General features: G+C 60.8%; 58 protein-coding genes (1 of these 58 running past the window's edge). 29 read left to right on the plus strand and 29 right to left on the minus strand.

All coding sequences use genetic code 11. The features are described 5' to 3' along the window. Positions 1-134 precede the first annotated feature (134 nt). Positions 135-1,874: an L-arabinonate dehydratase gene (gene araD, locus ADU59_RS22030; RefSeq protein WP_083198394.1), complete on the plus strand. Its 1,740-nt coding sequence runs from the start codon at positions 135-137 to the stop codon at positions 1,872-1,874. Between the two features lie 137 nt (positions 1,875-2,011). Here araD and ADU59_RS22035 read toward each other — a convergent pair whose 3' ends face one another. From ADU59_RS22035 to ADU59_RS30375, 6 genes are all read right to left on the minus strand, one after another. Further along, positions 2,012-2,425, minus strand: a complete 414-nt coding sequence (locus ADU59_RS22035; protein ID WP_068956575.1) for a type II toxin-antitoxin system VapC family toxin — start codon at positions 2,423-2,425, stop codon at positions 2,012-2,014. Continuing rightward, positions 2,422-2,661 carry a type II toxin-antitoxin system Phd/YefM family antitoxin gene (locus ADU59_RS22040; RefSeq protein ID WP_068956577.1) on the minus strand — a complete coding sequence of 80 codons (240 nt, stop codon included), beginning with the start codon at positions 2,659-2,661 and terminating at the stop codon, positions 2,422-2,424. Before ADU59_RS22040 ends, ADU59_RS22035 begins: the two co-directional genes overlap by 4 nt. 79 nt (positions 2,662-2,740) lie before the next feature. Beyond that, positions 2,741-3,562 carry a transglutaminase family protein gene (locus tag ADU59_RS22045; RefSeq protein WP_068956579.1) on the minus strand — a complete coding sequence of 274 codons (822 nt, stop codon included), beginning with the start codon at positions 3,560-3,562 and terminating at the stop codon, positions 2,741-2,743. Positions 3,563-3,583: 21 nt separating this feature from the next. Beyond that, a complete protein-coding gene (locus ADU59_RS22050; protein WP_068956581.1) occupies positions 3,584-4,522 on the minus strand; it encodes an alpha-E domain-containing protein in 939 nt (312 codons plus the stop codon). A 6-nt stretch (positions 4,523-4,528) separates the two neighbouring features. Next, entirely contained in the window at positions 4,529-5,923 is a 1,395-nt protein-coding gene (locus ADU59_RS22055; RefSeq protein WP_083198384.1) for a circularly permuted type 2 ATP-grasp protein, read from the minus strand. A 4-nt stretch (positions 5,924-5,927) separates the two neighbouring features. Next, entirely contained in the window at positions 5,928-6,239 is a 312-nt protein-coding gene (locus tag ADU59_RS30375) for a hypothetical protein (protein WP_139093207.1), read from the minus strand. A gap of 56 nt (positions 6,240-6,295) precedes the next feature. On the opposite strand from ADU59_RS30375, the gene ADU59_RS22060 reads away from it, so the two are divergent. Continuing rightward, positions 6,296-7,186, plus strand: coding sequence for a DMT family transporter (locus tag ADU59_RS22060; protein WP_068956585.1), 891 nt, complete (start codon positions 6,296-6,298; stop codon positions 7,184-7,186). Positions 7,187-7,252: 66 nt separating this feature from the next. Here the strand turns inward: ADU59_RS22060 and ADU59_RS22065 are convergent, their stop codons facing one another. The 3 genes from ADU59_RS22065 to ADU59_RS22075 all read right to left on the minus strand — a co-directional run bounded on the left by ADU59_RS22065 (position 7,253) and on the right by ADU59_RS22075 (position 10,655). Next, the gene (locus tag ADU59_RS22065; RefSeq protein ID WP_068956587.1) at positions 7,253-7,504 is read right to left on the minus strand and encodes a hypothetical protein; all 252 of its coding nucleotides are present in this window, start codon (positions 7,502-7,504) and stop codon (positions 7,253-7,255) included. A 196-nt stretch (positions 7,505-7,700) separates the two neighbouring features. Then, on the minus strand, positions 7,701-9,251 hold the full coding sequence (locus ADU59_RS22070) for a DEAD/DEAH box helicase (RefSeq protein WP_068956589.1): 1,551 nt from the start codon (positions 9,249-9,251) through the stop codon (positions 7,701-7,703). Between the two features lie 303 nt (positions 9,252-9,554). Continuing rightward, positions 9,555-10,655: a DNA alkylation repair protein gene (locus ADU59_RS22075; RefSeq protein WP_068956591.1), complete on the minus strand. Its 1,101-nt coding sequence runs from the start codon at positions 10,653-10,655 to the stop codon at positions 9,555-9,557. A 249-nt stretch (positions 10,656-10,904) separates the two neighbouring features. On the opposite strand from ADU59_RS22075, the gene ADU59_RS22080 reads away from it, so the two are divergent. Beyond that, positions 10,905-11,351, plus strand: a complete 447-nt coding sequence (locus ADU59_RS22080) for a host attachment protein (protein ID WP_068956593.1) — start codon at positions 10,905-10,907, stop codon at positions 11,349-11,351. A gap of 74 nt (positions 11,352-11,425) precedes the next feature. Here the strand turns inward: ADU59_RS22080 and ADU59_RS22085 are convergent, their stop codons facing one another. Together ADU59_RS22085 and mnmC2 are read right to left on the minus strand one after the other, a co-directional pair. Beyond that, entirely contained in the window at positions 11,426-11,725 is a 300-nt protein-coding gene (locus tag ADU59_RS22085) for a hypothetical protein (RefSeq protein ID WP_068956595.1), read from the minus strand. Between the two features lie 156 nt (positions 11,726-11,881). Next, positions 11,882-12,646: a tRNA (5-methylaminomethyl-2-thiouridine)(34)-methyltransferase MnmC2 gene (gene mnmC2 / locus ADU59_RS22090; RefSeq protein ID WP_068956597.1), complete on the minus strand. Its 765-nt coding sequence runs from the start codon at positions 12,644-12,646 to the stop codon at positions 11,882-11,884. Between the two features lie 38 nt (positions 12,647-12,684). Between mnmC2 and ADU59_RS22095 the strand changes: the two genes are divergently transcribed. After that, positions 12,685-13,827, plus strand: coding sequence for an NAD(P)/FAD-dependent oxidoreductase (locus tag ADU59_RS22095; RefSeq protein WP_068956600.1), 1,143 nt, complete (start codon positions 12,685-12,687; stop codon positions 13,825-13,827). A 54-nt stretch (positions 13,828-13,881) separates the two neighbouring features. Here the strand turns inward: ADU59_RS22095 and ADU59_RS22100 are convergent, their stop codons facing one another. After that, the gene (locus ADU59_RS22100; protein ID WP_068956602.1) at positions 13,882-14,271 is read right to left on the minus strand and encodes a PRC-barrel domain-containing protein; all 390 of its coding nucleotides are present in this window, start codon (positions 14,269-14,271) and stop codon (positions 13,882-13,884) included. A gap of 200 nt (positions 14,272-14,471) precedes the next feature. On the opposite strand from ADU59_RS22100, the gene ADU59_RS22105 reads away from it, so the two are divergent. The 7 genes from ADU59_RS22105 to ADU59_RS22135 all read left to right on the plus strand — a co-directional run bounded on the left by ADU59_RS22105 (position 14,472) and on the right by ADU59_RS22135 (position 18,439). Further along, the gene (locus ADU59_RS22105) at positions 14,472-15,281 is read left to right on the plus strand and encodes a DUF1045 domain-containing protein (RefSeq protein ID WP_068956604.1); all 810 of its coding nucleotides are present in this window, start codon (positions 14,472-14,474) and stop codon (positions 15,279-15,281) included. Positions 15,282-15,413: 132 nt separating this feature from the next. Further along, positions 15,414-16,343, plus strand: a complete 930-nt coding sequence (gene puuE, locus ADU59_RS22110) for an allantoinase PuuE (RefSeq protein ID WP_068956944.1) — start codon at positions 15,414-15,416, stop codon at positions 16,341-16,343. Next, the gene (gene uraD, locus ADU59_RS22115; RefSeq protein ID WP_068956606.1) at positions 16,343-16,846 is read left to right on the plus strand and encodes a 2-oxo-4-hydroxy-4-carboxy-5-ureidoimidazoline decarboxylase; all 504 of its coding nucleotides are present in this window, start codon (positions 16,343-16,345) and stop codon (positions 16,844-16,846) included. The genes puuE and uraD overlap by 1 nt, the downstream gene beginning before the upstream one ends. 42 nt (positions 16,847-16,888) lie before the next feature. Continuing rightward, entirely contained in the window at positions 16,889-17,386 is a 498-nt protein-coding gene (locus ADU59_RS22120) for an ureidoglycolate lyase (RefSeq protein WP_068956608.1), read from the plus strand. Between the two features lie 13 nt (positions 17,387-17,399). Further along, a complete protein-coding gene (uraH, locus tag ADU59_RS22125; RefSeq protein ID WP_068956610.1) occupies positions 17,400-17,762 on the plus strand; it encodes a hydroxyisourate hydrolase in 363 nt (120 codons plus the stop codon). Between the two features lie 100 nt (positions 17,763-17,862). Then, positions 17,863-18,165: a type II toxin-antitoxin system RelE/ParE family toxin gene (locus tag ADU59_RS29770; protein ID WP_083198395.1), complete on the plus strand. Its 303-nt coding sequence runs from the start codon at positions 17,863-17,865 to the stop codon at positions 18,163-18,165. Beyond that, positions 18,155-18,439: an addiction module antidote protein gene (locus ADU59_RS22135; protein WP_068956614.1), complete on the plus strand. Its 285-nt coding sequence runs from the start codon at positions 18,155-18,157 to the stop codon at positions 18,437-18,439. Before ADU59_RS29770 ends, ADU59_RS22135 begins: the two co-directional genes overlap by 11 nt. 7 nt (positions 18,440-18,446) lie before the next feature. Here the strand turns inward: ADU59_RS22135 and ADU59_RS22140 are convergent, their stop codons facing one another. Together ADU59_RS22140 and ADU59_RS22145 are read right to left on the minus strand one after the other, a co-directional pair. After that, the gene (locus tag ADU59_RS22140) at positions 18,447-19,583 is read right to left on the minus strand and encodes an alpha-hydroxy acid oxidase (protein WP_068956616.1); all 1,137 of its coding nucleotides are present in this window, start codon (positions 19,581-19,583) and stop codon (positions 18,447-18,449) included. Positions 19,584-19,695: 112 nt separating this feature from the next. Further along, on the minus strand, positions 19,696-20,661 hold the full coding sequence (locus ADU59_RS22145; RefSeq protein ID WP_068956618.1) for a helix-turn-helix domain-containing protein: 966 nt from the start codon (positions 20,659-20,661) through the stop codon (positions 19,696-19,698). A gap of 159 nt (positions 20,662-20,820) precedes the next feature. On the opposite strand from ADU59_RS22145, the gene ADU59_RS22150 reads away from it, so the two are divergent. The 6 genes from ADU59_RS22150 (at position 20,821) to ADU59_RS22175 (ending at position 27,758) form a co-directional block, all read left to right on the plus strand. Further along, complete coding sequence (locus ADU59_RS22150; protein WP_068956620.1) at positions 20,821-22,047, plus strand: ABC transporter substrate-binding protein; 1,227 nt, start codon at positions 20,821-20,823, stop codon at positions 22,045-22,047. 220 nt (positions 22,048-22,267) lie between these two features. Beyond that, positions 22,268-23,176: a carbohydrate ABC transporter permease gene (locus tag ADU59_RS22155; RefSeq protein WP_068956622.1), complete on the plus strand. Its 909-nt coding sequence runs from the start codon at positions 22,268-22,270 to the stop codon at positions 23,174-23,176. After that, entirely contained in the window at positions 23,176-24,027 is an 852-nt protein-coding gene (locus tag ADU59_RS22160; RefSeq protein ID WP_068956624.1) for a carbohydrate ABC transporter permease, read from the plus strand. Before ADU59_RS22155 ends, ADU59_RS22160 begins: the two co-directional genes overlap by 1 nt. A 48-nt stretch (positions 24,028-24,075) precedes the next feature. Beyond that, entirely contained in the window at positions 24,076-25,173 is a 1,098-nt protein-coding gene (locus ADU59_RS22165) for an ABC transporter ATP-binding protein (RefSeq protein WP_068956626.1), read from the plus strand. Then, on the plus strand, positions 25,173-27,104 hold the full coding sequence (locus tag ADU59_RS22170; RefSeq protein WP_068956627.1) for a beta-galactosidase: 1,932 nt from the start codon (positions 25,173-25,175) through the stop codon (positions 27,102-27,104). The genes ADU59_RS22165 and ADU59_RS22170 overlap by 1 nt, the downstream gene beginning before the upstream one ends. 435 nt (positions 27,105-27,539) lie before the next feature. After that, positions 27,540-27,758, plus strand: a complete 219-nt coding sequence (locus ADU59_RS22175) for a DUF6500 family protein (RefSeq protein ID WP_068956629.1) — start codon at positions 27,540-27,542, stop codon at positions 27,756-27,758. Here the strand turns inward: ADU59_RS22175 and guaD are convergent. From guaD to ADU59_RS22195, 4 genes are all read right to left on the minus strand, one after another. Next, the gene (guaD, locus tag ADU59_RS22180; protein WP_068956631.1) at positions 27,755-29,068 is read right to left on the minus strand and encodes a guanine deaminase; all 1,314 of its coding nucleotides are present in this window, start codon (positions 29,066-29,068) and stop codon (positions 27,755-27,757) included. The two genes, ADU59_RS22175 and guaD, sit on opposite strands and share 4 nt — an antisense overlap. Further along, positions 29,065-30,303, minus strand: coding sequence for a urate hydroxylase PuuD (gene puuD / locus ADU59_RS22185; protein WP_068956633.1), 1,239 nt, complete (start codon positions 30,301-30,303; stop codon positions 29,065-29,067). The genes guaD and puuD overlap by 4 nt, the downstream gene beginning before the upstream one ends. A gap of 79 nt (positions 30,304-30,382) precedes the next feature. Continuing rightward, a complete protein-coding gene (locus tag ADU59_RS22190; protein ID WP_068956635.1) occupies positions 30,383-30,916 on the minus strand; it encodes an energy transducer TonB in 534 nt (177 codons plus the stop codon). A gap of 141 nt (positions 30,917-31,057) precedes the next feature. Next, on the minus strand, positions 31,058-31,975 hold the full coding sequence (locus ADU59_RS22195; protein WP_068956637.1) for a LysR substrate-binding domain-containing protein: 918 nt from the start codon (positions 31,973-31,975) through the stop codon (positions 31,058-31,060). Here ADU59_RS22195 and ADU59_RS30380 point away from each other — a divergent pair. Continuing rightward, positions 31,974-32,258, plus strand: a complete 285-nt coding sequence (locus ADU59_RS30380; protein WP_139093208.1) for a hypothetical protein — start codon at positions 31,974-31,976, stop codon at positions 32,256-32,258. The genes ADU59_RS22195 and ADU59_RS30380 overlap by 2 nt on opposite strands. On the opposite strand, the gene xdhC is transcribed toward ADU59_RS30380, so the two are convergent. The 3 genes from xdhC to xdhA all read right to left on the minus strand — a co-directional run bounded on the left by xdhC (position 32,234) and on the right by xdhA (position 37,058). Then, positions 32,234-33,046 carry a xanthine dehydrogenase accessory protein XdhC gene (gene xdhC / locus ADU59_RS22205; RefSeq protein WP_425332048.1) on the minus strand — a complete coding sequence of 271 codons (813 nt, stop codon included), beginning with the start codon at positions 33,044-33,046 and terminating at the stop codon, positions 32,234-32,236. The genes ADU59_RS30380 and xdhC overlap by 25 nt on opposite strands. A 24-nt stretch (positions 33,047-33,070) precedes the next feature. Next, positions 33,071-35,413, minus strand: a complete 2,343-nt coding sequence (gene xdhB / locus ADU59_RS22210; protein WP_068956948.1) for a xanthine dehydrogenase molybdopterin binding subunit — start codon at positions 35,411-35,413, stop codon at positions 33,071-33,073. Positions 35,414-35,582: 169 nt separating this feature from the next. Beyond that, a complete protein-coding gene (gene xdhA / locus ADU59_RS22215; protein WP_068956641.1) occupies positions 35,583-37,058 on the minus strand; it encodes a xanthine dehydrogenase small subunit in 1,476 nt (491 codons plus the stop codon). Between the two features lie 223 nt (positions 37,059-37,281). On the opposite strand from xdhA, the gene glpK reads away from it, so the two are divergent. The 7 genes from glpK to sbmA all read left to right on the plus strand — a co-directional run bounded on the left by glpK (position 37,282) and on the right by sbmA (position 44,239). Beyond that, a complete protein-coding gene (gene glpK, locus ADU59_RS22220; RefSeq protein WP_068956643.1) occupies positions 37,282-38,775 on the plus strand; it encodes a glycerol kinase GlpK in 1,494 nt (497 codons plus the stop codon). 58 nt (positions 38,776-38,833) lie between these two features. After that, on the plus strand, positions 38,834-39,139 hold the full coding sequence (locus ADU59_RS22225) for a type II toxin-antitoxin system Phd/YefM family antitoxin (RefSeq protein WP_068956645.1): 306 nt from the start codon (positions 38,834-38,836) through the stop codon (positions 39,137-39,139). Beyond that, the gene (locus ADU59_RS22230) at positions 39,136-39,558 is read left to right on the plus strand and encodes a type II toxin-antitoxin system VapC family toxin (RefSeq protein ID WP_068956647.1); all 423 of its coding nucleotides are present in this window, start codon (positions 39,136-39,138) and stop codon (positions 39,556-39,558) included. The genes ADU59_RS22225 and ADU59_RS22230 overlap by 4 nt, the downstream gene beginning before the upstream one ends. 118 nt (positions 39,559-39,676) lie before the next feature. Next, positions 39,677-40,735 carry an LLM class flavin-dependent oxidoreductase gene (locus tag ADU59_RS22235; RefSeq protein WP_068956649.1) on the plus strand — a complete coding sequence of 353 codons (1,059 nt, stop codon included), beginning with the start codon at positions 39,677-39,679 and terminating at the stop codon, positions 40,733-40,735. A gap of 77 nt (positions 40,736-40,812) precedes the next feature. Continuing rightward, positions 40,813-41,562 carry a type I methionyl aminopeptidase gene (gene map, locus ADU59_RS22240; protein ID WP_068956652.1) on the plus strand — a complete coding sequence of 250 codons (750 nt, stop codon included), beginning with the start codon at positions 40,813-40,815 and terminating at the stop codon, positions 41,560-41,562. A gap of 84 nt (positions 41,563-41,646) precedes the next feature. Beyond that, positions 41,647-42,846: a YbfB/YjiJ family MFS transporter gene (locus ADU59_RS22245; protein ID WP_083198385.1), complete on the plus strand. Its 1,200-nt coding sequence runs from the start codon at positions 41,647-41,649 to the stop codon at positions 42,844-42,846. Positions 42,847-42,970: 124 nt separating this feature from the next. Further along, on the plus strand, positions 42,971-44,239 hold the full coding sequence (sbmA, locus tag ADU59_RS22250; RefSeq protein WP_068956654.1) for a peptide antibiotic transporter SbmA: 1,269 nt from the start codon (positions 42,971-42,973) through the stop codon (positions 44,237-44,239). 23 nt (positions 44,240-44,262) lie between these two features. Here the strand turns inward: sbmA and ADU59_RS22255 are convergent, their stop codons facing one another. Further along, positions 44,263-45,270 (minus strand): polysaccharide deacetylase family protein, encoded by a 1,008-nt coding sequence (locus ADU59_RS22255; protein WP_068956656.1) that lies wholly within the window; start codon positions 45,268-45,270, stop codon positions 44,263-44,265. A gap of 137 nt (positions 45,271-45,407) precedes the next feature. On the opposite strand from ADU59_RS22255, the gene ADU59_RS22260 reads away from it, so the two are divergent. The 3 genes from ADU59_RS22260 (at position 45,408) to der (ending at position 48,293) form a co-directional block, all read left to right on the plus strand. Next, positions 45,408-45,995: an NnrU family protein gene (locus tag ADU59_RS22260; RefSeq protein ID WP_068956658.1), complete on the plus strand. Its 588-nt coding sequence runs from the start codon at positions 45,408-45,410 to the stop codon at positions 45,993-45,995. Between the two features lie 118 nt (positions 45,996-46,113). After that, positions 46,114-46,785 carry a tetratricopeptide repeat protein gene (locus ADU59_RS22265; RefSeq protein WP_068956660.1) on the plus strand — a complete coding sequence of 224 codons (672 nt, stop codon included), beginning with the start codon at positions 46,114-46,116 and terminating at the stop codon, positions 46,783-46,785. 83 nt (positions 46,786-46,868) lie between these two features. Next, positions 46,869-48,293 (plus strand): ribosome biogenesis GTPase Der, encoded by a 1,425-nt coding sequence (gene der, locus ADU59_RS22270; RefSeq protein ID WP_068956662.1) that lies wholly within the window; start codon positions 46,869-46,871, stop codon positions 48,291-48,293. Between the two features lie 16 nt (positions 48,294-48,309). Here der and ADU59_RS22275 read toward each other — a convergent pair whose 3' ends face one another. The 4 genes from ADU59_RS22275 to ADU59_RS22290 all read right to left on the minus strand — a co-directional run bounded on the left by ADU59_RS22275 (position 48,310) and on the right by ADU59_RS22290 (position 50,963). Further along, the gene (locus tag ADU59_RS22275) at positions 48,310-48,699 is read right to left on the minus strand and encodes a type II toxin-antitoxin system VapC family toxin (RefSeq protein ID WP_068956664.1); all 390 of its coding nucleotides are present in this window, start codon (positions 48,697-48,699) and stop codon (positions 48,310-48,312) included. Next, positions 48,696-48,950: a type II toxin-antitoxin system Phd/YefM family antitoxin gene (locus tag ADU59_RS22280; protein ID WP_068956666.1), complete on the minus strand. Its 255-nt coding sequence runs from the start codon at positions 48,948-48,950 to the stop codon at positions 48,696-48,698. The genes ADU59_RS22275 and ADU59_RS22280 overlap by 4 nt, the downstream gene beginning before the upstream one ends. Before the next feature lie 65 nt (positions 48,951-49,015). Then, positions 49,016-49,936 carry a sugar kinase gene (locus tag ADU59_RS22285; protein ID WP_068956668.1) on the minus strand — a complete coding sequence of 307 codons (921 nt, stop codon included), beginning with the start codon at positions 49,934-49,936 and terminating at the stop codon, positions 49,016-49,018. 13 nt (positions 49,937-49,949) lie between these two features. Beyond that, positions 49,950-50,963, minus strand: coding sequence for an Ldh family oxidoreductase (locus ADU59_RS22290; protein ID WP_083198386.1), 1,014 nt, complete (start codon positions 50,961-50,963; stop codon positions 49,950-49,952). A gap of 196 nt (positions 50,964-51,159) precedes the next feature. Between ADU59_RS22290 and bglA the strand changes: the two genes are divergently transcribed. Next, positions 51,160-52,806: a beta-galactosidase BglA gene (gene bglA, locus ADU59_RS22295; protein ID WP_068956670.1), complete on the plus strand. Its 1,647-nt coding sequence runs from the start codon at positions 51,160-51,162 to the stop codon at positions 52,804-52,806. Here bglA and ADU59_RS31485 read toward each other — a convergent pair. From ADU59_RS31485 to ade, 3 genes are all read right to left on the minus strand, one after another. Further along, positions 52,798-53,052: a ParE family toxin-like protein gene (locus tag ADU59_RS31485; RefSeq protein ID WP_068956671.1), complete on the minus strand. Its 255-nt coding sequence runs from the start codon at positions 53,050-53,052 to the stop codon at positions 52,798-52,800. The two genes, bglA and ADU59_RS31485, sit on opposite strands and share 9 nt — an antisense overlap. Then, a complete protein-coding gene (locus ADU59_RS22305) occupies positions 53,049-53,249 on the minus strand; it encodes a hypothetical protein (protein ID WP_068956673.1) in 201 nt (66 codons plus the stop codon). Before ADU59_RS22305 ends, ADU59_RS31485 begins: the two co-directional genes overlap by 4 nt. Positions 53,250-53,310: 61 nt before the next feature. Then, positions 53,311-54,788 carry the 3' portion of an adenine deaminase gene (gene ade, locus ADU59_RS22310; RefSeq protein WP_068956675.1) on the minus strand. It continues 220 nt past the right edge of the window, so the window shows 1,478 of its 1,698 coding nt (coding positions 221-1,698); its start codon lies beyond the right edge, outside the window; its stop codon occupies positions 53,311-53,313.

Raw genomic sequence — 54,788 nt, forward strand, 5'->3', positions numbered from 1 at the left:
TCGCGCGAGCAGGGCAAGTATGCGGCCGAATTCTTCACCGTCGTGAAGACCGCCTACACGCTGGCATAAGGACTTTTCCGGCGGATCGGCCAAAAGGGCCGGTCCGGTCTCCGGGGCTTCAAAGGACGAGAATGATGTTTAAGAAAGCGGAATGGCCGCGCAAGCTGAGGTCGCAGGAATGGTACGGCGGCACGAGCCGCGACGTGATCTACCACCGCGGCTGGATGAAGAACCAGGGATATCCGCACGACCTGTTCGACGGGCGCCCGGTGATCGGCATCCTCAATACCTGGTCGGATATGACGCCGTGCAACGGTCATCTGCGCGAACTGGCCGAGAAGGTGAAGGCCGGCGTGTGGGAGGCCGGCGGCTTCCCGATGGAAGTGCCGGTATTCTCGGCATCCGAAAACACCTTCCGGCCGACTGCGATGATGTACCGCAACCTGGCGGCACTGGCGATCGAAGAGACGATCCGCGGCCAGCCGATGGACGGCTGCGTGTTGTTGGTCGGTTGCGACAAGACCACGCCGTCGCTGATCATGGCCGCGGCCTCCGTCGATCTGCCCTCGATCGTCGTCACCGGCGGTCCGATGCTGAACGGTTATTTCCGTGGCGAGCGTGTCGGCTCCGGCACGCATCTGTGGAAATTCTCCGAGATGGTGAAGGCCGGCGAGATGACGCAGGACGAGTTCCTGGAGGCTGAAGCCTCGATGAGCCGTTCGTCGGGCACCTGCAATACCATGGGTACCGCCTCTACCATGGCCTCCATGGCTGAAGCGCTCGGCATGGCTCTGTCAGGCAATGCCGCGATCCCGGGGGTCGATTCCCGCCGCAAGGTCATGGCGCAGCTGACTGGCCGCCGGATCGTGCAGATGGTCAAGGACGACCTGAAGCCCTCCGACATCATGACCAAGCAGGCCTTCGAAAACGCCATCCGCACCAACGCCGCCATCGGCGGATCGACCAACGCCGTCATCCACCTGCTGGCCATGGCCGGCCGCGTCGGCATCGATCTGACGCTGGACGACTGGGATCGCTGTGGCCGCGACGTGCCGACCATCGTCAACCTGATGCCGTCGGGCAAGTACCTGATGGAAGAGTTCTTCTATGCCGGCGGCCTGCCGGTGGTCATCAAGCGCCTCGGCGAGGCGGGCTTGCTGCACAAGGATGCGCTGACGGTGTCCGGCGAAACCATGTGGGACGAGGTCAAGGACGTCGTCAACTGGAACGAGGACGTCATCCTGCCAACCGACAAGGCGCTGACCCAATCGGGCGGCATCGTCGTGGTGCGTGGCAATCTCGCACCGAAGGGCGCGGTGCTGAAGCCGTCCGCCGCTTCGCCGCATCTGTTGACGCATCGGGGCCGCGCGGTGGTGTTCGAGGACATCGACGACTACAAGGCCAAGATCAACGACGACAATCTCGACATCGACGAGACCTGCATCATGGTCATGAAGAACTGTGGACCGAAGGGCTATCCGGGCATGGCCGAGGTCGGCAACATGGGTCTTCCGCCAAAAGTGCTGAAGAAGGGCATCACCGACATGGTGCGCATTTCCGATGCCCGCATGTCCGGAACGGCCTATGGCACAGTCGTGCTGCATACCTCGCCGGAAGCGGCGGTCGGCGGCCCGCTCGCCGTCGTCAAGAATGGCGACTTCATCGAACTCGACGTGCCGAACCGCCGCCTGCACCTCGACATTTCCGAAGCGGAACTGGCGCAGCGGCTTGCCGAATGGCAGCCGAACCATGATCTGCCGACATCGGGCTACGCCTTCCTGCACCAGCAGCATGTCGAAGGGGCCGATACCGGCGCCGACCTCGACTTCCTCAAGGGATGTCGCGGAAACGCGGTTGGCAAGGACAGCCACTGATCTGCACGGCATTTTGAAATCAGGGAAGGCGGGGCATTTGCTCCGCCTTTTCCGATTCTGGGCCTGAGTGGCGCTGCGATCGAAAGGGCTATCAGGGCCGTATGAATGGCCACAAGATATCGATGCCGTATGAAGGCCTACGAACCTCTGACGACAACACCAATCTGACGCGCTGCTCCAGCAAGCGCCTTGTCCTTCGTGGCGAGAATTGCACCTTTGCGTGATGCCAATTCAAGATACGCCGCGTCATAGCTCGTCAATTTATGTGCTCTGGCAAGAGACAGCGTTTCACTCCATGCTCTGCCTACCGTTTGCAGATCGGTCTCAATGGGCATCTGGGCAAGCAGGTCGAGCCTTTGAGCAATCTCGGAGGCCGAGATACGCCCGCGCCGTTCGGCCTGGAGCAATACGTTTGCAAGTTCCAGATGGAAGAGCGACGGAACGAGGCCGCCGTTTGCGATCACGTCCTGCGCCACGGCATCGGTTTCCTCCGAAGCCTCATCCTCGAAACACCATGCGAGTGCAATCGAAGCATCAATGACAATTGTCATTTCCGGCCTTCATCCCGCAGTTCTTTCCATGAAATGCCGCCCAGTGTATTGGTCCGGCGCAGTTCTTTCAGCTTCTGAAAAGCGCTTGCAGGCGCCACCGCTTCAATGGATTCAGCGCTTACAAGCCGCGCAATCGCCTTTCCATGTTTGGTGATCGTGATTTCTTCACCATTTGCCACACGGTCCAGCAGTGATGAAAAATGGGTTTTCGCTTCGAATGCACCGATCTTCGACATAGAGGCGCCTCCACTTCTGGTTTAAAGTTTAAACTAGAATAGGTATTGAGTAAATGTCAGCGTTGGAGAGGTTGAACCGCTACTGACTCTGCGTCTGGCTCTGTTCCTGCTGCTCGACGGTCACGGAAACCTTGAGGGCTTCGCTCGACGAGCCATGGATCAGGCCGGAGATCGGCGCGGCGTCGCGGTAGTCCAGCCCGCAGGCGATGCGGACATAGCGCTCGTCCGGGCACATCTTGTTGGCGGCGTCGAAACCGACCCAGCCGAGGCCACTCAGGTGCACCTCTGCCCAGGCGTGGCTGGCGGTCTGTTCCGGCTGATCCGCCATCATCAAGTAGCCGGAGATATAGCGGGCGGGCAGGCCGAGCGTGCGCGCCGCAGCGATCATGATATGGGCATGATCCTGGCAGACGCCGCTCTTTTGCAGAAGGGCCTGTTCCGCCGTCGTTTCCGTTCCGGTTTCGCCCTGCCGATATTCGACGGTCTCGGCGATCGTACCCATCAGGGCATGCATCTTGGCAAGATCGGTGTCACCGGTCATCGCCTTGGCGAGATTGCGGATCGGCTTGGCCATCTTCGTCAGCGGCGTTTCGCGCAGGTAGAGCCAGAGCGGCGCATAGGCCTGATGCACGCCATAGACGCCGGCCTTGTCTTCCGTTTCCACCTCGCCCGACGCAACGATGCGGATGGACGTCTGGTCGCCGTTGACGCTGACCAGATTGACGCGGTTGCCGAAATGGTCGTCATAACCGACCTCCAGCTTGGCGCCTTCGACAGAGGTTTCCCAACTGATGACGGTCTGGCCAGGCTGTGTCAGCGGCGTCAGCCGCAGGCGCTGCAACGAATACTGGACCGGTTCGGCATAGGTGTATTCGGTGGTATGGCTGATCTTCAGACGCATATGCTCTCTCCCATCCGAATCTCAGTTGAACCGGTAACCGTCGGAGATTTCCTGTCCCAGACGGTTATTATGACTGATGAAGTTCTCGATGTACTCGTGCAGCCCCTGATCCATCACGTCCTTGATCGAATGATTGCGCAGCGACGACAGGGTCCCTTCCGCCGTCGCGTGTGCTGCGTGGCCTTCGCCGTATTCACGTGCCAGATAGCCGAGATTGCTGACGATCTTGTCGTAGCAATAGGCAAGCGAGCGCGGCATGCGGCCGTTGAGGATCAGGAAATCGGCGATGTTGGACGGCTTGTATTCCGCCTCGTAGACCCAGCCGTAGGAGCGATGCGCCGAAACCGAGCGCAGGATCGATTCCCACTGGACGTTGTCGATCGAGGAGCCGACCTGCGAAACGGCCGGCAGAAGCACGTAATATTTGACGTCGAGAATACGCGCGGTGTTGTCGGCCCGTTCGATGAAGGTGCCGATGCGCGAGAAGTTGAAGATCTCGTTGCGCAGCATCGTTCCATGAAAGGCGCCGCGGATCAGCGCGGTCTTGCGCTTGATCGCATCGATCGCTTCCGGCAGGTCGGCCGGCTTGACGCGCCGTGCCAGCATGGTTTTGAGATCCAGCCAGCATTCGTTGGTGGCTTCCCAGGTTTCCCGTGTCAGCGCGGTGCGCACCATGCGGGCATTGTTGCGACCCGAATCGATGCACGACATCACGCTGGAGGGATTGGCCTTGTCGCGCAGCAGGAAGTCGATGGCGTCGGCGCTCGTCAGCGTGTCATAGAGATCGTCGTAGATGTCGCGGACACCGGAGCTTTGCAGCACGCCGTCCCAATCGTCTTCGGTCGCTTCCGAGCGGGTCAGCGACATGCGCAGGCCGGCATCGATCAGCCGGGCGCTGTTTTCCGCCCGCTCGATATAGCGGAACATCCAGTAGAGGCCGTTTGCGGTTCTTCCAAGCATTTCGTATCAGTCCTCCAGAACCCAGGTATCCTTGGTGCCGCCGCCCTGGCTGGAATTCACCACCAGCGAGCCGGCCTTCAAAGCCACGCGGGTGAGCCCGCCCGGAATGATCTGCACCTTGTCGGAGACGAGGACATAAGGGCGCAGGTCCACATGGCGTGGCGCGATGCCCTTGTTGACGAGGATTGGCACTGTCGAAAGCGAAAGTGTCGGTTGGGCAATGTAGTTTGCCGGCCGGGCTTTCAGCTTTTCGGCGAAAGCGGTCCGCTCTTTCTTGGATGCGGTCGGGCCGACCAGCATGCCGTAGCCGCCCGAGCCGTGTACTTCCTTGACGACGAGGTCGGCGAGGTTTTCGAGCACGTATTTGAGACTGTCGGCTTCCGAACAGCGCCAGGTCGGCACGTTCTCCAGCAGGGCCTTGCGGCCGGTATAGAATTCGACGATCTCCGGCATGTAGGAATAGATCGCCTTGTCGTCGCAGATGCCGGTGCCCGGCGCATTGGCGATGGTGATGTTGCCGGCGCGGTAGACATCCATGATGCCGGGAACGCCGAGCGCGGATTCGGGCTTGAAGGTCAGCGGATCGAGATAATCGTCATCGACGCGGCGGTAGAGCACGTCGATCGCCTCGTAGCCGCGCGTGGTGCGCATCTTCACCTTGCCGTCGATGACGCGCAGGTCCGAACCTTCGACAAGCTCGACGCCCATCATGTCTGCAAGGAACGCATGTTCGTAATAGGCGGAGTTGTAGATGCCGGGCGTGAGGACGGCGACGCGGGGCTTGCCTTCGCAGCCGGGAGGGGCGAGCGATGCCAGCGAATGGCGCAGCAGGTAAGGATAGTTTTCGACCGGGCGGACGCGGTTCTGATGGAAGAGTTCGGGGAACATCTGCATCATCGTCTCGCGGTTTTCCAGCATGTAGCTGACACCGGACGGCGTGCGGGCATTGTCTTCCAGAACATAGAACTGGTCTTCGCCGGTGCGCACGATGTCGGTGCCGACGATATGGGTGTAGACGCCGCCCGGCGGCCGGAAGCCGATCATCTGCGGCAGGAAGGCGACATTGCGCTCGATCAGTTCGCGGGGAATGCGGCCCGCCTTGATGATCTCCTGCTTGTGGTAGATGTCGTCGAGGAAAGCATTGAGGGCGATGACCCGCTGCTCGATGCCCTGGGCCAGCTTGCGCCATTCGCGGCCGGAGATGATGCGCGGTATCAGGTCGAAGGGGATGAGCTTTTCGGAGCTGTCTGCGTGTCCGTAGACCGCGAAGGTTATGCCCGTCTTGCGGAAGATGTTCTCGGCCTCTTTCGATTTTGCAATCAGGCGGGCCTTGTCCTGAGCTGCGTACCAATCATTGTAAGTCGTATATGGCTGGCGCGGGCTATTGTCCGCATTCATCATTTCGTCAAATGCCAACGGTGTGATCCCCTTTTTTGCCATTTGAGTACAACAGCGGAGGCAAAGCAAGAAGCATGCACATTTCAGGGCAAAAGAAATTTCGATGAAAGATCGCCTGTTTTTTGAGCCGCTCCCCGTCTTTTTGCCGCCATATGATGCATATTTCGCTGCACCCCTGTTCGAACTCCGAAGAACGGTTTCGCCGGGTGTGCGGAGGCGCGACTGCCGGGAGTTGTTTTGCCTTATTTTTAGGCGGATAATAAAGGCAACTTTCTTGTCGATGGCTGATGATAATCATCACGAATTTTGCTTTGACCATCGGCGCGGGTGTCTCTATCGCAATGACGGATCACGACATCGCCTCAGGGAGCCCGAATGACCCTCGACCGCCTGGCTCCGGCCATTTTCGTTCTGCTCTGGTCGACCGGATGGGTGATGGCGAAATATGCCGACATCTATGCCGACCCGCTGACCTTCCTGGTGATGCGTTATCTTCTGGCGGCGTTGCTGTTCGTCGGCTTCTGTCTTGCGACCGGCGCGGCATGGCCCAAGACGTGGAAAACGGCCGGACATGCGGTCATCTCGGGTATCTTCCTGCACGGGCTCTATCTCGGCTCCGTCTGGTGGGCGATCGGGCAGGGCGTCCCGGCGGCGATTTCCGGCATTATCGCCGGATTGCAGCCGCTGATGACGGCCGTTGTCGCGCCGGCCCTGATCGGCGAAAACCTGTCGGGCCAGCAGAAGCTGGGGCTCGTGCTCGGCTTTCTCGGTATCGCGCTTGCCGTCGTGCCCAAGGTTCTGATCATCGATACAGGGTCGACACCGATCCATCTGCTTCCGGTGGTCATCAACGTGCTGGGCATGACGGCCGTCACCTACGGCACCATCCATCAGAAGCGGTATCTGCAGGATGGCGACATTCGCTCGATCGCGACGCTGCAATATGTCGGTGCTCTGATCGTCACCGTGCCGCTGGCATTTTTCCTGGAGGATATGCGGGTGATCTGGAGCGTGCAGCTGTTTGCGGCCCTGGCCTGGGCGGTCCTCGGCTTGTCGATGGGCGCGATCGCCCTGCTGCTCTATCTCATCCGCCGGGGGCAGGTCTCCAAGGCAGCGTCACTCATCTATCTGGTGCCGCCGCTGGCAGCACTGCAGGCGTGGCTGTTCTTCGATGAAGCGCTGACGCTGCCGATGATTATTGGGACGGTGATTGCGGTTGCCGGGGTTTATCTGACGAACCGCAAGGCTGTGCCGGTTCCGGCATAGGCGCGGCTGGATGGTCCCATCCACCCGCGAGAGGCGGTAATTGTCTTGGGTCGTGCTTCTGTCCGATCAATCGCTCGTGCGTTGGGCTTTTTCCGGCACGCCATGTGCGGGGCCAGCCTTTCTGACGTCGCGCGGTGTCGGCGCGGTGATGACACCGTGATCGGGGTCCCTCACATCCTGCCCTTTCGAACCATCAGCAGCCGGCGAGAGTTCACGATCACGGCTGTCGCGCCTTGTCTGTCGAAGGCTCGTCGCCTTATCGATCAGGGCGGTCAGTTCATCTTCGGAGAAGTCGGATAGATCAAAAGTCTTGGCCATAGCGGTCTCCTTTGGATTGTTCAGCTCTAAGGTGAACGCACAACTTCGCAAATCGGCCAATGCACAGGCAAATTTCATCGAAGCGGGAGAGGGTACGGTGCCGGCGGCGCTCGCCGGGCGTTGATCCCCGAATCAAAACGGCGGGGTTTTTGCCCCGCCGTCTTTCAATCTTTAAAAAATACCGGATGCGAAAGGCTTATGCCTCGTCGCGGCGCGGCGCCGTGTTGGCGCGCTTGCGCTGGCCCTGCGCACCGGCGCCGCCTTCGCGACTCTGGCCACCAGCGGCATTGCCACCGCCGTGGTTGCGGTTGCGCCATTCGCCCTGCTTCTGGCCAGGACGACCATTGCGGTTGCCGCCGGGGCGCTTGGCAAGAGCCTGCTCGTGGGCTGCCTGTGCGGCCGGGCCCTGACCCTTGCGGTGCTGCTTCTTCGGCTCGCCGGTTGCCAGCAGATCGTCGCCGGCAAACGGGCTCGGAGCCGAACGTTCAGCGCGGTGAACATTGTCGCTGCCACCCTGCGGACGCGGACGGCGTTCGGCATGGCCGTTGCCGGCCGGACGCTGTGCGTTGCGGGCGCCATTGCCGCCGCGGCCACCCTTCGGGCGAGCCCGGTCGGCGGGAACTTCACCGCTGGCAACCGCGATGTCGATGTTCATCAGGCGCTCAATGTCGCGCAGCAGGCGGATTTCGTCCGGGGCGCAGAAGGCGATGGCAATACCGTCGCGGCCGGCACGGGCCGTGCGGCCAATGCGGTGAACGTAGGCGTCGGCCACTTCCGGCAGATCGTAGTTGTAGACATGGGTGACGCCGGGAACGTCGATGCCGCGGGCGGCAACGTCGGTGGCGACGAGAACGCGGGTCTGGCCGTCACGGAAATTCTTCAAGGCACGCTCGCGCTGGCCCTGGCTCTTGTTGCCGTGGATCGAGGCGACGGAGAAGCCGACATGCTCAAGATGCTTCATCAGTTTTTCGGCGCCATGCTTGGTGCGCGAGAAGACGAGGGCGAGGCCCTGCGGGTTCTCGGTCAGCGACTTCTTGAGAAGCTCGGTCTTCTGGCTGGCACCCTGGACGAAGTGTACGTACTGCTCGACCTTGTCGGCAGCCTTGCCCGGAGGCGTGACTTCGACACGCTTCGGGTTGCTCAGGTATTCAGCGGACAGATCGGCGATCGCCTTCGGCATGGTGGCCGAAAACAGCAGCGTCTGGCGATTCTTCGGAACCAGCTTGGAAATCTTGCGCAGATCGTGGATGAAGCCAAGGTCGAGCATCTGGTCGGCTTCGTCAAGCACGAGATAGCGGGCCTGGGTCAGCGTCACGGCACGGCGGGCGACGAGATCGAGAAGACGGCCGGGGGTGGCGACAAGGATGTCGACGCCGCGGGCCAGCTGCTCGGACTGCTTGTTGATCGATGCGCCGCCGACGACGAGGCCGATCTTCAAGGGGGTCTTCTTGACGAAGTCCTTCAGGTTGGCGGCGATCTGGTTCACCAGTTCGCGGGTCGGCGCCAGAACGAGGGCGCGGATGTTGCGCGGATCGGGACGCTTGTCGTCCTTCAGCATCTTTTCGATCATCGGCAGGCCGAAAGCGGCCGTCTTGCCGGTGCCAGTCTGGGCGAGACCGATGAGGTCATGGCCTTCCATCACGAGCGGAATGGCTTCGGCCTGGATCGGCGTCGGCGTATCGAACCCAAGGGAGGTGAGGGTCGAAAGCACGTGCTCGGAGAGGCCAAGGTCTTTAAAAGTGGTCAATGTAGTACCTTTTCGGGGGCGCAAAACGAACAACGCCGGAACAGCACCATGCGGTTCCGGTTTCGCTTCGCGTCAAGAACCCCGCGTGATTTGGGAACTTGTGGGTTGATTAATCTCGTCTAGCGCATGCATCTTGCCACGGTTGGCAAGACATTCTGTGTTGCGCTTATCCTTCGGTACGGATCGGTTAGATCCCGCAGGGCTCGCTCACGCGGCGGCCAGAAGGTGACGCTGGGCTTCATGTCGTTGTTTTGCAGTCAAAAGTCAAGTGATAGTTTTTTGCAGCTGCGAAGAGAGCGGGGCTCAAGGCATGACAAGCTGGAAATCCGCGTTGGCGAGGACGGCGCCGTTCACAAGGATTTCGAGCCGGTGGCCGCCGGGGTAATATTGCCGCGTGGTGATGGCGCGGATCGCATGCCGGCGGGCCATCTCGATCGTCTCGCCGGCTGCAAGCGTCAGGCTTTTCCACTTGAAGACTTTTGGCGCCAGACTGCCATTGGCCTTGCGATGGTGGACCGCGTAATCGATCATGACCTGCTGCTGTGCCGTGCCGTTATTGACGAGGACGAGCGTGAAGCCGAGTGCGCCGCCGAAATCGACGCTCTCCGTCTGGACATGCAGGGCCGCATGGACACCGGAGAGCGGGGCGAAGCCGAAATTGGCAAGTGCTACGGCATGTCCTTTCTTGAGAAGTGTGCGCGAAGCATGCCGCAGCAACTGCCGCCGTTCAACGGATGCGTCGCCGATATGTCTGCCGACGAATTCGGCGACGAGGCCGGGGTGATCCTTGGCGATATCGTTCAGACTGTTGGCAACGGACCGGCGGACATAATCTTCCGGATCGTCCAGCAGTGACGTGAGGATAGGCAGGATGGGCTGCGGATCGCGCATCAGCGCGGGCAGCCGCATCGCCCAGGGAAGGCGCGGCCGGGTCCCTTCGCTGGCCAGCCTGCGGACATGGTGGTTGGCGTCAGCCGTCCACAGGCGAATCGTTGCCAGCGCCCGGTCCTGATCGGCATGAATGAAGGGGCGGATTCCGAATTCGGCGGTGAAATGCGGCGTCAGCTGTTTCAGGAGGTCCAGCGACAGATCGAAGTGTCCAAGGCCTCTTTGCGCGATGAACTGGCTGACCGGCAGGAGAGCCCAGCCCGTCAGTCCGCTGTGCCGGTTCTTCGGCAAGCTTGCGGAGAGAATGGCCGCTGCCTTGCTGAAATCGTCCGGCAAGGTCTCGCCAAGGGCATCGCGAATCTGCAGGGAGCGCTGCATCAATTCCAGTTGCTGCATGTCGTGCGTGGCGGCAGCGACAAAGCGCGCCGTGTCGAATGCATTGGCATTTGCAGCGATCTGATCCGCCATCGTTTTCACGAGAGCCGGATGCAGGAGGTTCTTCAGCGGTTCAGCCATCTGGGGTCCGATATGTGATTCCTTCGGATCATAGCGGCTGTTTTGCCGGGAATGGAGAGAATGGTTGCTCGTAGCCGATTTCGCCCGGTAGTTTTGCGGGGCGGCCCTTTTTAAAGGAACCATCCTCTTTGCCGCCGCGTTGTTTCCTCCACGTGCCTCATCCTGGGATGTGGCGCGGCTGGCGTTCAGTCCCGGTGCCGCCGGTACCGCGGACATATGGACGTTGAGGCACTGCTCGAGGAGTGAACAATGACCACCACATGGATTCTTGCCGCCGACGGAAATCAGGCGCGTCTTTTGAAGGGCGTGAACTTTCTCAAAGATGGACACCAGAGTCTCGAGCAGGAGATCTTTCAGCTGGACACCAAGCGCGCTCAGGACATCATGGCCGACAAACCCGGACGAAGCCACTCGTCCGTAGGGCATGGCCGTTCGGCGATGGAATATTCAAGCGATCCGGTCCGCGAGGAGCAACTGCGCTTCACCTCGGAGGTGGCAAGCAAGCTTCACGGCTATGCGCAGGAGGGCGCCTTCGACCATCTCGTCGTCTGCGCGGCACCGCAGACGCTTGGTGACTTGCGTGCCATGCTGTCCACGATCACCCGTGCGAAAACCACGATGGAAATCAGCAAAGACTATAGCAACCTGCCGACGGACAAACTGATTTCGTCAGTCCGTTCTGCCATGTCCACCTGACGGGAAAGGGAAGAGAGGTAGGGCAGGCTCGGATGCCTGCCCTGACATTGTATTCTTATCCGGCGAGGCGGACATCAGGAGCAGACACGGGCTCTGTACTGATCGCCCCAGGCGTTTTGGCGCCAGACAGTGTGGCAACGGGGATATTCGTTGACGACGACATAGGGGCGGTACACAGGCCGGTAATAGGCCGGAGGCGCATAGTAGCGTGGCTGGCTCAACGCTCCGCCGATGATCGCTCCGCCGACAAGGCCGGTGGCCAAGCCGGGCCAGAAGCGATCGCGGGCATTGGCATCGGCGGTGGTGGCAAGCGTGGTGCCCGCAAGTGTCAGGGCGACCAGGCCGGTGGTAATTGCTGTTCTCAACGAAAACATGGTCCTGTTCCTTGTGTTCGAGCGATGGCCGCCTACCGGTCATGTCTTGCTCGTACAAGGATATAAAAGCTTTGAAATGTGGCTTTGTTGCCTTAGAGTTTCATTAAATTTCCGTTAGAAATCAGGGGTAACACTCCCCCGGCTTTGCGAGTGGTTTCAGCCGTTGCGAGATGCCGTTTTCATGCCGCACAGCATTTCGCGTTTGCTGCCGAAGCCCGGGTTTCGCTGGACTGAAAAGCCCGCGTCCTGAAGATTGCGGCGGACGAAACCGGCCGCCGCATAGGTCGCGAACGTGCCGCCATCGACGGTCTTTTCGCAGACGAGCCGCATCAGCTCTTGCGACCACATGTCCGGATTGCGGCGGGGAGCGAAGCCGTCAAGATACCAGGCATCGAACAGGCTATCGAACCGGGCGATCTCCTCGAAGGCGATGCCGCAGACGACGGTAAGGCGCATGCCGCCGGGGAAATCGAGGTCTATACGGCCACCTGGTTGTTGCGGCCACTGCGCGCAAAGGGCCAACCGTTCCGCCTCGATTTCCGGCCAGCGCGACAGCGCCCGGCCGATATCGTCAGCCCGCATGGGAAACCGTTCGAACGAGACGAAATGAAGCTCTGCGTCCCCGACGCGGGTTTCTTTCCATTGCCGCCAGGTTTCGCAGAAATTCAGACCCGTACCGAAGCCGAGTTCGCCGATCCGGAAATTGGCTGCGTGTTGCCAGCGCTGCGGCAGGCCGTTGCCCTGGAGAAAGACATGGCCGCATTCCAGCCGGCCATCCTCGCGGCAATAAAAGTGGTCGCCAAATTCCTGCGAATAGGGCATATCGCCCTCGTGCCATTCAAGGGTTTGCCGGTCCGGGGTGGTGGCTTCCGGGATTTTTACGTCCGGCGCGGGCGTCAGGTCCAAGTTCTCGCGGGTCATGGCAAACCGATAGTCTCCACGCTTTAGAAGGTCAATCGATGGCGGATCTGTTGATTGTCGGCGGCGGCATCATGGGGCTCTGGGCCGCCGTGATGGCCGAGCGGGCGGGATTGAAAACGGTCCTCGTCGAGCGCGACAGGATCGGTGCCGGCGCCAGCGGCGGGGTGCTTGGCGCTCTGATGCCGTATATGCCGGATCGCTGGGATATCAAGAAGCAGTTCCAGTTCGATGCCCTGGTTTCGCTGGAAGCGGAGATCGCCGGCCTTGAAGCACAGACCGGGATGTCCGCCGGTTATCGCCGCTCGGGACGGCTGATGCCGTTGCCCAAGCCGCATCTGCGAACCATCGCGCTGCGTCACGAACAGGACGCTCTTGCGCATTGGCGCCAGGACGGCAAACAGTTTTTCTGGCATGTGCAGGACGATCCCGCGGCTGCCGGCTGGCCGGAAAGCGAGGCCATGGCAAGCGGCGTGGTGCTCGATACGCTGGCCGCCCGTGTCGATCCACGCCGGCTTCTGGCCGTACTGGCCCAGTTTCTGCGGCAATCCCGTCATGTGCGGATCGAAGAGGGGCGGGCGCTTGGCGGTCTCGATCCGGTCGCGGGAAAGGCGACATTTCGCGACGGGCAGTCGCTGTCTTTCGGGACCTGCATTCTTGCTGCCGGCGTGCAGTCGTTTCCGCATCTCGATGCGCTTGAGCATATGCCGGCCTCCACTTCCAGCGGCACGGCTGTCAAAGGACAGGCGGCGGTGCTGAAAGCCGATATCGATTCAGCCCTGCCGGTGATTTTCATGGATGGGCTCTATGTGGTGCCGCATGACAACGGCCTGGTCGCTGTGGGAAGCACCAGCGAAAACAGTTTCGCCGAGCCCCTGTCGAACGATGTCCTGCTTGAAGACCTGTTGATGCGGGCAAGGGCAGTGGTTCCCTTGCTTCGCGATGCGCCGATCGTCGAACGCTGGGCCGGGCTGCGGCCAAAGGCGATCGGCCGCGACCCGATGGTCGGGCGCCATCCCGATCATGAGCGGCTTTATACCCTGACCGGGGGCTTCAAGATCAGTTTCGGCTTGGCGCATCGCCTTGCGGCCAGCGTGATCGGTGAAATGGCGGGACGGACGGATGAAGCGCTGCCCGGCAGCTTCCACTGCCGGGCGCATGTTTCGCTGCTGCGCGCGTCGTGAAAGGCAAGAGAGCCTCGCTTGCGCAAGGCTCTCTTGGGTGCTGAAGAAGAATGGTTACATCCAGTACGGGGGAACCCCGTAGTAATCGTAGACGCGGCGGCCGTTTTCCTTGTTCCAGTCGTATTCGTCATCGCCGTGATATTTCGGTGCGCTTTCGACCTGCTCGCGGGTGATATCGGTGCGATAGCCGCCAAGGCTCTCGTCATAGCTGAGCTTTTGCCAGGGAAGCGGATAGTGATCCTCGCCAATGCCGAGGAAGCCGCCGAAACCGAGAACCGCATAGGAGACGCGGCCGCTGCGCTTTTCCAGGATCACCCGCTCGATCGAGCCGATATGCTTGCCGTCCTGACCGTAAACGCGGGTGCCTTCGACCTTGTCGCTGGCGATCAGGTCGTGGGTTTCCTTGATGTTGGCGTCCTGAATGGTGCTGTCCTGGTACGTCATGTTTGTTCTCCGTTCTTGGTGTTACCGTAGAGCAAACGAAGCAAAGGCCGGTTGGTTCCGGTGATTTTTGGCACGCCTGCCGTTCTGTCGGCCGGGACGATCCGATCGCGATCGCCGTCACGCTGCCGCGTACCTTCGTCATTCTGTCATGCAAATCGCTTAACTCCGGTCTCAGAACGAGTTGCAACGGAGCGGAGCCCATGCGGTACGCCATCTATTTTACGCCGTCGATGTACGATCCCTTGTCGGTCGCCGCGGCAAGCTGGCTTGGCCGCAACGTCTATTCGGGCGAGGCGCCGGAGGCACCGTCGATTGCCGGGTTCAGCCGGCAGGAACTGGCGTTCCACACGGCGGTGCCGCGCCGCTACGGGTTTCACGGAACGATCAAGGCGCCGTTCCATCTCCACGCTGAAACCAGCGAGCCGGCGCTTCTCAAGGCGCTGATGCATTTCGCCAGCACGATGACGCCGTTCGAAATCCCCCGGATGGAAATTGCGCGGCTGGGCGAATTCTTCGGCCTTGCGCCTTCGGTTCCGTGTGAGCAGATGAACCATCTGGCGGCCTCCGTGGTTCAGGCTTTCGATCCTTTTCGCGCGCCGCTCAGCGATGCCGAGATCGAGCGGCGTGACCCGGACCGCCTGACCGCACCGCAATTCTCCAACCTTCACCGCTGGGGCTACCCCTATGTGATGGATGAATTCCGCTTTCACATGATGCTGACAGGCCCGGTTCATCCCAATCTCAATGCCCGCTTTGAAACTGCTTTGCGTGATTTTTTCAGCCCTGTTCTCGACGCCCCGCTGAAAATCTCCAGCATCGCGCTGTTCATCGAACAGGAGCCGGGAGCGCCGCTGCGCGTCCATTCGCAGCATCCGCTCGGCAAGCTGTCGGAGCATCGGCCCGTCGCATCGAGCGCCCAGATAAGGACGGCGGCGATATCGGACGCATTGCCGCGTTTCTTCGAGGCAAAGGCGGCCCTGGCCGTTCGCCGGCTGCAGGCGAACTGGTAGCTGAAAAAATCCGGTTGTTGCGGTCGGCGCGACAGCTTGTTCCAACCTTGGACAGAGCAGGATAACCACCATTTGCACTTCGACTTTCCGGTCTCGGATGCTACCGTTCCGGCAAATTCGAAGGGTGATTTGATGGCAGACCAATCCTATCCGCGCGATCTCATCGGCTATGGCCGCAATTCTCCACAGGTTCGCTGGCCGGGCGATGCGCATATCGCGGTCCAGTTCGTGGTCAATTACGAGGAGGGCGGCGAAAGCTCCATTCTCGATGGCGACAAGGCGTCGGAATCGCTGCTGTCGGAAATCGTCGGCGCGCAGCCCTGGCCCGGCCAGCGCAATCTCAATATGGAATCGATCTACGAATACGGTTCGCGCGCCGGCTTCTGGCGGCTCTGGCGGATGTTCACCAGCCGCAACGTCGATGTCACTGTCTATGGCGTAACGCTCGCCATGGCGCGCAACCCGGACGCGGTCGCCGCCATGAAGGAAGCCGGCTGGGAGATCGCCAGCCACGGTTACCGCTGGCTGGAATACAAGGATTTTTCCGAGGAAGAGGAACGCAGGCACATCCTCGAGGCCGTGCGCCTGCACAGGGAACTGACCGGATCGCACCCGCTCGGCATGTATCAGGGCAAGCCGTCTGCCAACACCTTGAAGCTGGTGCTGGAGGAGGGCGGTTTCGTCTATTCCTCTGACAGCTATGCGGATGAACTGCCCTATTGGGTGCCGGGCCTGACCAAGGACAAGCCGCACCTGATCATTCCCTATACGCTCGACGCCAACGACATGCGCTTTGCGACGCCGCAGGGTTTCAATTCGGGCGACCAGTTCTTCACCTACCTCAAAGACACATTTGACGTGCTTTATGCCGAGGGCAAGGAGGGCAGCCCGAAGATGATGAATGTCGGCCTGCACTGCCGCCTTGTCGGCCGCCCCGGCCGGGCCGCGGCGCTCGCCCGCTTCGTCGATTATGTGCTCGGCCATGAGAAGGTCTGGATTCCGAAACGCATCGATATTGCCCGGCACTGGCATGAGCATCACAAGCCGGAGGGCGGATTGTGATGAGCGCGCAAGAAAGCTTCGTCGCACAGTTCGGCGGCATCTTCGAGCATTCGCCCTGGGTGGCGGAACGCGCCTTCGACCAGGACCCGCATATCGCGCTGACGGCCGGTGCCGTGCATGCAGCGCTTGTTGCCGCATTCCGCGCAGCATCTGATGCCGAGCGTCTCGCTGTTCTTAGGGCGCATCCCGACCTGGCGGGAAAACTGGCGATTGCCGGAGGTCTGACGGAAGATTCAAAGGCCGAACAGGCCTCGGCCGGCCTCGATCGGCTCACAGTCGCTGAGCATGCGCGCTTTACCGAACTGAACACCGCCTACACGGAAAAATTCGGCTTTCCCTTCATTGTCGCGGTGAAGGGGCTGAGCAAGGACGACATTCTTGCCGCTTTCGAAACGCGGATTGACAATGGCCCGCAGGAGGAATTTGAAACGGCGTCAGCGCAGGTCGAAAAGATCGCGCTGTTGCGTTTGCGTTCACTGCTTCCGGGGGAAGACCATGCCTGAGACCATGTTGCCAAGCGTTTTTGTGACGGGATCGATGATCTGATGCCTCGCCTGTTGACGATTGAGCCGCTGACGCAGGCCGCGTTCGCTCCCTTCGGTACGGTCATCGAGGTCGATCCGGCGTCCATGCGGCTGATCAACGGTGGTTCGACCGAGCGGTATCATGCTCTGGCGCGGGCCGATGTTGCGGGCGAGGGAGCCTCCGTGATCATCAATATCTTCCGCGGCCAGCCGCGCGGCTTTCCCTATGCCGTGACGATGATGGAGCGCCATCCTCTGGGCTCGCAAAGCTTCTCGCCGATCGGCGGCGGCTCCTGGCTTGCCATCGCGGCACCGGATGATAATGGGAAGCCGGGGACGCCACGCGTGTTTCTGGCAACCGGCGCGCAAGGGGTCAATTACGGCCGCAATGTCTGGCACCATCCGCTGATGGCCGTCGGCGCGGTCAGTGATTTTCTGGTTGTCGATCGCGACGGGCCGGGCAACAATCTGGAAGAAGTCTTCTATGACGAACCCTTCGTCATTCCGAACCCAGTTTGAACGCGAGGTTTCCATGAGCACGTCCGGCCGCCTGACCACCCATGTCCTCGACACCGCGCTCGGCAAACCCGCCAAGGGCCTGAAGATCGACCTGTTCCGGATCGAGGGTGATGTGCGCCGCCTGCTGCGCACGGTCGAAACCAATGCCGACGGACGTGTCGATGGGCCGATGCTGGAAGGGGAAGCCCTTACAGCCGGAGCCTATGAACTGCTGTTTCATGCGGGAGACTATCTGCGCGGAACCGGCGCCAGCCTGCCGGAGCCCGCCTTTCTCGATCTTATCCCCTTGCGCTTCGGGATCGCCGATGCGGCCAGCCATTATCACGTGCCGCTGCTGCTCTCGCCCTTCAGCTACTCGACCTATCGGGGGAGTTGAGCGCTCTTCACGTGACATTCCGAAAGCGATCGTTCGATCGTCGCCATGCCGGAGTTGTGAATTGTAGTTTACAGTTTTTCCTGTAATCTAGGGTTTGAGAATGGAAGTTCGCCAAACTGTCATTTTCCGGGATTGGCTTGAAAGCCTGAAAGACGGGCGAGCCAGAACGCGTATTGCTCAGCGCGTTGTACGTTTGCAGGCTGGTCTTTTCGGCGATGTGAAGTTTTTCGATGGTATTGGCGAACTGCGTGTCGATCAGGGCCCAGGTTACCGCGTCTATTTCGTTCAGCGCGGAACTGTTCTGGTCATTCTTCTCTGCGGTGGTGATAAAAGTACACAGAGCAGGGACATCAAGAGAGCCAAGACAATGGCGGGCGATTTGGACATAGGTCATGGCGATTGAAACGCTGCCGTTTGATGCGGCACAATATCTTGACACAGCTGAATCACAGGCCGAGCTTCTCAGCGATGCCTTTGAAACCGGCGATCCGGCCTACATCACCGCTGCGCTCGGCGTTGTTGCCCGGGCAAGAGGCATGACGCAAGTTGCCAAGGATGCAGGTGTAACACGAGAGGCTCTTTACAAGGCTTTGAGCGCGGAAGGTGATCCCAAGCTCTCGACGCTTCTCGGTGTGGTCAAGGCGCTTGGTGTCAGCCTGACTGTTACGCCCGCATAAGCGCGGGTCACTGCGCAATCACATCCCGGTTGATATCGCGGATATCCCGCTTGCCGCAGAGCGCCATGGTGATGTCGAGTTCCTTGTGGATGATCTCGAGCGCCGTCGTCACGCCGGCTTTGCCGCCGGCGCCGAGGCCATAGAGGAAGGGGCGGCCGATATAGGTGCCCTTGGCGCCGAGGGCGATGGCTTTGAGGACATCCTGCCCGGACCGGATGCCGCCGTCGAGATGGACTTCGATCTGGTCGCCGACCGCGTCGACGATCTTCGGCAGCATGCTGATGGAAGAGGGAGCGCCATCGAGCTGGCGGCCGCCATGGTTGGAGACGATGATCGCGTCTGCGCCGGTGCGGGCTGCCATCTTTGCGTCCTCGACGTCGAGAATGCCTTTCAGGATCAGCGGGCCGCCCCACATTTCCTTGATCTCTGCGACATTTTCCCACGAAAGCTGCGGGTCGAACTGTTCCGCCGTCCAGGATGAGAGCGACGAAAGATCGGAGACATTCTTGGCGTGCCCGACGATATTGCCGAAGCTGCGGCGCTTGGTCTGCAGCATCTGCAGGCACCAGAGCGGCCGTGTCGCCATCTGCCAGATATGTTTCGGCGTGAATTTCGGCGGGGCGGAGAGGCCGTTGCGCAAATCCTTGTGGCGCTGGCCCAGGATCTGCAGGTCGAGCGTCAGCACCAGTGCCGAGCATTTCGCCGCCTTGGCGCGATCGATCAGGTTCTTGACGAATTCCCGGTCGCGCATGACGTAGAGCTGGAACCAGAAGGGCTTTGTCGTTACGGATGCCACATCCTCGATCGAGCAGATGCTCATGGTCGACAGCGTGAAGGGGACGCCGAATTCTTCCGCCGCCTTTGCCGCCAGCATCTCGCCGTCGGCGTGCTGCATGCCGGTCAGGCCGGTCGGCGAAAGCGCCACCGGCATAGAAACCTTCTGGCCGATCATCGTACTTTCCAGCGAGCGGTTGGTCATGTCGACCAGCACCCGCTGGCGCAGCTTGATGTTGCGGAAATCCTCTTCGTTGGCGCGATAAGTCCCTTCGGTCCAGGCGCCGCTGTCGGCATAGTCGAAGAACATCTTCGGCACGCGTCGCTTGGCAGCGGCTTTCAGATCGCGGATTTCGAGGATTTTGGACATGGCACGGGCTTTCATCTCAAGGGATGTCCGGCAATACCATGTTTGCAGAACGGTTGTTAAGAGCCGAGACGGCAAGAGGTAAAATAAATTTACCTCTTTGGCTGCGCTGCTTTCAATCGGCCGCCACGATCTGCCCGCTGGCCGTTGCGTGCACCTCGCGGGCCCGCGGTGGCTTGGCGAGGCGGCGGCGGAATGTGCCGGGTTTGGTGCCGAACCGCTCATGAAATGCCTCGTAGAACCGTGAGAGCGAGCCGAAACCGGCCTCGAATGCGATCGAGGTGATCGGCAGGTCGGTGGAAATCAGCAGGGATTGGGCGGTATCCAGCCGGTGCCGGACGATCGACTGATTGATCGTCATGCCGACCGTGCGCTTGAAGATGCTCATGGCGTAGTTCGGATGCAGCCCGACATCGCGCCCGACATCCTCGGCGGAGATGTTTTCCAGCGCGTGCTCGGTAATGAACCGCATCATCCGCTCGACATGGAACATGCGGTCCGCGTCGTGATGTTCGAAGGAGGCGATGGCCGAGCCCTGTTCGCGCAGGTCCTGCCATCCCTCGCGGTCAAGGCGGCGCACGCGGGCGCCCAGTTCCTCGCGCACGATCCGCTCCAGCTCCTCGTCTCCCGACAGCAGCTCCTCCCGCCAGCGCATGAAGATGTCGCGGTCATAGGGGCGGATATCCAGCGCCTCGATCATCGCGCCGCGAAAGACGGCATCGCGGAAACGGCTGAGGCTCGGCAGAGCGAGGAAGACGGACATCGGCACATAGAGGCAGATGAACCGGGTCGGCTCCTTAATCTGCGTCACCTGATGCGGGATCATGCCCCAGAACAGGCAAAGCCGGCCCTGCGAAACGCTGAGCTCGCGCCCGTCGAACCAGTAGGTCATTTCGCCTTCCAGCACGAAGTTGAGTTCGATCTGGCTGTGCATGTGCGGGCCTTCCATGCGCCGCACATTGATGTTGTCGCCGGCACAGAACCGATGGTCGCCGAAAACAACCAGCGGGTGGGCGGGGTCACGTTCCGGATGAACCGGGATCGCGCCGAGCCTGTTCACAAGTTTCGGGCGTCGTGCCATTGCATATCCTGTGGATGTTAGGAAACCGGAAGTTTATGCTGAAATGTCGGAAGTAGATTGCGGGTTTCGGCAGCAAGGTCAAGCGGCTCATGCGGGGAAGAGGAACAAGACGAGCCGCAGGACGCAACGGCATCACACGCTGATCCTTGGGAGGATATCATGATTTCTTTTAAAGCCGCGCTCGCGCTCGGCTATGCGCTGACGGTCTCGACAGCCTTTGCCGGCGAACTGGTCATCAATTCCGACCAGTCCGATCCGGCGCCGAAAAAGGCGATGGAAACGCTGCTCGAAGGCTTCAAGGCCGCTCATCCGGACGTCACCGTCAAGTGGAACAATTTCGACCACGAAGGCTACAAGTCGGCCATCCGCAACTTCCTGACCGCAGACGCGCCCGATATCGTTTCCTGGTATTCCGGAAACCGCATGGCCCCCTTCGTCAAGGCCGGCCTGTTCGAGGACGTGACGGACCTCTGGACCGAAAACAAGCTGGATGACCAGCTGAAATCGGCCGTCAAATCGATGGAAATCGACGGCAAGAAATGGGGCATTCCCTATTCCTACTATCAGTGGGGCATCTATTACCGGAAGGATATCTTCGAAAAGGAAGGGATCACCCCGCCGAAGAACTGGGCCGAACTGATCGCCGCCTGCGAAAAGATCAAGGCGGCCGGCATGACACCGTTTGCGATCGGCACCAAGGCCCTGTGGCCGACCGGCGGCTGGTTCGACTATCTCGACCTGCGTGTCAACGGTTACGAGTTCCACATGGACCTGACCGCCGGCAAGGTTCCTTATACGGATCCGAAGGTGAAGGCCGTGTTCGAAAAATGGGCCGAGCTGGTGAAGCCTGGCTATTTCCTGCAAAACCATGCTGCCATCGACTGGCAGGATGCCATTCCGCAGTTCGTGCAGGGCAAGGCACCGATGTATCTGATGGGCAACTTCGCGGTTGCCGCGATGGTGGACGGTGGCTTGAAGGAGGACCAGATCGGCTTCCTGCAGTTTCCGGAAATCACCGCCGGCATTCCGATGGCCGAGGACGCGCCGACCGAATCCTTCCATATGCCGTCGGGCGCGAAGAACAAGGAAGATGCCCGCAAGTTCCTCGCTTATCTGGCTACGCCTGAAGCGCAGACCAAGATGAACGATGTTCTGGGCCAGCTTCCGGTCAACAACCAGTCGGCCAAATCGAACGATCCGTTCCTGAAGGCGGGCTTCGAGATGCTGGCGAATGCCTATGCGCTCGCGCAGTTCTACGACCGCGACGCACCGGCGGAAATGGCCAAGGCCGGCATGGAAGGTTTCCAGCAGTTCATGGTCAAGCCTGACGCTGTCGACACGATCCTTGAGCGCCTCGAAAAGGCACGCGGGCGGATTTATAAGTAGTCATCTTTGGTGTTTGCCCCTCATCCGCCCTGTCGGGCACCTTCTCCCCGTAAACGGGGAGAAGGGACAAGCGGTAATTGCGGTCGTCTCTTCTGGCCGCGGTAAGCGCGTCAACCTCTGATATCCCCTCTCCCCGCTTGCGGGGAGAGGGTTAGGGTGAGGGGCAGTTGCCCGGCCTGCAGTCAATCGATTTCAAACTTCTTCAACAAAAGGGGCCGCGATGAGCAGCACCGTTCCCGCGACGTCCGGTTATTGGAAACGCAACCAGCAGCGCCTGGCACCCTGGCTGTTTCTGGCACCGGGCATGATCATGTTTACGATCTACGTGATCATCCCGATCTTCGAATCCATCTGGATCAGTTTTTATGACTGGGATGGTCTGGGCGCCAAAACCTGGATCGGCGTGGCCAATTATGTCGAGTTGTTGGATGACGAGGCATTCTACACGTCGCTGCAGAACAATATCCTCTGGCTGGTGCTGTATCTGCTTGCGGTGCCTGCGGGGCTTGCCGTGGCGCTATTCCTCAACCAGACGGTCACCGGCATCCGGCTCTACAAATCGCTGTTCTTCTTTCCCTTCGTCATCAGCCAGGTTGTCGTCGGTCTGATTTTTACCTGGTTCTATGCGCCGGATTTCGGCCTGCTCTCGGCGCTGATCAAGGCGGTCAGTGGGCAGGATATCGCCATCCTTGCGGACGAACGCTACGTCACGCTCGGCATCATCGCCGCCGGTCTCTGGCCGCAGATCGCCTATTGCATGATCCTCTATCTGACCGGCCTCAACAATATCAATCCCGAACAGGTGGAAGCCGCCCGCATGGATGGTGCCAAGGGCTGGTCGCTCTTGTGGAACATCGTGTTGCCGCAGCTCGGGCCTGCCACCTTCATCGCCATCGTCGTCACGGTCATCGGCGCGCTGCGTTCCTTCGACCTGGTGTCGATCATGACCGACGGCGGGCCTTACGGCTCGAGCCGCGTGCTGTCCTTCTACATGTACGAGCAGGCGCTGTCGGAATATGGCTATCGCATGGGTTACGGCGCGGCGATCGCGGTTGTCCTCTTCATGATCATGATGGTCTTCATCACGCTGTTCATCGTGCGCATGCTGATGCAGGAAAGGAACGCCTGATGTTTCCAACCCCTGTCCAGAAGGCCGCCCCCTGGGTGCGCCACGCCTATACGGTCATCCTGCCGATTGCGCTGATCGTCTGGCTGCTGCCGCTGATCGGCGTCGCCATCACCTCGATCCGCCCGTCCGGTGATCTTGCCGCCGGCAACTATTTCGGCATGCCCTCGCGCTTTGCCGGTATCGAGAACTATACCGCCGTGTTCCGGGATTCGCCGATCGGCTGGTACATCCTCAATTCCTTCAAGGTGACGATCCCCACGGTGATCGGCGCGGTGGGGCTTGCCTGCCTCTCGGGCTTTGCGCTGGCGGTCTACAAGTTCCGCGCCAATCTCATTGTCTTCTTCCTGTTCGTGGCGGGCAATTTCATTCCGTTCCAGATCCTGATGGTGCCGGTGCGCGACATGACGCTGAAGGCGGGGCTCTACGACAGTATCTCGGGTCTGGTGCTGTTCCACATCGCCTTCCAGACCGGTTTCTGCACGCTGTTCATGCGCAACTTCATCAAGTCGCTGCCGTTCGCACTGATCGAATCCGCCCGTGTCGAAGGCGTCAGCGAGTGGCGGATCTTCCGCTATATCGTCCTGCCGCTGATGCGGCCGGCTATCGCGGCGCTCTCGGTACTGGTCTTCACCTTCATCTGGAACGATTATTTCTGGGCGACGGTGCTGGTGCAGGGGCAGCATGCGATGCCGGTGACCGCCGGGCTCTATTCGCTGAATGGGCAATGGATTGCCGCCTGGCATCTGGTCTCGGCCGGATCGATCGTTGCTGCCATGCCACCGGTTCTGATGTTCTTCCTGATGCAGAAGCATTTCATCGCCGGCCTGACGCTGGGGGCGACCAAGGGATGATCGCCGCCTGCTTTTCCACATTTCAACAGTCTTCGGGAGGCAGGGCCAATGGCTGATGTCACACTCCACAATGTCAAGAAACAGTTCGGCGCCGTCAGCGTCATCAAGGGCGTGGACCTGACCATCGCCGATGGCGAGTTCTGCGTCTTCGTCGGCCCGTCCGGCTGCGGCAAGTCCACCCTTCTGCGGATGATCGCGGGCCTTGAGGACATCTCCTCCGGTGATCTGAAGATCGGCGGCAACGACATGACCCATGTCGGCCCGTCCGAGCGCGGCGTCGCCATGGTCTTCCAGTCCTATGCGCTCTATCCGCACATGACCGTTGCCGACAATATCGGCTTCGGCCTGCGCATGACCGGCCATGACAAGGCGGAAATCGAGAAGCGCACCAAGCGCGCGGCCACCATGCTGCAACTGGAGCCGCTGCTGACCCGCAAGCCATCCCAACTCTCCGGCGGCCAGCGCCAGCGCGTCGCCATCGGCCGCGCCATCGTGCGCAATCCGGAGGTCTTCCTGTTCGACGAGCCTCTGTCCAATCTCGATGCGGCGCTGCGCGTGCAGATGCGCACCGAGATCAGCACGCTGCATCAGGATCTGAAGGCGACGATGATCTACGTCACCCACGATCAGGTGGAAGCCATGACGATGGCCGACAAGATCGTTGTGCTCTCCGCCGGTTCGATCGAGCAGATCGGCTCGCCGCTGGAACTCTACCACCGGCCGAAGAACCTCTTTGTTGCCGGCTTCATTGGCTCTCCGAAGATGAATTTTTTGCGTGCGACGGCCGTGCCCGCCGGTGACCAGATCCGGGTGACGCTGCCGGGAGGCGTCGATCTTCTGCTTCCAGCTGGAGATGCGCATGTTAGCGAGGGCCAGCCGGTCACGCTCGGCATTCGCCCCGAGCATATCGATGCGGACGCCAGGGACGGGGCCATCCTGCCGGCAAAGCTGAGGCTTGCCGAATATCTCGGTTCCGAGACCATGTTCTATGTCAGCCTTGCCGACGGCAGCGACATCGCCGTCAAGGCCGATGGGCTGGCCACGGCGAAGCCGGGCGCGGATTTCCGCATCGGCATTCCGCCCAAGGCCTGCCACCTCTTCGACGCCTCGGGCGTCGCCATCATCAACGGGGATTTGACGAAGTAATGTTGGGCGTTTGCTATTATCCGGAACATTGGCCAGAGGCGTGGTGGGCAAAGGACGCCCGCCGCATGCGCGAGCTTGGAATTTCCTTCGTGCGCATTGGTGAATTCGCCTGGTCGCGGCTGGAGCCGAAGCGCGGCGCGTTCGATTTCGGCTGGCTCGACCGGGCGATGGACACGCTCGGTGCCGCCGGGCTGAAGGTCGTGCTTGGGACGCCGACGGCAACACCGCCGAAATGGCTGATGGACGAATATCCGGAGATCGCGCCGGTCGATCAGCAGGGCCGCGCCCGCGGTTTCGGCTCGCGCCGGCACTATACGTTTTCCTCGGAAGTCTGGTGGCGCGAAAGCGCGCGCATCGTCGAGATCATCGCCAAGCGCTACGGCGAACATCCGGCACTCGACGGCTGGCAGACCGACAACGAATATGGCTGCCACGACACGACGCAGTCCTGGGGGCCGGAAGACCTGAAGGCGTTCCGCCGCTGGCTGCGGCTGCGCTACCAGTCGACCGAACAGCTCAATGATGCCTGGGGCAATGTCTTCTGGTCGATGGAGGTGAACAGTTTCGAGGATGTGGTTCTGCCGCACCTGACGGTCACCGAGACCAACCCGGCGGCACGGCTCGATTTCTGGCGGTTCCAGTCGGAGCAGGTGGCGGCCTATGACAAGATGCAGTGCGACATCATCCGCAAGCATTCGCCCGGCCGCTGGATCACCCATAATTTCATGGGCTTCGTCAACGATTTCGACCATTGGAAGGTCGGCGAAAACCTCGATATCGCCTCCTGGGACAGCTATCCCATTGGCTTTGTGGAAAAATTTCCGTTCAGCCAGGAAGAGAAGAACCGCTGGGCGGAGACCTCGCATCCCGATATCGCGCCGTTCCATCACGATCTCTATCGCGGCGTCGGCCGCGGCCGTTTCTGGATCATGGAGCAGCAGCCGGGCCCGGTGAACTGGGCGCCGTGGAACCCGGTGCCGAAGCCCGGCATGGTACGGCTCTGGACCTGGGAAGCCTTGGCGCATGGGGCCGAAGTCGTCAGCTATTTCCGCTGGCGTCAGGCGCCGTTTGCGCAGGAACAGATGCACGCGGGGCTGAACCTGCCGGGATCGGATGAATTGTCTGTTGGTGGCCGCGAGGCGGAAATCGTCGGACGCGAGATCATCGAGACCGGCGAACTGCCGGCAACCGAACAGGCGCCGGTCGCTATCGTCTATGATTACGAGACCCATTGGGCCACCGTCATCCAGCCGCAGGGCAGGGACTTCCAGTATCACGATCTGGCCTTCCGCTGGTACGAAGCGGTGCGTAAACTCGGCCTGAACGTCGATTTCGTTCCCCCGGGCGCTTCGCTTGACGGCTACAAGCTGGTGCTGGTTCCGTCGCTGATGATGGTATCGGACGCAGCTCTTCAGGCTTTCAGCGCCGCTCAGGGCATCTTGCTCTACGGCCCGCGCTCAGGCTCGCGCACCCGCCAGTTTGCCATCCCGGACAATCTGCCGCCGGGTCCACTTGCCGCACTCACCGGTGCGCGCCTTACGCAGGTTTCATCGCTGCGTCCCGGTATCGAGGACGCCGTTGCCGGTACCGTCTCCGGTGCTGCCATCCGCTGGCGGGAATATGTCGAGACGGACGGCGAAGTGCTGGCGCGCTTCGGCAATGGCGATCCGGCGCTGACGGGCAAGGGTGGGCACCACTATCTCGCCTGCTGGCCGGATCAGAGCCTGCTTCAGCAGACGCTGACCTATCTGGCCGCGAAAGCCGGCCTTGAGACGGTGGTGCTTCCGGATCATATCCGGCTGCGCAGGCGCGGCGGGGTGACGTTTGCGTTCAACTACGGAACGGAAGTCTGGTCGAGCCCGGCAGTGGGCAAGGTCATTCTCGGCGAGGTGAACGTGAAGCCGCAGACTGTGGTGGCTTGGCGAGAATAAGGGTTCTTCTCGATATGCTGTCTATAGCACTATGACGAACCCAAATGCTGATATCTACTCCAGTGGGTTTTCTGCAATCGCCGATAAAAAGATGCGCTATGGCCAGACCAGAATTCAAAGACCGGCGCATGGGCGTCTATTGTTGCGGGCATCTCTTTCTGCGTGAACGGCCAGCCTTGTTGGTCGTTCACTCTGACGGAGACTGGCAGTTTTTATGTGGGAACGTGGACCATAGTGATCCACAGGAGCCTTACCACGTGAGTGTCGGAGTTTTGATTGACGTTGACGAGACACTGCAACAGGTCGCGGATCTGCCTCTCGGTGGCGAAGCCGAGCGGAAAGGTGTGGGAGAAGCTTGGATCTGTACTTTTGGAGTCCATTAGTTTGATCGTCTTCCGCTCATGGAAGTTTGAATTCGCGCATTGGAAGTTTTAGGTGAGAGCCAGCTTGAGACGGAAAATCATGGAAGTCTGCGATCGAAAGATTGCAGAAAAAGGCCCCGGTGCGGGGCTCTCCTTCTACGCGTTCTTTGCCAACAGGAATGATGACCCCGAATTGCTGATGGAAGCCGCCGAATGGTGGATACGGACACACAAGCTGGATCACTTCGAGAAAGCCGTGAAGATCAGGGCGATGGTTGAGCAGATGGCTTAACCGGCCAACCCCGCTTTCGCCGACACGCCGGCCACATAGGTCTCGGTAATCGCCCGGTCATCGCCCATCGTTTGCAGCAGGAAAAGCTCGTCCACCAGCGACGTGACCACCTCGGCCTTCAGCGCCATGGCGGGGGTCGCGGCCATGTTCAGCACGATGAAATCGGCGTCGGTGCCAGGCTCCAGCGTGCCGATCTTGTCTTCGAGCGACAGGGCTTCGGCATTGCCCAGTGTCATGTAGTAAAAACTCTCGAAGGGATTCAGCCGTTCGCCCTGCAATTGCTGGATCTTGTAGGCCTCGTCCATGGTGCGCAGCATCGAATAGCTCGATCCGCCGCCGATATCGGTGGCGACGGAGACACGGACGGGCTTTTCGCGACCCACCAGTTTTTTCAGCGGGAAGAGGCCGGAACCGAGAAAGAGGTTGGAGGTTGGGCAGTGGACGGCGATCGATCCGGTTTCGCTCATCGCATCCATTTCGCGCTCGGACAGATGGATGCAATGGCCGAACAGGGTCTTGGGGCCAAGCAGGCCGTAGCGGGCATAGACATCGGTATAGTCGGCGGCGTCCGGATAAAGCGAGCAGGTGAAATCGATCTCGTCGCGGTTTTCCGACAGATGCGTCTGCACATGCAGGTCGGGGAACTCGCGCACCAGCACTTGCGCCGCCGACATCTGTTCCGGCGTCGAGGTGATGGCAAAGCGCGGCGTGATGGCGACATGGTTGCGGCCCTTGCCATGCCATTGTTCGATGACGGCGCGGGTTTCGTCATAGCCCATCTGCGGCGTATCGAGTAGCCCTTGCGGCGCGTTGCGGTCCATCATCACCTTGCCGGCGACCATGCGCATATTGCGGCGGAGTGCTTCCGCGAAGAAGGCGTCGGCCGAGCTCTTGTGGACGGAGCAATAGGCGACTGCTGTCGTCGTGCCGTGGCGGATCATTTCGTCGAAGAAATGCGTGGCGATACGCTCAGCATGCGCCGTCTCGACGAAACGGCATTCCTCCGGGAAGGTATAGGTGTTCAGCCATTCGAGCAGGTTGGCGGCGTAGGAGCCGATCACCTGCATCTGCGGGAAATGCAGGTGCGTGTCGATGAGGCCGGGCAGGATCAGGTGCGGGCGGTGGTCGATTTCGGCGACGTCTTCGGGTGCCTGTGCCTTCACGGCCTCGTAGGCGCCGCTTGCGAGGATAAGCCCATTCTCGACCAGCAGCGCGCCGTCGGTCTCATAGGCATAGGCGTCGGTGTCCTCCAGGCTCGCCGGTGCGCGCTTGAAACTCAATGTGCGGCCGCGAATGAGGGTGGCGGTCATTCTGTCCTGCCTTCCGAAACGGCACTTTCGAACCATGCCGTCAAAAGCTTGCGCTCGTCGTCGGTCATGTCGGTGATATTGCCGGGTGGCATCGCATGGCTGCGGCCGGCCTGGATATAGATTTCGCGGGCATGGGCAGCGATCTCCGCATCATTTTCCAGCATTACGCCCTTGGGTGGCCGGTTGATGCCTTCGTAGACGGGTTCCGCCGAATGGCACATGGAGCAGCGGGTCGAGACCGTATCCTTCACGGCCGGGAAATGCGCATTGGATGCGAATTGCCGGAAAGCCGGCGCGACCTCGGCGGTGTCCTCGCCTGTCAGCACCTTCGGCACGGTCGAAAGCCACATGATCACGATGAAGATCAACAGCGTCACCAGCCAGGTCCATGTCGGTCGTCCCTTGCGGGCATGCGTGGTGTTGAACCAGTGGCGGATGGTGACGCCCATCAGGAAGACCAGTGCCGCGATCACCCAGTTATAGGCGGTGGCGAAGGCCAGCGGATAATGGTTCGACAGCATGAAGAAGATGACGGGCAGGGTCAGGTAGTTGTTGTGCAGCGAGCGTTGCTTGGCGATGACGCCGTATTTCGGATCCGGCGTGCGGCCCGCGATGAGATCGGCGACGACGACGCGCTGGTTCGGCATGATGATGAAGAAGACATTGGCCGACATGATCGTCGCGGTGAAGGCGCCGAGATGCAGGAAGGCGGCGCGGCCGGTGAAGACCTGCGTATAGCCCCAGGCCATGATGACGAGCGCCACATAGAGAATGCCCATCAGCGTCCAGGTGTTCCTGCCGAGCGGAGACTTGCACAGCAGGTCGTAGAAGATCCAGCCGATGGCGAGCGAGGCGAGCGAGATCAGGATTGCCGTGGTCGAGGAGATATCCAGCACATGCCGGTCGACCAGGAAGAGGTCGGCACCGCCGTAATAGACCAGACAGAGCATGGCAAAGCCGGACAGCCAGGTGGCGTAGCTCTCCCATTTGAACCAGGTCAGGTGCTCCGGCATGGTCGCGGGCGCGACGAGATATTTCTGAACGTGATAGAAACCGCCGCCATGCACCTGCCATTCCTCGCCATAAACCCCGGGAGGAAGATGCTCCCGTTTGACGAGGCCGAGATCGAGCGCGATGAAATAGAACGACGAGCCGATCCAGGCGATGGCGGTAATGACGTGCAGCCAGCGAACGGCAAAGGCCAGCCATTCCCAGGCGATGGCGAATTCATACATGTAAGGTCCCCATTCTTGCCTCCCGCTTCGCTACTGTGCGAAAAAACAGCGGCATGGGAAAGAGGCAAACGTGATGTCTTTAGCGCCCTGCGAGAATTGCGATCATTTCTTTCGTCTTCACGCCCCGGCGGGTCTTCTCGAAGGTGGAATAGGACAAGCGCCCGTTCGCAAGGGCAGCGGCCAGGCGCTGGCAACCGACTTCAAGCGCCTTTGAACGCGGGGTGTGCGTGTAGGTCGTCATCTCGGCGAGATCGGCAGGATTTCCAAGCTGCTTGCGGCAAAGCTTCACGAATTTTTCCCGCTGAGCGGCATCGTTTCTCAATTCTTTCTGCATGGCCCCGTAGGCCTTGGCGTCCATCTCTTTCGATTTCGCAGTCGGGGTGACCGTCAGAACATAGTCGCGGTAAGGCTTTGGATTGGGAACGAGTGTGCTGAACTGGCGCCGCGCTTCGTTGGCTATGGCGCGGTCGCGGGCGTGGTCTCCGGAGGACGTGCCAAGCTTCACATCCGCCAGTCTTCCATAGGCGTCGGTTTCAAAGTGGACGACGGTTGCCCCGGTGCATGAGGAAAGTGCAAGCATCATGAAAAGGCAGGCGGCAAAAATTTTCGGCATGAATGATCCCCTTGATTGCGCGCACTTTTGAGCGAAGCGTGGGGAAAAAGAAAGTACCCTCTATGCGTGTTTCCCGTATTTCGAGTGGAATCCTCCGGACATGATTAATTCGCTGTCTGGCGAATCGCACTGGGATTGGCGTCACTCGTAGAAGGGCGCGAGTTCCTCAAGAAGCCAGTCGCGGAAATCGCGGATCTTCGGAATGTTGCGCCGGCTTTCCGGATAGACCAGCCAGTAATCGCGCCCATCGTGGCAGGTGAGTTCGAAGGGCTGGAAGAGGCGGCCGCTTTCTGCTTCTTCCTGGAAATGCTTCGGATTGACAATGGCAACCCCCTGGCTGGCGAGCGCCATGCCGGCATCGAACGATTGTGTTCCGAGTTCATTGGCGGGGAAGCGGCTCAGGCCAGGATCGTCGATGCCGGCTGCCGCAAACCACTGCTTCCACCAGGGATCGGCGGCGCTGATGATCGGCAGTTTCAGAAGGTCAGCCGGCTCGTGGATACCGCCGACGGTGGCGGCGAGTTTCGGGCTGAGCATCGGCGAGAAATCCATCCGCATGATGCGGTGCATTTTCAATCCGGGCCAGTGGCCGGTGCCCCAGCGGATCGCGACATCGGCCTGGGTGCTGGCGAAATCGTTGACCACGGGCGAGGTGGAAAGCCGCACCGCGATGTTCGGATGCTTGAGCTGGAAACCACCGAGATAGCGCGTCAACCATTGCTGCGCGAAGGTGGCGGTCGAATCGATATGCAGCAGCTGGCCGGCGTCGGAGCGCAACGCCGCGATTGCCTCCTCCAGGATCGAAAAACCCTGGGCGACCTTCGGCGCCAGCCTTTCGCCCGCTTCGGTGAGGCTCACCTGCCGGGTGCGCCGGAAAAAGAGCGGCTCGCCGACATGATCTTCCAGCAGCTTGATCTGATAGCTGACGGCCGTCTGCGTCATGCGCAGTTCATCGCCTGCCTTGGTGAAGCTGCCGAGGCGCGCGGCTGCCTCGAACACGCGAAGGGCATTCAGCGGCATCTTTCTCGACATCTTCATGGATAAGTTCTCTTGATGCATGCAGGCGATTGTTCGATTGGAATTGGAGCATGTTTGCGGGCATGCTGCAATCACATTCAGGCCAACAACAGGTGCCGCCATGGATTGCCAAGCAATTGAAAGATATCAACCAATGCCGGAGCGCCGCACGGAAGGATGGCGTTCGATGCTGGCGCGGCTGCTGTACAGCCTTCGGCCAAACTATCCGAAACTCGATCTCGAGGTGATGTCCGACTACATGAAACGGGACATGGGTTTCATGGATGGGCGCGACCCGCGTCAGGATTCGGATCTGACCCGATAGGTCTCGATCGCCGCCAGGATTTCGGCCGATGTCATGGCGGCGATGACGGCCGGGCGTTTGTCTTGAACCGTTTTGCCGCCAATGGGCAGCACCAGCTTGCCGATCGCATCCTCGTCCAGACCTTCCCGCCGCGCCCAGCTTGCAAAGGTGGCGCGCTTGGTTTTCGAGCCGATCATGCCGACATAGGCGAGATCGTCGCGGGCGAGCGCTTCCTTGGCAATCAAGAAATCGAGCGCATGGTCATGGGTGAGGATCACGATGGCTGCGCCCGGCGCGATATCCTTGACGATTGATTCCGGCATGGCGACCAGCCGATGGCTGGCACCGGCCGACATCAGGTCGAGCTCACTCTTTCGCGTTTCCACCGCATAGGTCTTCAGCGGTAGAAGCAGCAGCGCATCGGCAAGCGCGCGGCCGACATGGCCGGCCCCGAACAGCCAGACGTCCGGCAGGGCCTCGGCCTTTTGCTTGAGTGTTGCCTCAAGCGCTGCCCGTACGGCATCATCGCCGATGCGGAACGACAGGATCACGCGGCCGCCGCAGCATTGGCCGATGTCGGGACCGAGCGGAATATCCATTTCGACCTGATCACTGACACCGGCCAGAAGCGCCCGGGCATTGTCGATCGCCAGATGCTCCATCTGTCCGCCGCCGATCGTTCCATGCGTATCCGTTGGCGAAACCAGCATGAAGGCGCCGGTTTCGCGCGGCGTCGAGCCGAAGGTTTGTTTGATCTCGACAATGACCAGCTTGTATTCGCGCTCAAGGAAGGCCTCGAGATTATCGATTGCAAAGTTCATTTCTATTGCTCTCTAGGCTTTCGCTGCGCGCAGGCGCTCCACCGCCATCAGCACCCGTTCCGGCGTCGCAGGGGCATCGAGCCTCGGGCATTCGCGGTAGTCTGCGACGCTGGCAACGGCCATCGACAGGGCTTCCAGCACCGAGATCGGCAGCATGAATGGCGGTTCGCCGACCGCCTTGGAGCGGCCGATGGTCATTTCGGCATTTTCGGCCCATTCCGCCAGTTTGACGTTGAAGATCTTCGGCCGGTCGGAGGCGAGCGGAATCTTGTAGGTCGATGGCGCATGGGTGCGCAGCCGGCCCTTGGCGTCCCACCAGAGTTCTTCCGTCGTCAGCCAGCCCATGCCCTGCACGAAGGCACCCTCCACCTGGCCGATATCGATGGCCGGGTTGAGCGACTTGCCGACATCGTGCAGCACATCGACCCGATCGACCATGTATTCGCCCGTCAGCGTATCGATCGACACCTCGGAGACGGAAGCGCCATAGGCGAAATAGTAGAACGGTGTGCCGCGCCCGGTATTGCGGTCCCAGTGGATTTTCGGGGTCTTGTAGAAGCCGGCGGCCGACAGTTGCACGCGGGCGAAATAGGCCTGCTTGATGAAGTCGGGGAAGGGCACCCGTTCCTCGCCGATCTTCACGTGGTTCGGCACGAAGCTGATGTTTTCCGCGTCCGTCTGCCAGCGCTCCGCGGCAAAGGCGATCAGCCGTTCCTTGATCTGCCGGGCGGCATCGTAGGCCGCCATGCCGTTGAGGTCGGAACCGGAGGAGGCGGCGGTCGCCGAGGTGTTCGGCACTTTTCCGGTGGTCGTCGCGGTAATCTTCACATGGGCGATATCGACCTGAAAACTCTCGGCCAGAACCTGCGCCACCTTGGTATAGAGCCCCTGGCCCATTTCCGTGCCGCCATGGTTCAGGTGGATCGAGCCGTCCTGATAGACATGTACCAGCGCACCCGCCTGGTTGAAGGCGGTCATGGTGAAGGAAATGCCGAATTTCACCGGCGTCAGGGCAATGCCCTTGCGGATGACACGGCTCGTCCTGTTGAAGTCGATGATCGCCTTGCGGCGGGCCTGATAACCGGAGCTTTTCTCCAGTTCTGCAACGATGCGGTGGATGATGTTGTCTTCCACCTGCTGGTGATAGGGCGTCAGATCGCGGCCGGAGCCTTTCTCGCCGTAGAAATTCAGCTTGCGGATCTCCAGCGGATCCTTGCCGAGCGCATAGGCAATTTCCTCGATGATCCGCTCGCCGCCGACCATGCCCTGCGGGCCGCCGAAGCCGCGATAGGCGGTGTTGGAGACGGTATGCGTCTTCAAGGGTTGCGAGGTGAGTTTTACGTGCGGATAGAAATAGGAGCTGTCGGCATGAAACAGCGCACGGTCGGTGACCGGGCCGGACAGGTCCGAGGAATAGCCGCAGCGCGCCGCATAGTTGGCCTTGACCGCATGGATGCGGCCGTCGTCGTCAAAGCCGACCTCGTAATCGACGAGAAAGTCGTGTCGCTTGCCGGTCGCCGTCATATCCTCGTCGCGGTCGGGCCGGAATTTGACGGCGCGGTTGAGCTTCTTGGCAGCGACGGCTGCGAGTGCAGCGAACTGGTTGCCCTGCGTTTCCTTGCCGCCGAAACCGCCGCCCATGCGGCGGACCTGCACGGTGACCGCATTGGAGGGAACGCCCAGCACATGGCCAACCATGTGCTGCACCTCGCTCGGATGCTGCGTCGAAGACCAGACGGTGATCTCGTCGTCTTCGCCGGGAATGGCCATGGCGATATGGCTTTCGAGGTAGAAATGCTCCTGGCCACCGATCCGCATCCGGCCGGTGAGCCGACGGGGCGATAGTTCAAGTTCCGCCTCGGCATCGCCGCGCGACAAGGTCAATGGCTTGGTGACGACCTCGGCGCCATTGTCCAGCGCGTCGAGAATATCCGTATGGTGCGGCAGATCGCGATAGGTGATCTTCGCCTTGCGGGCCGCACGCCGGGCGATATTGCGGGTTTCGGCGATGACGGCGAAGGCCGGCTGGCCGTGAAACTGCACCAGGCCATCGGCCAGCACCGGCTCGTCGTCGAGATGGCTGGGGCTGATATCGTTGGAATGCGGCATGTCCTTCGCGGTCAGCACGCAGACGACGCCGGGATAGCCCTCGACCCCGGACAGGTCCATCGACAGGATTTCGGCATGGGCGCGATCGGTCATGCCGAGTGCCCCATGCAGCGTTCCCGCCGGTTCGGGAATGTCGTCGATATAGTCGGCGGTGCCGGAGACATGCTTGTGGGCGCTGTCGTGGCGCAGGGACGAATGCATCGGGCCTGTGATCGTCTTGCGCTCTTCGAAGGTGGATTTGTCCATCATGTCTGGCTCCGATTGGTGGCGCGTGTGCCCCTCATCCGGCCTGTCGGCCACCTCCTTCCCGTCGAAACGGGGAGAAGGGACAAGCGGCATGCCTGGTCATTCCCTCTGCCTGCTTGCGGGGAGAGGGTTAGGGTGAGGGGCTGTTCCAGCCCGATCTTAGCGGTGCTCATGCCGTCACCTCGAACCGGACGAGTTCCGCCTTTTCCCCCGACGTCTCCAGGAAAAACCGCAGCAGCAGATTTTTCGCCGTCAGCATGCGATAGGCCGCCGTTGCCCGCCAGTCGCTCAGCGGCTGGTAGTCCTGTTCGAATGCGGCCTGCGCCAGGTTTACCGTCTCCTCGCTCCAGAGCTTGCCGATCAGTGCCGCCTCGACAGCAGCAGCTCGTTTCGGCGTGCCTGCCATGCCGCCAAACGCGATCCGTGCCGAGGTCACGAGGCCAGCGCTATCGAGCGCGATGCGGAAGGCGCCGCAGAGCGCCGAGATATCCTCATCCCGGCGCTTGGAAATCTTGTAGACCGCGAAATGATCGTCCTCCGGCAGGTTCGGCACGAAGACGCTTTCGACGAATTCGCCGGGCTTGCGGTCCTGCCGGCCATAGTCGATGAAATAATCTTCAAGCGGCACGGTGCGCTGTCCGGCCTTCGATCGCAGGGTGATGCTGGCGCCAAGCGCGATCAATGGCGGCGGGGTGTCGCCGATCGGCGAGCCGTTGGCGATATTGCCGCCGATCGTGCCCATATTGCGCACCTGCTGGCCGCCGAGCCGGTCGAGCATCTGGCCGAAGGCGGGGTAGCGCGCCGAAATCAGATCGAAGGCGGCCGTGTAGCTGACGCCGGCGCCGATGGTGATGCCATCGGCTGTTTCGCCAACGGACTGGAGGTCTTCGAGCCCGTTGATGAAGATGACGGGGTTGAGCTCGCGCATCTGCTTGGTGACCCAGAGGCCGACATCGGTGGAGCCCGCGACGATGGTCGCCGTGGGGTACTCCGCCAGCAGCTCGGCAAGATCGGCGGCGGTGCCGGGCACGATCATGCTGGTTTCCCCATCGGACAGCCGGATCGTGTCGGCCGAGTGGATGGCTTTGAGTTTCGCGGTGATCTCTCTACGCACCTTGACGATCGGATCGAAGACCGCGTCCGGCCTTGCCTGCGCGACGGCCTCTGCCGCCTTGACGATTGGCTCGTAGCCTGTGCACCGACAGAGATTGCCCTGCAGCGCCTTCTCGATACCGGCGCGGCCGGGGTTGTCGTTCGAGAGCCAGAGCCCATAGAGCGACATGACGAAACCGGGCGTGCAGAAACCGCATTGCGAGCCGTGATAATCGACCATGGCCTGCTGAACCGGGTGCAGCGTTCCGTCCTTTGCCGCCAGATGCTCGACGGTGACGACGTGGGTGGCATTCAGCGAGCCGGTGAAGCGGATACAGGCATTGACGCTCTCATAGACAAGACCATCGCCCGCAAGGCGGCCGACGAGGACGGTGCAGGCGCCGCAGTCGCCTTCCGCGCAGCCTTCCTTGGTTCCCGTCAACCGGCGCTCGAGGCGCAGGAAATCCAGCAGCGTCGCGGTTGGCTGCACGGCGCTCAGCGCAATCTCCCGGTCGTTCAGGATGAAGCGGATGCTGCCGGTGGATTGTGTCATGGGGTCTCTTCTTTTTATTGCGACTCTTGAAACTATGCCCAAAACCGGCACCGTGACAATTGCGTTTTTGCTATCGCACACCCGGCTCTTTTACATGTATGAAAGCGCCTGCCCTTGCGTTTTGTTTTCGTTTGACATTCGTTTTTGCATCGTATTGAAGTTTTTGAAATGGCTTGCCGTCTTGAGGAGAGAATGCGGGCTTAAAAACGTTGGGAGGGGCAAGATGAGCGGATATGTTCTCGCAATCGATCAGGGCACGACATCGAGCCGGGCGATCGTTTTTGACAAAGACCAGAAAATCATCGGCTCCGGGCAAAAGGAATTCAAGCAGCATTTCCCGAAATCCGGCTGGGTCGAGCACGATCCCGAGGAAATCTGGGATACCGTCGTCTGGACGATCAAGGAAGCGATCCACAAGGCCGGTATTCAGGCCAGCGACCTGTCGGCCATTGGCATCACCAACCAGCGCGAAACGGTGGTCGTCTGGGAACGCGACAGCGGCAAACCGATCCACAATGCCATTGTCTGGCAGGATCGCCGCACCGCGTCCTATTGCGACAAGCTGAAACGCCAGGGGCTGGAAAAGACGTTTGCCAAGAAGACTGGCCTGCTGCTCGACCCCTATTTTTCGGGGACCAAACTTTCCTGGATGCTTGCCAACGTCAAGGGTGCGCGAGCGCGCGGCGCCAAGAGCGAATTGTGCTTCGGCACGGTCGATACCTTCCTCATCTGGCGGCTGACGGGGGGGAAATCCTTCGTGACCGATGCGACCAACGCTTCCCGCACGCTGATGTTCAACATCGCCACCAATGACTGGGACCGCGATCTGCTGGAAATCCTGCGGGTTCCCGAGGCAATGCTGCCGGAGGTTCTCGATTGTGCTGCCGATTTCGGCGTCACGGATGCATCGATCTTCGGCGCGGCAATTCCGATCCTCGGCGTTGCCGGAGACCAGCAGGCGGCGACCATCGGCCAGGCCTGCTTCCAGCCGGGTATGATGAAATCCACCTATGGCACCGGCTGCTTCGCGCTGTTGAACACCGGCAAGGATATCGTCCGTTCGAAGAACCGGCTGTTGACGACGATTGCCTATCGTCTCGACGGCGAAACCACCTATGCGCTGGAAGGCTCGATCTTCGTTGCCGGTGCCGCCGTCCAGTGGCTGCGCGATGGTCTCAAGGTCATCAAGGCAGCGTCGGATACCGGCACGCTCGCCGAAAGCGCTGATCCGTCGCAGGAGGTCTATCTGGTGCCGGCCTTCACCGGGCTTGGCGCCCCGCATTGGGATCCGGATGCACGCGGCGCCATCTTCGGCATGACACGCAATACCGGCCCGGCCGAATTCGCCCGCGCAGCGCTTGAGGCCGTTTGCTACCAGACGCGCGACCTGCTCGATGCCATGCACAAGGACTGGAAGACCGACGGCAAGGAGACCGTGCTGCGCGTCGACGGCGGCATGGTCGCTTCCGACTGGACGATGCAGCGCCTGTCCGACCTGCTCGACGCCCCGGTCGACCGGCCGACCATTCTGGAGACCACGGCACTTGGCGTCGCCTGGCTTGCCGGCAGCCGGGCAGGGGTCTGGCCGAACCAGAAGGATTTCGCCAGGTCCTGGGCGCGCGACCAGCGCTTCGAACCGGCGATGGACGAGAAGACGCGGGCCGGCAAGCTGAAGGGCTGGCGCAATGCGGTGCGGCGGACGCTGAGCGACGGTTAGCAAATATTGTCTTCGATCGCCAAATGTAGTAACGTTGCTACAATTGATGGAGGCGCCGATGAGCACCACATTTTCCAGCCGGGAATTCAACCAGGACACGGGCCGGGCCAAGAAGGCTGCGGTGGATGGCCCCGTGTTCATCACTGACCGGGGCCGGCCGGCGCATGTGCTACTGTCGATCGAAGAGTATCAGAAGCTGACACGTGACAGAAGCGATCTCCCGGATGCGGAAGCCTCTGGTCAAAACCATAAGAAGAATATCCTCGAACTTCTGGCTATGCCGGGATTGGAGGACATTGATGACGACTTCGAGTTTCCCGAAATGAAGGGGGACTGGGGTCTTAAAGTCCCCGATTTCTCGTGAAGTATATTCTTGATACCAACGTCATTTCCGAGTTTCGCAAGGCTGCCAGCGGCAGATGTCATCCGCGCGTGAAGGATTGGGTCGAGACCGTCGATCCGGAAGAGATGTACCTTTCCGTCATCACGCTTATGGAGCTGGAGGTCGGCTATCTGTCGTTGAGGCGTCGTGATCAGCTGCAGGCTGTGCGCCTAAAAGCTTGGATATCAGACTATATTCCGAGGATTTTCAGGGATCGCATTCTGGTATTTGACGAAGCGGTGGCTCTTGTTTGTGCTGGCTTGCATGTCCCAGATAAACGGCCGGAGCGGGATGCGATCATCGCTGCCACGGCGCTTTGCTACGGCCTGACTGTCGTTACCCGCAATACCCGGGATTTCATCGGCACCGGCGTGCGTCTGCTTAACCCATGGGAATCGTGACCCTTCTGGAAACGCACTGTTTCAAGCGTTGCGCTGTGATGCGCCTGCAATGTTGATTATCTGAGCTATCGAAACACTCTCTTCGCCCCATCGGGCTGATCGAACAGGCAGGAATCTCATGGAACTCGGTCTTTATACCTTCGGAGACGTACACCCGCAGGCGCCGGACGGGCGCGGCAGGGAAGGCGAGGAGCGGGTTCGCCAACTGATCGAGGAAATCGAGCTGGCCGATCAGGTCGGGCTCGACGTCTTCGGGCTTGGCGAGCATCACCGGCCGGATTATGTCGCCTCCGCTCCGGCAATGATCCTTGCAGCCGCTGCCGCCCGGACCAAAAACATCAAATTGACCAGCGCCGTTACGGTGCTGAGCTCGGACGATCCAGTGCGGGTGTTCCAGCAGTTTGCGACACTGGACCTGATTTCCAATGGCCGGGCCGAGATCATGGCGGGGCGAGGCTCGTTCATCGAGTCCTTCCCGTTGTTCGGCTACGATCTCGAGGACTATGACCAGCTGTTTTCCGAAAAACTGGAGCTGTTGCTGGCGATCCGCGACGGCGAAAAGGTCACATGGTCCGGCGAGAAGCGCGCGGCGATCAATGATCGCGGTGTCTATCCGCGCCCTGTGAACGATCCGCTTCCGGTCTGGATTGCTGTTGGCGGCACGCCGCAGTCGGTGGCCCGTGCCGGTGCGCTTGGCCTACCGGTGGCGCTGGCAATCATCGGCGGCGAGCCGGCGCGCTATGCGCCGCTGTTCGATCTCTATCGCGAGGCTGCGCGCCGGGCGGGGCAGGATGCGGGCAAGCTGAAGACCAGCATCAACGTCCACGGCTTCATCGCCGATACGACGGAAAAGGCTGGCGACCAGTTCTACGGTCCGCAGGCCGAGGTGATGAACCGCATCGGCCGCGAGCGTGGCTGGGGGCCGACCAGCCGGGCGCATTTCAACCAGTCGATCGGACCGGACGGCAACCTCTTTCTTGGCGATCCCGATGCGGTGGCGGAAAAGATCGTCCGCCATCAGAAGATCTTCAAGAACGATCGCTTCCTCCTGCAGATGGCGATCGGCCTGATGCCGCATGACCAGATCATGCGTGGCATCGAACTGTACGGAACGAAGGTGGCGCCGCTGGTGCGGGCGGCGCTGGCGGACGGCAAGAAACAGCCGGAAATCGCCTGAAATCGTCGTTTTCCTGCCGATGATGTCTGGATCGGCCGCTTTCGGCGCGTTACATAAACAGCCGAAAGCGAGAGACGATGACACTCAACAACGACGAAGACCTCGAGCGGCTGAAGGAAATCGGCCGGATCTGCGCCAATGCGATACAGGTGATGGCAACGGCGCTGGAGCCGGGCATGACGACGGCGGAGCTCGATGCCATCGGCCGCAAGGTTCTGGAGGATGCCGGTGCCCGTTCTGCGCCGGAACTCTCCTATAATTTTCCCGGTGCCACCTGTATCAGCGTCAACGAGGAAGTCGCCCATGGCATACCGGGCGCGCGCATCATTCAGGCCGGCGATCTCGTCAATATCGATGTTTCGGCCGAAAAGAACGGCCTGTTTGCCGATACCGGCGCGTCCTTTGCCGTTCCGCCCATCAAGCCGCAGATCGAACGTCTCTGTCGCGATGGCAAGAGGGCCATGTGGGTCGGGCTGAACGAGGTGAAATCAGGCAAGCCGCTGGCGGCGATCGGCAATGCCATCGGCAGCTTTGCCAGGAAAAACCGCTATACGCTCATCACCAATCTTGCCAGCCACGGCGTTGGCCGTTCGCTGCATGAGGAGCCGACGGAAATCGCCACCTGGCCGGACAAGCACGAGAAGCGGCGGATGACCGACGGCATGGTCTTTACCGTTGAGCCGTTCCTGTCGCTGGGCGCGCAATGGGCCGAGGGTGGCGATGACGAATGGACGCTGCTGAGCGAACCGCGCGCGCCGACGGTTCAATACGAGCACACGGTCGTGGTGACGCGCAACGGGCCGCTGGTCGTCACCCTGCCGGGTTGATCGCGCCGTTGCATTCACGCGGCTGAATGGCACCATCAATTTTTATCGTTTGTCGTCGCCGTGTTGCATTGCGATAGACGAGGCATGACCACGCTGGACCGCCCGTTGCACCAAAATCTTGCTCCCACTGCCTTTGCGGGCGCCATCGCCATGGCGGTCGCCATGGGCTTCGGCCGATTTTCCTATACGCCGATCCTGCCCGGCATGATGACGGATCTCGGGCTGACCCCGGCCAATGCCGGGTTGATCGCCGCGGCCAATTTCATCGGCTATCTGCTCGGTGCCATTGCTGCCGGCTATGGCTGGGCGGCCGGACGGGAGAGGGCCATCGCCCTGTCGGCGCTGGCCGCAACGGCGGCGCTGCTTCTCGCCATGGGGCTGACATCGTCGTTGCTGCTGTTCTCCCTCATCCGCTTTCTCGCCGGCGTGGCCAGCGCCTTCACCATGATCTTCACGTCGGCGATTGTCCTGAGCCGGGGGATGGCTGCCGGCAATCCGCATGTCCAGTCGGTGCATTTCGGCGGTGTCGGCATGGGCATCGCGCTCTCCTCGCTGATGGTCTTCCTTTTGCCGGCGGGTGGCTTCGGCCTGTTTGCCAGCTGGCAGGCGGCCTGGTTCGGCGGCGCTGTCATCGCCTGTCTCGGGACGGTCATCGTGGCAGTGCTTCTGCCTGAAGGCCCGGCAGCGGGGAAAAGCGGCGAGGCGGAAAAGCCGCTGGTCTGGACCCGCCCGCTGGTGGTCGTCACGCTCACCTACGGCCTGTTCGGTTTCGGCTATATCATCACCGCCACCTTTCTCGTCGCCATGGCACGGCAGGGGGCGAGCGACCATACGGTCGAATTCCTCGCCTGGTTCATCACCGGCCTGAGCGCCGCCGTGTCGGTGCACATCTGGCGCCGTGCCGTGCCGCGTCTGGGGATCGTCGGTGTCTATCTCGCTGGTCTGCTGGTCGAGGCTATCGGGCTGGTCCTGACGGTTTCGCTGCCATCGCCCTATGCGCCGCTGATCGGCGGGCTGCTGCTCGGGCTGACCTTCATCATGGTCACGGCCTATGGCCTGCAGATCGGCCGCGCGCTGGCGCCCGCCAGCCCGCGCAAGGCGCTGGCCTTCATGACCGCCGCCTTCGGCGTCGGCCAGATCGCCGGCCCGCTGGTGGCCGGATGGCTGGCGCAGGGCAGCGGCAGCTTCACCGCGTCAACGCTTTTGGCGGCAGGGGTGCTTTTGTTCTGCGCCGCGCTGACCGGGCTGGAGATACGCCGGATCGTCGCCGCGGCCGGTGCATGAGCGACTGACGATTAAATAACGGTAACGTTGGCTTGGCGTGATTGGCAGGGCAGGGATTTTGCCCTAGTTTCGCTGCTTCGAAGCGTGGGTGTTCACCCACCTCAAGAAACGCGAGTGTTGCCTCTTGTTCCATTCCTTTTTTCCTAAACCGAAGCTGTTTTTTATCTCGGCTTTCCTATGGGCCATCCTAGTCATCGGATCTTGGTATGCAGGGGGAAGTGCGCTAGGTTCCGCACTCGGCTTTGCGGCCCGCGATCCCAATGCCGGGGTGGATGTTTCGCTGTTCTGGTCCGGGGCGTTCTTGTGGTTCTACATTTATTACGCGGTGGCCACTGCGGTCTTTTCCGCCTTCTGGTTCTGGTACGCTCCCCACCGCTGGCAATACTGGTCGGTGGTGGGAAGCTCTTTGATTGTCTTCGTGACCTATTTTTCGGTGCAGGTCAGCGTTGCATTCAATGCTTGGTACGGCCCCTACTATGACCTCCTCCAACAGGCTATGGCGAAGACCGCCCCGGTGACGGTGGAGCAGCTCTATACCGGGCTTCTCGGGATCACAGGCATCGCTTTCGTATCCATAACGGTCAGCGTGCTGAACCTGTTCTTCGTCAGCCACTACATCTTTCGCTGGCGCACGGCGATGAACGAATTCTACATGGCGAACTGGTCGAAGCTTCGTCACATCGAGGGCGCTTCGCAGCGCGTGCAGGAAGATACGATGCGTTTTTCCACGACGGTCGAAGGTCTCGGTGTCGGCTTCGTCAGGGCGATCATGACGCTGATTGCCTTCATGCCGGTGCTTTTCACCTTTTCCGACAGGATCAACGAACTGCCGATCATCGGGGTGGTCCCGCATGCGCTGGTCTGGGCAGCGATCTTCTGGTCATTGTTCGGCACCCTTTTCCTGGCAGTCGTCGGAATCAAGCTGCCTGGTCTTGAATTCCGCAACCAACGCGTCGAAGCAGCCTACCGCAAGGAACTCGTCTATGGCGAAGACCATGAGGATCGGGCTCAGCCGGCGACGGTGGCCGAGCTTTTCACCAACGTTCGGAAGAACTACTTCCGGCTCTATTTCCACTATCTCTACTTCAACATCGCCCGCTTTTTCTATCTCCGTGCGGATGACCTCTTTAGTCTGCTCGTGCTGATTCCGTCAGTCGCCGCCGGGAAGGTGACGCTGGGCGTCTTCACTCAGGTCAGCAACGTCTTCGATCAGGTGCGGTCATCGTTTCAATTCCTGATCAATTCCTGGACGACGATCGTTGAACTGATATCCATCTATAAGCGCTTGAAGGCTTTTGAAGCCACGATCGACGATGCACCGCTGCCTGCGATCGACCAACGGTACCTTGAGCGCGAAGAAACCGACGGTGAACTCACGGCCGACAAGCCGTAAGCGGAGAGTTCACGAAAACAACATCAAAAGGCGGAGCGATCCGCCTTTTTCTGTTTGGCGATCAGCGGCAGTGCCTCGGCATAGCTGACGCAGGCGACGTCCTGTCTGCCGCAGGTCTCGGTCAGGAACCGGTCGAGCGCCCGCCAATAGGCGCCGCCGTTCATTTCGACGAAATGGAAGCCGAGCTGCAGCGGAATGCGGTCACCCTGATATTGTGCCGCGAAGGCTTTCCGGTAGGCGTCCAGCGCCCGCTCTTCGAAGGCGGCGCTGTCCTTTCTGTTCTCCACGCCCATCGAGTGGCGGACGAAGAGATTGTAGTCCATGCCGATCACCCGGCGCTGCTGCGGACCTTCCGGAATGAGCGGCAGTCCGAAGCGGGGCATGCCGTCCGCATCCGACGGCCAGCCGGGGCCCTTGGTGACGAGGCTTGCATCATAGGTAAAGCCCGCCTGTTTGAGCGCGGGCAGCAAACCGTCGCTGAGCGACAGGTAGGGTGCACGGAATCCCTTGATATCTTTGGCTGCGAAATCCGCCCAGCCCTGCGGTTCCTCGCTTTCGATGCCGCCCGCCTTCCAGGCATTTGCAAGAGCCGCGTGAAAAGAGGTGAACTCTTGTTTCCAGTCCGCAGCGCTCCAGCCCTTGCCGTCGAAATGGCCGCAGGCATGGCTGCCGATGTCATGGCCGTCCAGATGCGCCTGCCAGATATGGCGGGCGCGGGCCTGAACCTCTTCGCGGCTCTGGGCGAAGCCGACATTGGAGCGCCCGGCCTTCTGGCCCGGCGCCTGATAGGCCTTGCCGCCTTCCGCTCTGGTCATCAGGAAGGTGCAGGAGAGGAAGTAGGTGAAATGCGCGCCTGTCCGCTTGGCCATTTCCAGGCTCTTGTCCCAGAGCCGGTTGTCATGGGCGCCATCGAAGGAGATGATGACGAGCTGCTTGCGCTCGGGAGCAACCGGCGGCTCGACGGCATGGGCGAGGGCGGGGACCAGTGCCAATGCGGCAGCAAGGCCGGAAGCGGTGGAAAATCGGGGCATGCGAAAACCTTGGGCGGCGGATAAGGGATCGCGACCCCTGACCCAAGAATGCGGCAATCCTTTGATCGCTCTGGAAAAAGGTCGGCGTTACCGATATGCGATAGGTTCGGAATTCATAACAGTCACGGGTGTCACGCATGGCCTTTCTCATCCTCGGTATCATCATCTTCCTGGGCATCCATCTGGTCAAAAGTTTTGCGCCCGGTCTTCGCGCCGCGATCGTCACGCAGGGCGGTGTCGGGCTTTGGCATGCCATTCACGGGTTTTGTGCTCTCCTGGGCCTCTGTCTGATCGTCTATGGGTTCGATGTGTCGCGGGCAACGACCGGTATTCTCTACACGCCGCCGAAGTTTCTCACGCATATCGCGCTGACGCTGATGCTGATCGCCTTCATCTGTCTGGCCGCGGCCTTCCTGCCCGCCGGCCGGATCAAGACCGCGACGAAGCATCCCGCCGTTCTGGCCATCAAGATCTGGGCGCTGGCGCATCTGATGGCGAACGGCGAGGTCAATTCCGTGTTGCTGTTCGGCTCGTTTCTCATCTGGGGCGTGCTTCTGCGCATCTCGATGAAGCGCCGCTGGCGGGCGGGAAGCGTGACGCATCCGGTCTTCGTGTCCTACACATACGATGCCATCGCGGTCATCGTGGCGCTGGCCGTCTATGTTTTGTTTATCTGGAAGTTGCATGAACTGCTGATCGGCGTTGCGCCGATTGTCATGGGCTAATTGGAGCTAATCGGGGCTAAATCGCGCTGCCCCCTTACAACGGCTGCAAAATACGGTAGAAGCGCGGAAATCTTTACATTCATCTTTGCAGGGAAGGCCGGGCAACCGGAACTTAGGAATGGCGAACCAAGACGAGAGCTTTATCCGCGAAGTCAACGAAGAACTGCGTTCCGAACAGGTGAAAGCCGTCTGGGCGCGGTTTGGCAGCATCTTCATCGGGATCGCCATTCTGATCGTGCTGGGAACCATCGGCAAAGTCGGCTACGAATACTGGCATGAAACCTCGGCCTCCAAGTCGGGCGACGAGTTCCTCGCAGCGTTGACGCTGTCGAAGGAAAACAAGACCGACGAGGCGCTCGCAGCGCTGAACACGCTGGAGAAGGACGGCTACGGTGCCTATCCGGTGCTGGCAAAGATGCGGGCCGCAACCCTGCAGGCGCAGAAGGGCGACACGGCAGCCGCCGTTCAGATCTTCTCCGATATCGCCAAGGATGCCAGCCTGCCGCAGGCGATGCGCGATGCCGCCCGCATGCGCGCCGCCTATCTGCTGGTCGATACCGGTACCTACGAGCAGGTTTCGGCCGAGGCTGAACAGCTGGCCGTTCCCGGCAATGGACTGCGGCATTCGGCGCGCGAAGCGCTGGGGCTCGCCGCCTACAAGGCCGGCGACATGGCCAAGGCCAAGACCTGGTTCCAGCAGATCGCTGATGATGCCGAGACCCCGCGCAATCTGGCAAACCGCGCCCAGATGCTGCTTGATCTGATTACCGCAAGCGGAAAGGTGTCCTGAACGGACGCCCAAGAAAACAAAATTGGAGCATGATATTTCCGGATAGGCTTTCCGGTATCATGCTCTGAAGACAGGATTGTTCGATGAACTTCACCGTCGCCATCGTAGGGCGCCCCAATGTCGGAAAGTCGACGCTTTTCAACCGTCTGGTTGGCAAGAAGCTGGCGCTTGTCGACGATACGCCGGGTGTGACCCGCGACCGGCGGCCGGGCGATGCCAAGCTCGTCGATCTGCGCTTCACCATCATCGACACCGCCGGTCTCGAGCAATCCGGTCCGGAAACGCTTCAGGGTCGGATGTGGCTACAAACGGAAGCGGCCATCGATGAGGCCGACCTGACGCTGTTCGTCGTCGATGCCAAGTACGGCCTGACACCGGCCGACGAGACGCTGGGCGAAATGCTGCGCCGCCGTGGCAAGCCCGTGGTGCTGGTCGCCAACAAATCCGAGGCCAAGGGCTCCGATGGCGGCTATTACGACGCCTTCACGCTGGGGCTCGGCGAGCCCGTCGCCATCTCGGCCGAACATGGCCAGGGCATGATCGATCTGCGTGATGCCATCGTCGCGGCACTCGGCGAAGACCGCGCCTTCCCGCCGGAGATCGACGAGCCGGAGATCAATGTCGATCTGCGCGGCGGGGACGGGGACGACGTCGACGACGACTACGAGCCGGAATATGACGACACCAAGCCCTTGCGTGTGGCGATCATCGGCCGTCCGAACGCCGGAAAGTCGACGCTGATCAACCGCTTCCTCGGCGAGGACCGGCTGCTCACCGGCCCCGAGGCCGGCATCACCCGCGATAGCATTTCTGTCGAGTGGGACTGGCGCGGCCGTACCATCAAGATGTTCGATACCGCTGGCATGCGCAAGAAGGCGCGGGTGCAGGAGAAGCTCGAAAAGCTCTCCGTAGCCGACAGCCTGCGCTCCATCCGGTTTGCCGAATCCGTCGTCATCGTCTTCGACGCGACCATTCCCTTCGAAAAGCAGGACCTGCAGCTGGTCGATCTCGTCGCCCGCGAAGGCCGCGCCGCGATCCTCGCCTTCAACAAGTGGGATCTGGTCGAGGATACGCAGGCGCTTCTGGCCGATCTGCGCGAAAAGACCGAGCGGCTGCTGCCGCAGGTGCGCGGCATTCGCGCCGTGCCGATCGCCGGCCAGACGGGCTACGGCCTCGACAAGCTGATGCAGTCGATCATCGACACGGACAAGACCTGGAACCGCCGCGTCTCCACCGCCAAGCTGAACAAATGGCTGGAATCGCAGCAGATTCAGCATCCGCCGCCGGCCGTCTCCGGCCGCCGCCTGAAGCTGAAATATATGACGCAGGTCAAGGCCCGCCCGCCGGGCTTCATGATCTCCTGCACGCGACCGGAATCGGTTCCGGAAAGCTACATCCGTTATCTGACCAACGGCTTGCGTGCCGATTTCCAGATGCCGGGCGTGCCGATCCGTATTCATCTCAGGGCGTCGGAAAATCCGTTCGAGAACCGCAAGAAGAAGCGGTAGGACTTGGTCTCGGTGCCTACCAGGTGATGAAGGTGGGGCTATAGGCGGCGACATTGCGGTCGCGCGTGACAAGTGCCAGCGGTTCCGTGATGGCCTGCGCGATCAGCAGACGGTCGAATGGGTCGGCGTGAGCGGTGACGACTTTTTCGGTCGCTGCCGCATGTTCAGCGGTTATATCCAGAATACGGCTTCCGGCATTGGTGAAATGACGGATGGCCTCATACCCGCTGAATGGCATGGCCTTATCTCTGCCAACCATGAACTTGATCGAGATTTCCCAAATGCTGGCGGTCGAAACATAGGTCTGATTGGCCGGGTCGCGCAGAATGGCTTTGATCTTTGAAGACAGCATTTCGGGCGACGAGATCGCCCATATCGCCACGTGGGTGTCCAGAAGAAGATTCATTCTTCCTTCAACCCGAAAAGCTTGGCCACCTCTTCATCAAGAGCATTGAAGTCTTCCAGCGACATCGGCGGGAACTGGCCTTCGAGAAGGCCAAGCCGCATTCCCCTTTTTTGGCTTTGTGACAGCGGCACCAGCCGCGCCGCCGGCTTGCCGTCACGCGCGATGATGATCTCGTCTTCCGCACCGCTTTCAACAGCACTGACAAGTTGAGAAAGCCGCGTCTTGGCTTCCAGCATGTTGACGGTCGTCATTGCAACTCCCTTAGCTAAGGTTGACCAAGGGTAAGGTTGAATCACCGAAATTGCAATATTTCGATTTATACGCCGCGCTCCAGCTTCTCCTTGGGGACCAGTGCTCCGTGATGCTGGATGACCGAAGCCGCCGTTGCGGCGGCGAAACCGGCAGCGGCGACCGGATCGCCATCGATGGCATGGTGGGCAAGGAACGCGCCGTTGAAGCTGTCGCCGGCGCTGGTCGTGTCGACGATCTTTTCCACCTTGGCCGACGGGACGAACTCGGGCGCCTTGCCGCCAAAACTCAGGGTCACGCCATAGGCCCCGTCCTTGACGACGATGTTTTCGACGCCAAGAGCCCGATACCGCGCAATCGTCGCGGCGATATCGGCATCGCCGAAATGCGCGGCTTCGTCATCGAAACTCGGCATGACGAGGCTGGATGCCCGCGCGCCGGCGGAGATCGTGTCCAGCATGGTGGCCTTGTCGTTCCAGAGCCGTGGCCGGATGTTGGGATCGAAAACGACGCGCTTGCCCGCTGCCTTGGCGCGGCGCAATTCGGAGAGCAGCGTTTCGACGGCTGACGGGGCAAGGATCGCCAGCGTGATGCCGGAAAAGACGATGATATCGGAGGCTTCGATGGCTGCACGCAGGTGGTCGGCGTCGTCGGCCAGCGTCTTGGCGGCGGAGACCGAACGCCAGTAGGAAAAGCTGCGTTCGCCATCCTTCAGATGGATCATGTAGAGACCGGGCGAGCGGCCCTCGACGCGGCGGATATGGCCGGTGCCGACACCGGTCTTTTCGATGAAGGCAAGCATTTCATCGGAGACCGTATCGGTGCCGACGGCGGTGAGGTAATCGACCGACCAGTTCTTGGGCAGGAAAAGCCGGGCGTAGTAGGCGGTGTTGAAGGTATCGCCGGCATAGCCCTTGCGCAGGAGGTCGCCCTCGGCCTGCATCAGTTCCACCATGCACTCACCGATCGAAAGCAGCCTGCCCACCATGAAAGTCTCCCCGCTATCCATGCCCTTTTGCGAAAGCGGAGATACGGCTTACCAGCGCGGAAGGCAAGCGGATGCCGTCGCTGTGGGCGGTAATGGACGACGCGAATTTAGAGGCTCCGGGGATATGAATGCCGTAGCCGGTTGAAAGCCGCGTCAGCTGTATGTCCAACCGGTCCTCGAAGCCTTCGTCGAGCAGCGAGGGGGCGATGGCGATGACGGTGAGGCCGCTACCAGGTGTCTGTTCGCCGTTGGCGAAACCAGGCGCATCGAGCGACCAGTTGGCACCGCTGACGCCGGCCGCCAGCACCTCGACCATGAGCGCGATATTGGCGCCGCGTGCCCCTCCGAAAGCGCGCATGGCGCCTTTCATCGCCTCCGTTGCGTCCGTGGTCGGCTGGCCTTGCGCATCGACGGCCCAGCCGGGCGGTATCTGTTCGCCGCGCGCCGCTGTCTCGCGGATATTGACGAAAGCCGTGGCACTGGAGGATTGGTCGATGAGCAGCGGGGCGGCGCCCTTGCGCGGTGCTGCGAAGGCGAGCGGGTTGGTGCAATAGACCGGCTTTCCGCCGCCCGAACCGGCGATCAGTGCCGGACCATTGGTTGCGGCGAGGCCGACAAGGCCCTGTTCCGCGAGCCGGAAAACATAATCGCCGAGTTCGCCGGATGTATAGCTGTTTGCCTGAGCAAACAGCGCGATGCCGAAGGTCCGGGCTTTTTCGGCAAGGTCATCGAACGCGAGATCGAAGCTGAGCTGCGCGATGCCGCCATCGGCATCGATGCGGATCAATGCGGGGGCAGGGTCCGTCCGTCTCGGTTCGGCCTTGCCATTGATGCGTCCGGCAAGGAGGCTTTCGAGATAATCGACCAGATGGGAAAAGCCGACGGCGTGCGAACTGCGCGCTTCGGCATCCACCGTGGCACGAGCAAGCGATGCCGCCATTGCCGCGTTGGCACCTGCACTGGTAAGGGCAGCGACCGCGAATGCGTGTGCAGCCGTAAGACTGAACGTCACCATGTCTTCGGTCATTGGATCTCCAGCGTGGCCTTGCGGCTGTCATTGATGCATGGGGCGCCCGGCGGAAATCGGCCGACAGAGCAGCCTGTCATCATCATTTTTGCATCGGCATCCGTCAATCTCCGCAAACGGCGGGGCAAGGCGTTTACTCGCTCCGGCAGCAACGATACATCTTTGCGATGTATCCCTGTGTTCGCGGAGTTTTCTAATGGCATCTCCCTTGAAGTCCAATCCCGATTGGTGGCGCGGCGCGGTGATCTATCAGGTCTATCCGCGCTCCTTCCAGGATAGCAAGGGTGACGGTCTGGGCGATCTTCGGGGGGTGACGCAACGGCTTCCCTATATCGCCAGCCTCGGGGTCGATGCCATCTGGCTGTCGCCCTTCTTCACCTCGCCGATGGCCGACATGGGTTATGACGTTTCGGATTATTGCGATGTCGATCCGATGTTCGGGACACTCGCCGATTTCGACGCGATGCTGAAGACGGCGCATCGGCTCGGCATAAAGGTCATCATCGATCAGGTGATCTCGCATACCTCCGACCAGCATCCGTGGTTCAAGGAAAGCCGCTCGGACCGGACCAACCCGAAATCCGACTGGTATGTATGGGCCGATCCGAAGCCGGACGGCACGGCGCCCAACAACTGGATGTCGATCTTCGGCGGCCCGGGCTGGGAATGGGACGGCGTGCGCAAGCAATATTACATGCACAATTTTCTCGGCTCGCAGCCGGATCTGAACTTCCACAATCCGGATGTTCAGGAAGCGCTTCTGGAAACCGTGCGCTTCTGGTTGAAGCGCGGCGTCGATGGTTTCCGGCTCGACACGGTGAATTTCTATTTTCACGACAAGGAACTGCGCGATAATCCGCCGCTAGTTTATGATCCCGATGCCATCGGTCTGGATGCGCCCGACGTCAATCCCTATGGCATGCAGAACCATCTCTACGACAAGACGCAGCCGGAAAATATCGGCTTCCTGCAGCGCTTTCGCGCCCTGCTGGACGAATTCGACGATCGCGCCTCCGTGGGCGAAGTCGGCGACGGTGCGCGGTCGCTGAAGACGGTGGCCGCCTATACCGGCGGCGGCGACAAGCTGCACATGTGCTACACCTTCGATCTGCTTGGACCGGATTTCACCGCTACCCATATCCGCCGCTGCGTCAGCGCCTTTCAGGACGCGGTGACCGATGGCTGGGTCTGCTGGGCGTTTTCCAACCACGACGTGACGCGCCATATCAGCCGTTTCGCACAAACGATGGAGGAGCGTGAACGGGTGGCCAAGCTGGCGATCTCGGTGCTGGCCGCGCTGCGCGGCTCGATTTGCCTCTATCAGGGTGAGGAACTGGCGCTGCCGGAAGCCGAACTTGAGCTGGCGGATCTGCGCGATCCCTACGGAATCCGCTTCTGGCCGGCCTTCAAGGGCCGTGACGGATGCCGCACGCCGATGGTCTGGGAGAAGGATACTGACTATGCCGGGTTTTCCAGCGTAAAGCCGTGGCTGCCGGTGCCCGCCGAACACCGGCCGCTCGCTGTCGACCAGCAGGAGGAGGCCGGGTCTGTGCTTGATCACTACCGGCGGACGCTGGCTTTTCGCCGGGTGCATGCACCGCTGCTCGATGGCAGCATGACCTTCCTCGAAACCAATCAGGACATTCTGGCCTTCACCCGGGAAAAGGCCGGGGAGAAGCTGCTGTTCGTTTTCAATCTGCACCGCGGCCCGCAGACGCTGCCATTACCGAAGGGAATGAGGATTTCCGAGGTAGTGCCGATGCCGGGTTTTGCGCCACAGATAGAAGACGGTGAGATCATGCTTGCGGCGATGGATGTGTTTTGCGGGCGGATTTCACTTTAGGAGTTTGTCGTATTCCGCGTGAGAGCCGATCCAGAACCACACCATGTCATCGTTTTGATGGACGGCCAGCGCCCGCCACGATGCCCCTACTCTGACAGACCAGAAACGGCCGGCCTGCTTGAAATGCAGGGAAGGGTGTTTCGGGTCTGTTTTGAGTTTTTCGAAGTTGCGGTCAGCCAGTTCGCGAACGTGCGCGGGCAGCGTGTCGTATGCCCGCCAGAACGCTGCGGTCGCGTGGTGCTTCAAAGGCTGCGAGACCGGCCAGCTTTGAATTCTGCAAGGGCACTATTCGCCAGCGCGTCCAAAGCGCCGTTTTCGGCATCCTGTGCAAACTGGATATCCCAGCGCTTGGCCTGAAGCTCGTGGAACCATGTCGCAAAAGCCTGCAACTCGTCTGCGTCGAGTTCGGACACCGATTTTTCGATTTGCTCCAATTTCGTCATGTCAAAACTCCTGTCTCCGCAAATTTAGGCATTTCACAAGGTTATTCCAAGACAAATATTCTCACCCGATCAACGCAAACTTGTCGACATCCACCAGTCCCATATCTGAAATCTTCAGATGCGGAATGACGGGTAGGGGCAAAAACGCCAGTTGCAGAAACGGCTCCTGCAGCGTCGCGCCCAGTGCGAAGGCTGCCTCGCGCAGGTGGTGCAGCGTATCGCGCACGCTTTCATAGGGCTCGAGGCTCATCAGTCCGGCGACAGGCAGCGAAATTTCGCCGGTGACCCTGCCGTCCTCGACGACGACGAAGCCGCCCTTGATCTCACCGAGGCGATTGGCGGCGAGCGCCATATCGTCCTCGTTGACGCCGACGACGCAGATGTTGTGGCTGTCATGGCCGACGGTCGAGGCGATGGCGCCTTTCTTGAGGCCGAAGCCCTGCACGAAGCCGTTGGCATGGTTGCCGTTGATGCCGTGGCGTTCGATGACGGCGACCTTGATGATGTCGCGGCCGAGATCGACACCGGCCTGATTGCCCGAGGCCGGTAGCTTGAAGCGGCGATGCTCGGTGATGATCTTGCCAGGCAGCACGCCAATGACCGAGGTCTCGCCCTCGGCATAGGGCACGCCGAAATCGGCGGCGTTGACATGGCCGGCCTTGACGCTGTCGAGCCCGACCGGGGCGACCGGGCGGCGGGTCGCAAACAGATCGTCGGTCACGAGACGGCCTCCGGCAAAGACTTTTTCTGCCTTGCAGTTCTCAAGGCTGTCGATTACCACCAGATCGGCCCGCCATCCCGGAGCGACGAGGCCGCGGTCACGCAAGCCAAAGGCACGCGCGGCGGAAATCGAGGCGGCGCGGTAGATGGCGAGTGGTTCGACGCCTTGGGCTATTGCCTCGCGGATCATGTAGTCGAGATGACCCTGTTCGGCGATATCCAGCGGATTGCGGTCGTCGGTGCACAGTGCCAGGAACGGCGACAGGCGTTCCGTGAGGATCGGCATCAGCGCGTGCAGGTCCTTGGAGACGGAGCCTTCACGCACGAGAATGTGCATGCCCTTGCGGATCTTTTCGAGCGCTTCGTCTGCCGTCGTGCATTCGTGGTCGGTGCGGATGCCGGTGGACAGGTAGCCGTTCAGATCGAGCCCGCGCAAGAGCGGCGCGTGGCCGTCGATATGGCCGCCTTGGAAGGCTTCGAGCTTGGCGAGGCAGACCGGGTCCTTGTGGATGACGCCGGGAAAATTCATGAATTCCGCCAGGCCGATGACCTTTTCATGGGCGCGGAACGGCAGCAGTTTTTCGATCGGCAGATTGGCGCCGGAGGTTTCCAGATGCGTCGCCGGCACGCAGCTCGACAGCTGCACGCGGATATCCATGATGGTTTCGAGTGCACTGTCGAGAAAGAACTGGATGCCCTCGGTGCCGAGCACATTGGCGATTTCATGCGGATCGCAGATCACCGTGGTGACGCCATAGGGCAGGACGCAACGGTCGAATTCATGCGGTGTCACCAGCGAGGATTCGATGTGCAGGTGGG

Origin of the sequence: Pararhizobium polonicum (genome assembly GCF_001687365.1) — a bacterium.
Classification (GTDB): Bacteria; Pseudomonadota; Alphaproteobacteria; order Rhizobiales; family Rhizobiaceae; genus Pararhizobium; species Pararhizobium polonicum.

What these genes read in the sequence shown, in the direction of transcription:
- araD (WP_083198394.1), top strand. Translation starts at nt 135, where the DNA reads ATGTTTAAGAAAGCGGAATGGCCGCGCAAGCTGAGGTCGCAGGAATGG.
- ADU59_RS22035 (WP_068956575.1), bottom strand. Translation starts at nt 2,425, where the DNA reads ATGACAATTGTCATTGATGCTTCGATTGCACTCGCATGGTGTTTCGAG.
- ADU59_RS22040 (WP_068956577.1), bottom strand. Translation starts at nt 2,661, where the DNA reads ATGTCGAAGATCGGTGCATTCGAAGCGAAAACCCATTTTTCATCACTG.
- ADU59_RS22045 (WP_068956579.1), bottom strand. Translation starts at nt 3,562, where the DNA reads ATGCGTCTGAAGATCAGCCATACCACCGAATACACCTATGCCGAACCG.
- ADU59_RS22050 (WP_068956581.1), bottom strand. Translation starts at nt 4,522, where the DNA reads ATGCTTGGAAGAACCGCAAACGGCCTCTACTGGATGTTCCGCTATATC.
- ADU59_RS22055 (WP_083198384.1), bottom strand. Translation starts at nt 5,923, where the DNA reads ATGATGAATGCGGACAATAGCCCGCGCCAGCCATATACGACTTACAAT.
- ADU59_RS30375 (WP_139093207.1), bottom strand. Translation starts at nt 6,239, where the DNA reads ATGGTCAAAGCAAAATTCGTGATGATTATCATCAGCCATCGACAAGAA.
- ADU59_RS22060 (WP_068956585.1), top strand. Translation starts at nt 6,296, where the DNA reads ATGACCCTCGACCGCCTGGCTCCGGCCATTTTCGTTCTGCTCTGGTCG.
- ADU59_RS22065 (WP_068956587.1), bottom strand. Translation starts at nt 7,504, where the DNA reads ATGGCCAAGACTTTTGATCTATCCGACTTCTCCGAAGATGAACTGACC.
- ADU59_RS22075 (WP_068956591.1), bottom strand. Translation starts at nt 10,655, where the DNA reads ATGGCTGAACCGCTGAAGAACCTCCTGCATCCGGCTCTCGTGAAAACG.
- ADU59_RS22080 (WP_068956593.1), top strand. Translation starts at nt 10,905, where the DNA reads ATGACCACCACATGGATTCTTGCCGCCGACGGAAATCAGGCGCGTCTT.
- ADU59_RS22085 (WP_068956595.1), bottom strand. Translation starts at nt 11,725, where the DNA reads ATGTTTTCGTTGAGAACAGCAATTACCACCGGCCTGGTCGCCCTGACA.
- mnmC2 (WP_068956597.1), bottom strand. Translation starts at nt 12,646, where the DNA reads ATGACCCGCGAGAACTTGGACCTGACGCCCGCGCCGGACGTAAAAATC.
- ADU59_RS22095 (WP_068956600.1), top strand. Translation starts at nt 12,685, where the DNA reads ATGGCGGATCTGTTGATTGTCGGCGGCGGCATCATGGGGCTCTGGGCC.
- ADU59_RS22100 (WP_068956602.1), bottom strand. Translation starts at nt 14,271, where the DNA reads ATGACGTACCAGGACAGCACCATTCAGGACGCCAACATCAAGGAAACC.
- ADU59_RS22105 (WP_068956604.1), top strand. Translation starts at nt 14,472, where the DNA reads ATGCGGTACGCCATCTATTTTACGCCGTCGATGTACGATCCCTTGTCG.
- puuE (WP_068956944.1), top strand. Translation starts at nt 15,414, where the DNA reads ATGGCAGACCAATCCTATCCGCGCGATCTCATCGGCTATGGCCGCAAT.
- uraD (WP_068956606.1), top strand. Translation starts at nt 16,343, where the DNA reads ATGAGCGCGCAAGAAAGCTTCGTCGCACAGTTCGGCGGCATCTTCGAG.
- ADU59_RS22120 (WP_068956608.1), top strand. Translation starts at nt 16,889, where the DNA reads ATGCCTCGCCTGTTGACGATTGAGCCGCTGACGCAGGCCGCGTTCGCT.
- uraH (WP_068956610.1), top strand. Translation starts at nt 17,400, where the DNA reads ATGAGCACGTCCGGCCGCCTGACCACCCATGTCCTCGACACCGCGCTC.
- ADU59_RS29770 (WP_083198395.1), top strand. Translation starts at nt 17,863, where the DNA reads ATGGAAGTTCGCCAAACTGTCATTTTCCGGGATTGGCTTGAAAGCCTG.
- ADU59_RS22135 (WP_068956614.1), top strand. Translation starts at nt 18,155, where the DNA reads ATGGCGATTGAAACGCTGCCGTTTGATGCGGCACAATATCTTGACACA.
- ADU59_RS22140 (WP_068956616.1), bottom strand. Translation starts at nt 19,583, where the DNA reads ATGTCCAAAATCCTCGAAATCCGCGATCTGAAAGCCGCTGCCAAGCGA.
- ADU59_RS22145 (WP_068956618.1), bottom strand. Translation starts at nt 20,661, where the DNA reads ATGGCACGACGCCCGAAACTTGTGAACAGGCTCGGCGCGATCCCGGTT.
- ADU59_RS22150 (WP_068956620.1), top strand. Translation starts at nt 20,821, where the DNA reads ATGATTTCTTTTAAAGCCGCGCTCGCGCTCGGCTATGCGCTGACGGTC.
- ADU59_RS22155 (WP_068956622.1), top strand. Translation starts at nt 22,268, where the DNA reads ATGAGCAGCACCGTTCCCGCGACGTCCGGTTATTGGAAACGCAACCAG.
- ADU59_RS22160 (WP_068956624.1), top strand. Translation starts at nt 23,176, where the DNA reads ATGTTTCCAACCCCTGTCCAGAAGGCCGCCCCCTGGGTGCGCCACGCC.
- ADU59_RS22165 (WP_068956626.1), top strand. Translation starts at nt 24,076, where the DNA reads ATGGCTGATGTCACACTCCACAATGTCAAGAAACAGTTCGGCGCCGTC.
- ADU59_RS22170 (WP_068956627.1), top strand. Translation starts at nt 25,173, where the DNA reads ATGTTGGGCGTTTGCTATTATCCGGAACATTGGCCAGAGGCGTGGTGG.
- guaD (WP_068956631.1), bottom strand. Translation starts at nt 29,068, where the DNA reads ATGACCGCCACCCTCATTCGCGGCCGCACATTGAGTTTCAAGCGCGCA.
- puuD (WP_068956633.1), bottom strand. Translation starts at nt 30,303, where the DNA reads ATGTATGAATTCGCCATCGCCTGGGAATGGCTGGCCTTTGCCGTTCGC.
- ADU59_RS22190 (WP_068956635.1), bottom strand. Translation starts at nt 30,916, where the DNA reads ATGCCGAAAATTTTTGCCGCCTGCCTTTTCATGATGCTTGCACTTTCC.
- ADU59_RS30380 (WP_139093208.1), top strand. Translation starts at nt 31,974, where the DNA reads ATGCAGGCGATTGTTCGATTGGAATTGGAGCATGTTTGCGGGCATGCT.
- ADU59_RS22195 (WP_068956637.1), bottom strand. Translation starts at nt 31,975, where the DNA reads ATGCATCAAGAGAACTTATCCATGAAGATGTCGAGAAAGATGCCGCTG.
- xdhB (WP_068956948.1), bottom strand. Translation starts at nt 35,413, where the DNA reads ATGGACAAATCCACCTTCGAAGAGCGCAAGACGATCACAGGCCCGATG.
- xdhA (WP_068956641.1), bottom strand. Translation starts at nt 37,058, where the DNA reads ATGACACAATCCACCGGCAGCATCCGCTTCATCCTGAACGACCGGGAG.
- glpK (WP_068956643.1), top strand. Translation starts at nt 37,282, where the DNA reads ATGAGCGGATATGTTCTCGCAATCGATCAGGGCACGACATCGAGCCGG.
- ADU59_RS22225 (WP_068956645.1), top strand. Translation starts at nt 38,834, where the DNA reads ATGAGCACCACATTTTCCAGCCGGGAATTCAACCAGGACACGGGCCGG.
- ADU59_RS22235 (WP_068956649.1), top strand. Translation starts at nt 39,677, where the DNA reads ATGGAACTCGGTCTTTATACCTTCGGAGACGTACACCCGCAGGCGCCG.
- map (WP_068956652.1), top strand. Translation starts at nt 40,813, where the DNA reads ATGACACTCAACAACGACGAAGACCTCGAGCGGCTGAAGGAAATCGGC.
- ADU59_RS22245 (WP_083198385.1), top strand. Translation starts at nt 41,647, where the DNA reads ATGACCACGCTGGACCGCCCGTTGCACCAAAATCTTGCTCCCACTGCC.
- ADU59_RS22255 (WP_068956656.1), bottom strand. Translation starts at nt 45,270, where the DNA reads ATGCCCCGATTTTCCACCGCTTCCGGCCTTGCTGCCGCATTGGCACTG.
- ADU59_RS22260 (WP_068956658.1), top strand. Translation starts at nt 45,408, where the DNA reads ATGGCCTTTCTCATCCTCGGTATCATCATCTTCCTGGGCATCCATCTG.
- ADU59_RS22265 (WP_068956660.1), top strand. Translation starts at nt 46,114, where the DNA reads ATGGCGAACCAAGACGAGAGCTTTATCCGCGAAGTCAACGAAGAACTG.
- der (WP_068956662.1), top strand. Translation starts at nt 46,869, where the DNA reads ATGAACTTCACCGTCGCCATCGTAGGGCGCCCCAATGTCGGAAAGTCG.
- ADU59_RS22275 (WP_068956664.1), bottom strand. Translation starts at nt 48,699, where the DNA reads ATGAATCTTCTTCTGGACACCCACGTGGCGATATGGGCGATCTCGTCG.
- ADU59_RS22280 (WP_068956666.1), bottom strand. Translation starts at nt 48,950, where the DNA reads ATGACGACCGTCAACATGCTGGAAGCCAAGACGCGGCTTTCTCAACTT.
- ADU59_RS22285 (WP_068956668.1), bottom strand. Translation starts at nt 49,936, where the DNA reads ATGGTGGGCAGGCTGCTTTCGATCGGTGAGTGCATGGTGGAACTGATG.
- ADU59_RS22290 (WP_083198386.1), bottom strand. Translation starts at nt 50,963, where the DNA reads ATGACCGAAGACATGGTGACGTTCAGTCTTACGGCTGCACACGCATTC.
- bglA (WP_068956670.1), top strand. Translation starts at nt 51,160, where the DNA reads ATGGCATCTCCCTTGAAGTCCAATCCCGATTGGTGGCGCGGCGCGGTG.
- ADU59_RS22305 (WP_068956673.1), bottom strand. Translation starts at nt 53,249, where the DNA reads ATGACGAAATTGGAGCAAATCGAAAAATCGGTGTCCGAACTCGACGCA.